39 protein-coding genes and 1 tRNA gene are annotated in these 46588 nt (G+C 56.6%); 18 read left to right on the top strand and 22 right to left on the bottom strand.

The features are described 5' to 3' along the window. Window positions 1–138: 138 nt before the first annotated feature. Window positions 139–211: transfer RNA gene (locus NG653_RS13975), tRNA-Met, on the bottom strand. A gap of 127 nt (window positions 212–338) precedes the next feature. On the opposite strand from NG653_RS13975, the gene NG653_RS13970 reads away from it, so the two are divergent. Then, a complete protein-coding gene (locus NG653_RS13970; protein WP_252742339.1) occupies window positions 339–1706 on the top strand; it encodes an alanine/glycine:cation symporter family protein in 1368 nt (455 codons plus the stop codon). Next, a complete protein-coding gene (era, locus tag NG653_RS13965; RefSeq protein WP_252742338.1) occupies window positions 1693–2580 on the top strand; it encodes a GTPase Era in 888 nt (295 codons plus the stop codon). The genes NG653_RS13970 and era overlap by 14 nt, the downstream gene beginning before the upstream one ends. Here the strand turns inward: era and NG653_RS13960 are convergent, their stop codons facing one another. Then, the gene (locus NG653_RS13960; protein ID WP_252742337.1) at window positions 2581–3069 is read right to left on the bottom strand and encodes a GTP-binding protein; all 489 of its coding nucleotides are present in this window, start codon (window positions 3067–3069) and stop codon (window positions 2581–2583) included. Window positions 3070–3246: 177 nt separating this feature from the next. Between NG653_RS13960 and NG653_RS13955 the strand changes: the two genes are divergently transcribed. Beyond that, window positions 3247–3963, top strand: coding sequence for an acetyltransferase (locus NG653_RS13955; RefSeq protein WP_252742336.1), 717 nt, complete (start codon window positions 3247–3249; stop codon window positions 3961–3963). A gap of 69 nt (window positions 3964–4032) precedes the next feature. Beyond that, window positions 4033–5334, top strand: a complete 1302-nt coding sequence (gene der, locus NG653_RS13950; RefSeq protein WP_252742335.1) for a ribosome biogenesis GTPase Der — start codon at window positions 4033–4035, stop codon at window positions 5332–5334. A gap of 3 nt (window positions 5335–5337) precedes the next feature. Here der and NG653_RS13945 read toward each other — a convergent pair whose 3' ends face one another. Genes NG653_RS13945 through NG653_RS13920 form a run of 6 tightly spaced genes read right to left on the bottom strand, consistent with a single transcriptional unit; the run spans window position 5338 to window position 9609 of the window. After that, entirely contained in the window at window positions 5338–6384 is a 1047-nt protein-coding gene (locus NG653_RS13945; RefSeq protein WP_252742334.1) for a SusF/SusE family outer membrane protein, read from the bottom strand. A 32-nt stretch (window positions 6385–6416) separates the two neighbouring features. Then, complete coding sequence (locus tag NG653_RS13940) at window positions 6417–7217, bottom strand: TPM domain-containing protein (RefSeq protein WP_252742333.1); 801 nt, start codon at window positions 7215–7217, stop codon at window positions 6417–6419. Next, window positions 7198–7635 carry a TPM domain-containing protein gene (locus NG653_RS13935; RefSeq protein WP_252742332.1) on the bottom strand — a complete coding sequence of 146 codons (438 nt, stop codon included), beginning with the start codon at window positions 7633–7635 and terminating at the stop codon, window positions 7198–7200. Before NG653_RS13935 ends, NG653_RS13940 begins: the two co-directional genes overlap by 20 nt. 9 nt (window positions 7636–7644) lie before the next feature. Continuing rightward, window positions 7645–8244, bottom strand: coding sequence for a LemA family protein (locus NG653_RS13930; RefSeq protein WP_252742331.1), 600 nt, complete (start codon window positions 8242–8244; stop codon window positions 7645–7647). Between the two features lie 58 nt (window positions 8245–8302). Then, window positions 8303–8632 carry a MerR family transcriptional regulator gene (locus tag NG653_RS13925; protein ID WP_252742330.1) on the bottom strand — a complete coding sequence of 110 codons (330 nt, stop codon included), beginning with the start codon at window positions 8630–8632 and terminating at the stop codon, window positions 8303–8305. Next, window positions 8632–9609: a M23 family metallopeptidase gene (locus tag NG653_RS13920; protein ID WP_252742329.1), complete on the bottom strand. Its 978-nt coding sequence runs from the start codon at window positions 9607–9609 to the stop codon at window positions 8632–8634. The genes NG653_RS13925 and NG653_RS13920 overlap by 1 nt, the downstream gene beginning before the upstream one ends. A gap of 100 nt (window positions 9610–9709) precedes the next feature. On the opposite strand from NG653_RS13920, the gene alaS reads away from it, so the two are divergent. Then, window positions 9710–12331, top strand: a complete 2622-nt coding sequence (gene alaS, locus NG653_RS13915) for an alanine--tRNA ligase (protein WP_252742328.1) — start codon at window positions 9710–9712, stop codon at window positions 12329–12331. Window positions 12332–12340: 9 nt separating this feature from the next. Beyond that, a complete protein-coding gene (locus tag NG653_RS13910) occupies window positions 12341–13291 on the top strand; it encodes a GSCFA domain-containing protein (RefSeq protein ID WP_252742327.1) in 951 nt (316 codons plus the stop codon). 125 nt (window positions 13292–13416) lie between these two features. Here the strand turns inward: NG653_RS13910 and NG653_RS13905 are convergent, their stop codons facing one another. The 3 genes from NG653_RS13905 to NG653_RS13895 form a co-directional block, all read right to left on the bottom strand. Further along, the gene (locus NG653_RS13905; protein WP_252742326.1) at window positions 13417–15171 is read right to left on the bottom strand and encodes an aromatic amino acid hydroxylase; all 1755 of its coding nucleotides are present in this window, start codon (window positions 15169–15171) and stop codon (window positions 13417–13419) included. Between the two features lie 108 nt (window positions 15172–15279). Beyond that, window positions 15280–15873, bottom strand: coding sequence for a DUF4136 domain-containing protein (locus NG653_RS13900; protein ID WP_252742325.1), 594 nt, complete (start codon window positions 15871–15873; stop codon window positions 15280–15282). Between the two features lie 60 nt (window positions 15874–15933). After that, complete coding sequence (locus NG653_RS13895; protein WP_252742324.1) at window positions 15934–16107, bottom strand: C1orf53 family protein; 174 nt, start codon at window positions 16105–16107, stop codon at window positions 15934–15936. Window positions 16108–16255: 148 nt separating this feature from the next. Here NG653_RS13895 and NG653_RS13890 point away from each other — a divergent pair, with 148 nt between their 5' ends. From NG653_RS13890 to hemL, 4 genes are read left to right on the top strand one after another with little or no spacing between them, the layout of a single operon-like run. After that, the gene (locus NG653_RS13890) at window positions 16256–16600 is read left to right on the top strand and encodes a hypothetical protein (protein ID WP_252742323.1); all 345 of its coding nucleotides are present in this window, start codon (window positions 16256–16258) and stop codon (window positions 16598–16600) included. Continuing rightward, entirely contained in the window at window positions 16590–17498 is a 909-nt protein-coding gene (locus NG653_RS13885; protein WP_252742322.1) for a 1-aminocyclopropane-1-carboxylate deaminase/D-cysteine desulfhydrase, read from the top strand. Before NG653_RS13890 ends, NG653_RS13885 begins: the two co-directional genes overlap by 11 nt. A 2-nt stretch (window positions 17499–17500) precedes the next feature. Beyond that, on the top strand, window positions 17501–18325 hold the full coding sequence (locus tag NG653_RS13880) for a glucosaminidase domain-containing protein (RefSeq protein ID WP_252742321.1): 825 nt from the start codon (window positions 17501–17503) through the stop codon (window positions 18323–18325). Between the two features lies 1 nt (window position 18326). Then, on the top strand, window positions 18327–19610 hold the full coding sequence (hemL, locus tag NG653_RS13875) for a glutamate-1-semialdehyde 2,1-aminomutase (RefSeq protein WP_252742320.1): 1284 nt from the start codon (window positions 18327–18329) through the stop codon (window positions 19608–19610). Between the two features lie 60 nt (window positions 19611–19670). Here the strand turns inward: hemL and NG653_RS13870 are convergent, their stop codons facing one another. The 4 genes from NG653_RS13870 to lysS form a co-directional block, all read right to left on the bottom strand. Next, on the bottom strand, window positions 19671–20114 hold the full coding sequence (locus NG653_RS13870; RefSeq protein ID WP_252742319.1) for a DUF4890 domain-containing protein: 444 nt from the start codon (window positions 20112–20114) through the stop codon (window positions 19671–19673). A 104-nt stretch (window positions 20115–20218) separates the two neighbouring features. Continuing rightward, complete coding sequence (locus tag NG653_RS14855; RefSeq protein ID WP_502206777.1) at window positions 20219–20689, bottom strand: hypothetical protein; 471 nt, start codon at window positions 20687–20689, stop codon at window positions 20219–20221. A gap of 352 nt (window positions 20690–21041) precedes the next feature. Beyond that, the gene (locus tag NG653_RS13855; protein WP_252742317.1) at window positions 21042–22475 is read right to left on the bottom strand and encodes an SLC13 family permease; all 1434 of its coding nucleotides are present in this window, start codon (window positions 22473–22475) and stop codon (window positions 21042–21044) included. Between the two features lie 16 nt (window positions 22476–22491). Then, a complete protein-coding gene (lysS, locus tag NG653_RS13850) occupies window positions 22492–24183 on the bottom strand; it encodes a lysine--tRNA ligase (RefSeq protein ID WP_252742316.1) in 1692 nt (563 codons plus the stop codon). Window positions 24184–24434: 251 nt separating this feature from the next. Between lysS and NG653_RS13845 the strand changes: the two genes are divergently transcribed. The 4 genes from NG653_RS13845 to lipB all read left to right on the top strand — a co-directional run bounded on the left by NG653_RS13845 (window position 24435) and on the right by lipB (window position 27064). Continuing rightward, window positions 24435–25331 carry a hypothetical protein gene (locus NG653_RS13845; protein ID WP_252742315.1) on the top strand — a complete coding sequence of 299 codons (897 nt, stop codon included), beginning with the start codon at window positions 24435–24437 and terminating at the stop codon, window positions 25329–25331. 119 nt (window positions 25332–25450) lie between these two features. Continuing rightward, on the top strand, window positions 25451–25606 hold the full coding sequence (locus NG653_RS13840) for a YqaE/Pmp3 family membrane protein (RefSeq protein WP_252742314.1): 156 nt from the start codon (window positions 25451–25453) through the stop codon (window positions 25604–25606). Between the two features lie 10 nt (window positions 25607–25616). After that, on the top strand, window positions 25617–26339 hold the full coding sequence (locus tag NG653_RS13835; RefSeq protein WP_252742313.1) for a hypothetical protein: 723 nt from the start codon (window positions 25617–25619) through the stop codon (window positions 26337–26339). Window positions 26340–26374: 35 nt separating this feature from the next. Further along, the gene (gene lipB, locus NG653_RS13830; protein ID WP_252742312.1) at window positions 26375–27064 is read left to right on the top strand and encodes a lipoyl(octanoyl) transferase LipB; all 690 of its coding nucleotides are present in this window, start codon (window positions 26375–26377) and stop codon (window positions 27062–27064) included. A 45-nt stretch (window positions 27065–27109) separates the two neighbouring features. On the opposite strand, the gene NG653_RS13825 is transcribed toward lipB, so the two are convergent. The 4 genes from NG653_RS13825 to rnhB all read right to left on the bottom strand — a co-directional run bounded on the left by NG653_RS13825 (window position 27110) and on the right by rnhB (window position 32379). Then, on the bottom strand, window positions 27110–27814 hold the full coding sequence (locus tag NG653_RS13825) for a TapB family protein (protein WP_252742311.1): 705 nt from the start codon (window positions 27812–27814) through the stop codon (window positions 27110–27112). 55 nt (window positions 27815–27869) lie between these two features. Beyond that, window positions 27870–29195, bottom strand: coding sequence for an OmpA family protein (locus NG653_RS13820; protein ID WP_252742310.1), 1326 nt, complete (start codon window positions 29193–29195; stop codon window positions 27870–27872). 111 nt (window positions 29196–29306) lie between these two features. After that, window positions 29307–31751, bottom strand: coding sequence for a hypothetical protein (locus NG653_RS13815; protein WP_252742309.1), 2445 nt, complete (start codon window positions 31749–31751; stop codon window positions 29307–29309). Between the two features lie 31 nt (window positions 31752–31782). After that, window positions 31783–32379 carry a ribonuclease HII gene (gene rnhB / locus NG653_RS13810; RefSeq protein ID WP_252742308.1) on the bottom strand — a complete coding sequence of 199 codons (597 nt, stop codon included), beginning with the start codon at window positions 32377–32379 and terminating at the stop codon, window positions 31783–31785. Window positions 32380–32599: 220 nt separating this feature from the next. Between rnhB and NG653_RS13805 the strand changes: the two genes are divergently transcribed. The 3 genes from NG653_RS13805 to NG653_RS13795 are packed head-to-tail and all read left to right on the top strand — an operon-like array spanning window position 32600 to window position 37986. Further along, a complete protein-coding gene (locus NG653_RS13805) occupies window positions 32600–35635 on the top strand; it encodes a SusC/RagA family TonB-linked outer membrane protein (protein ID WP_252742307.1) in 3036 nt (1011 codons plus the stop codon). Window positions 35636–35650: 15 nt separating this feature from the next. Then, entirely contained in the window at window positions 35651–37165 is a 1515-nt protein-coding gene (locus tag NG653_RS13800; RefSeq protein WP_252742306.1) for a RagB/SusD family nutrient uptake outer membrane protein, read from the top strand. Window positions 37166–37182: 17 nt separating this feature from the next. Next, window positions 37183–37986: a hypothetical protein gene (locus NG653_RS13795; RefSeq protein WP_252742305.1), complete on the top strand. Its 804-nt coding sequence runs from the start codon at window positions 37183–37185 to the stop codon at window positions 37984–37986. A 373-nt stretch (window positions 37987–38359) separates the two neighbouring features. Here NG653_RS13795 and NG653_RS13790 read toward each other — a convergent pair whose 3' ends face one another. From NG653_RS13790 to NG653_RS13780, 3 genes are all read right to left on the bottom strand, one after another. Beyond that, window positions 38360–39025, bottom strand: coding sequence for a hypothetical protein (locus NG653_RS13790; RefSeq protein ID WP_252742304.1), 666 nt, complete (start codon window positions 39023–39025; stop codon window positions 38360–38362). Window positions 39026–39088: 63 nt separating this feature from the next. Next, the gene (locus tag NG653_RS13785; protein ID WP_252742303.1) at window positions 39089–39814 is read right to left on the bottom strand and encodes a hypothetical protein; all 726 of its coding nucleotides are present in this window, start codon (window positions 39812–39814) and stop codon (window positions 39089–39091) included. Continuing rightward, window positions 39811–44166, bottom strand: a complete 4356-nt coding sequence (locus NG653_RS13780) for a thrombospondin type 3 repeat-containing protein (protein ID WP_252742302.1) — start codon at window positions 44164–44166, stop codon at window positions 39811–39813. Before NG653_RS13780 ends, NG653_RS13785 begins: the two co-directional genes overlap by 4 nt. A 167-nt stretch (window positions 44167–44333) precedes the next feature. Between NG653_RS13780 and NG653_RS13775 the strand changes: the two genes are divergently transcribed. Continuing rightward, window positions 44334–46316 (top strand): putative porin, encoded by a 1983-nt coding sequence (locus NG653_RS13775; RefSeq protein ID WP_252742301.1) that lies wholly within the window; start codon window positions 44334–44336, stop codon window positions 46314–46316. The last annotated feature ends 272 nt before the right edge of the window (window positions 46317–46588 follow it).

Genomic DNA, 46588 nt, shown 5'->3' with positions numbered 1-46588 from the left:
GGGCCTTGGGGGGCGTATCAAAGAAAACCGGCAAATGCATCGCATTTGCTTCGGTTTTTTGTTCGTTCCAAAGCTCAAGCAAGCTTGGCTTTTCCACAAACAAAAAAACCGATTGCCTTTGGCAACCGGTTTTCTTTGTAGCGGGGACTGGACTCGAACCAGCGACCTTCGGGTTATGAGCCCGACGAGCTACCTACTGCTCTACCCCGCGGTTTGGACGGCAAATATACAACGGATAATTGGTTTTGTCAAACCCCGGGGGTTTTTATTCTCCGGGGCGGGGCGGGGGGGAGGGATATTGCGAAAATCCCTACCTTGGGGCCTGTAGCGTTTTCTCAATGGAATCCATCAATGCCTTCCTTTCCAGCCTGATCCCCTATGCCGAGTGGGCCATGCTCATAATGGTCGTGGGTGGGGGGTTGTTCCTGGCCTTTTATTCCGGGTTCAGGCCGTACCGGTATTTCCGGCATGCCATCGGCATTACGGCCGGAAAGTACGACGACCCCGACGACCCGGGGGAGGTGAGCCACCTGCAGGCCCTGTCCTCTGCAGTGGCTGCCACGGTGGGCCTCGGGAACATCAGCGGGGTGGCCATCGCCATCTACATGGGTGGCCCCGGGGTCATTTTCTGGATCTGGATGACGGCCATAATCGGGATGTGCATCAAATTCTATTCCTGCAGTTTGGCCATCATGTACCGGCACACGGACGCCTCCGGCAACCTGCAGGGCGGGCCCATGTATTACATCACCCAGGGGATCGGGCCCCGGGCCAGGCCCCTTGCGGTATTTTTCAGCATCGCCGGCCTGGTGGGGTTTCTGGGGGTGTTCACGGTAAACCAGTTCACCCAGACCTTTATGAACGTGGTGGACCCCGATACCACGCTGGCAACCCTGGGGGAATTTAACTGGAAACTGATTATCGGTATTGTTTTGTCTTTGGTCACCTCCCTGGTCATCTTCGGCGGCCTGCAAAAGATCGCCCGCGTGGCCACGGCCATCGTGCCCTTTATGGTATTGCTCTATTTTGGCGCTGTCGTGATCATTATGGCCAACAACGCGGGGGAGATATTCCCCGCGCTGAAACTCATTATCACCGAGGCCTTTAACTTTAAAACTGCCTTTACCGGGGGCTTCTGGGGGCTTGTTATCCTAGGAGTGAGACGGGCGGTTTTTTCCAATGAAGCCGGCCTGGGGAGCGCCCCCATGTACCACGGGCAGTCGAAAACCAAGGAACCCATACAGGAAGGGCTGGTCTCCATGCTTGGGCCCTTTATCGATACCATTGTGGTTTGTACCCTTACGGCTGTGGTGATCCTGCTGAGCGGGGCGTACCTCGAAGCCGAGAGCAACGGCATCCTGATGACCCTGATCGCCTTTGAGAAATCCCTCTTCGGGTACGGCGACGTGCTCCTGATGCTGGTGGTGGCAGCCTTTGCCCTGTCTACATTATTTACCTATTCGTATTACGGGGTGAAATGCCTTTCCTTCCTCACAAACCCCCGGATTGGAAACTGGTTCAATTACTATTACGTGGCCACCATTACATTTGCCGCAGTGGCATCTGTGGACCTGGTGATCAACCTGATCGACCTGGCCTATGCCCTGATGTGCATCCCCAACATGATTGCGGTCCTGTACCTCGCCCCCCGGGTAAACCGGGAAATGAAACGCTATTTTACACAACTGAAGCATGAGCGCCCATAAAGCCGGTTTTGTCAATATCATCGGGAACCCCAACGTGGGGAAATCGACCCTGATGAATGCCCTGGTGGGGGAGCGGCTCTCCATCATCACTTCCAAGGCCCAGACTACGCGCCACCGCATCCTGGGCATTGTCAACGGCGAGGATTTCCAGGTGGTGTTTTCCGATACCCCGGGCATCATCAAGCCCGCCTATGCCCTGCAGGAATCCATGATGGGTTTTGTGCGCACGGCCCTGGACGACGCCGATGTGTTGCTCTACATGGTGGAAGTGGGCCAGCAGGGCCTCAAGGATGAGGCCTTCCTGGAGAAGATCCGCCAGAGCCCGGTACCCGTGCTGCTCCTGATCAACAAAATAGACACCACCGACCAGGAAACCCTGGAACAGCAGGTCGCCTACTGGGCAGAAACCCTGCCCCGGGCCGAGATCCACCCGATTTCCGCCCTGGAGCGTTTCAACATACAAACCGTGTTTGACCGCATCCTCGAACTGCTTCCGCAGGGGCCGCCCTTCTTCCCGAAAGACCAGCTGACCGACAAGCCCGAGCGGTTTTTTGTCAGTGAGATTATTCGGGAAAAAATCCTGCAGCACTACAAAAAGGAGATCCCCTATGCGGTGGAGATCGAGGTGGAGGCCTTTGAAGAAGGGGACGACCTGATCCGCATCGGCGCAGTGATTATGGTGGAGCGCGACTCCCAGAAGGGCATCCTGATCGGCCACAAGGGTTCCGCCCTGAAGCGCGTGGGAAGCGAGGCCCGGAAAGACCTGGAGGCCTTCTTCGACAAAAAGGTGTACCTGGAGTTGTATGTAAAGGTCAACAAAAACTGGAGGAGCGATGCCCGCCAGTTGCGCCGGTTTGGCTACGACCAGAACTGATCAGCCTTTCAGTGCCTTTTGGTAGAAGGTGTAGAGTTGGTGCATCTGGGGCTTCCCTTTGGCCCGCCCGGCCCGCCCAAAAGCATACAGGGCAAACCAGAATACTACCATGCCGGCCATCCCGCCCACTTGCACCCCGTAGGCCTTCCCCAGGGCAGCACTGCTATACGCCCAAATCCCCAGGATAATAAACAGGTTGGCCACCCCGAAGTGCAGGAACATAAAAAAGGTCCAGAGGGTGGGGTTGGGGCCGTAAAGGCCGTAGATCCTGCAGCTGCCCCCGGGTTCGTCCACGATTTCCAGTTGCAGCTGGGGCGACCAGAAATGTTTATCTGCGGCCCCGAAGCTGATAAAGAGGTGGTCGTCGAGGCGTTTGACCACAAATGGGGGGTGCTGCCCGCGCTCTATGCGGCCCAGGACGTCGCCGGCGCATTCGCTTAGTTCGTCCTGGAAGCGGGGCCGTAGCACGATGTCATTGGGGAGTTCCATCAGGAGATGTTTTGTGGAGGGAAGGATCAGGGTATAGCCGCGGGCGGCAGGGCAAAGCTTACGGTTTTCCTCATAAAATCTGCAGGAAAGGGGAAAATCCCGGGAAGTTTTCCATACCTTTGAATCATCGACGAAAGGTCATATTTCATCGATGAAATGCACTTTTTGCAAAATTCCATGAAAAATGTACTCATTTTTGGGGCCTCAGGACACGGGAGTGTTATCCTCGATGCACTGGAGCGTTCGGGCATCTACAGGCCGGTGGGCTTTGTGGATTCCTTTAAAAAGAAAGGTACGAAAAAAAACGGATACGAAGTGCTCGGGTCGGAAAACGACCTTCCCCTGCTGATCGATGCCCACGGTATTGCCGGTGGGGTAGTCGCCATAGGGGATAACTGGGTCCGCAGGCAAATGGTCCGTCGCATCCAAAGGATTGCCCCGGGGTTTGAATTCATCACCCTGGTACACCCTACCGCCACCGTGGGCAAGGACGTGCGCCTGGGCCGGGGAACGGTGGTAATGCCGGGTGTGATTATCAACACCAACGCCGTGGTCGGGGACCATTGTATTTTAAACACCCGTTCTTCGCTTGGGCACGATGGGCTGATGGAAGATTTCTCCAGCCTGGCCCCAGCCGTCTGTACGGGGGGGAACCTTCACCTGGGTCATGGAGCCGCACTATCCCTGGGCTGCAATGTAATTGAGAATATCCGCATCGGCGCCCACAGCGTGGTAGGGGCCGGTTCCCTGGTGGTGGACGACATCCCCGACCTGGTGGTTGCCTTTGGCAGCCCGGCCCGCATCATCCGTTCCCGGGAGCCTTCTGAACCTTATCTTTCCGGAAACCGCATTGAAAATTCGGTGCAGCTGCGCCTCGATTATTTCGGGTCCTGATCCCGGGATTTTCCAATTTCATTTCAAATCCGCTTCCTTAACACTACCTTTGTCGCCTAATAATCAGTTATGTCGGGTATTGTCGCCATTGTAGGAAGGCCCAATGTGGGAAAATCCACGTTTTTCAACCGTATGATCCAGAGGCGGGAAGCCATCGTGGATGCGGTGAGCGGGGTTACCCGCGACCGTCATTATGGCAAAAGCGACTGGAACGGCAAAGAGTTTTCCCTGATCGATACCGGGGGCTACGTGTTGGGCAGCGATGACATTTTTGAAAAGGAAATCGACCGGCAGGTGGAACTCGCCATTGACGAGGCCGATGCCATCCTCTTTATGGTGGATGCAGAAACCGGGATCACCGGAATGGACGAAGACGTGGCCCGGTTGCTCCGAAAGGTCGAGAAACCCGTTTTTTTGGTGGTCAACAAGGTAGACAATGCCCAGCGGCTCGAAGATGCCGTGGAATTCTACAACCTGGGCCTGGGGGAATACTACCCGGTGTCGAGCATCAATGGCAGCGGGACGGGGGAGTTGCTGGATGCCCTGGTAAAGGTGCTGCCGGATGCCCCCATCCCGGAAGATAACCTCCCGCGCTTTGCCGTGGTGGGCCGGCCCAATGCCGGCAAGTCGTCATTTATCAATGCCCTGTTGGGCGAAGACCGCTATATCGTGACCGATGTGGCCGGGACTACCCGCGACAGCATCGACACCCGGTACAACCGCTTTGGCTTTGAATTCAACCTGGTCGATACGGCAGGGATCCGCCGCAAGGCCAAGGTACGGGAAGACCTGGAGTTTTATTCGGTGATGCGCTCTGTGCGCACCATTGAGCACGCCGATGTCTGCCTCCTCCTGCTGGATGCTTCCAGGGGCTTCGATGGGCAGGTGCAGAATATCTTCTGGCTGGCCCATCGCAACAACAAAGGCATTGTGATCCTGGTCAACAAATGGGACCTGGTGGAGAAAGACACGCATTCGGTAAAGGAATATACCCAGAAGATCCGGGAAGCCATCGCCCCGTTTACGGATGTGCCCATCCTCTTTATCTCGGTCAAGGACAAACAACGCATCCTGAAGGCCATAGAGACCGCTGTGGAGGTCTACCAGAACCGCTCCCGCCGGATCCCCACCCGCAAGCTGAACGACGTGATGCTGCCCATCATTGAAGGCAACCCCCCTCCGGCCATCAAAGGGAAATACGTGAAGATCAAGTTCTGCACCCAGTTGCCGACGCCTTATCCGCAGTTTGCTTTCTTCTGCAACCTGCCCCAGTATGTAAAGGACCCGTACAAGCGGTTCCTGGAAAACAAGCTCAGGGAAAATTTCGACTTCACGGGGGTGCCGATGAGCATTTTTATGCGGAAGAAATAGCGGTTATTCCCCTTCCGCCAATTCGAAACGATACGTCCCCTCCGACAGGTTCAGGGTCACCCGGTAGGTGCCTGCCTTTGGGATTAAAATGTCGGCGCCGTCTTTTTGGGCCCTCCCTGTTGGAAAGCCGGTACCGCCCCAGTTCTGGGCCCAGCTTTCCCGGCACCGGAACTTGACTTCCCCTTCCTTCAGGTAGAGTTTGGTTTCCCAGATGTACCGGTCCAGGTCCGTTTCGATCAGGGGAAAGTCCCTTCCCCCATCGATGTCCCACCCCTCAAGGGCGGGACCGATTAGAGAAACATTCTTATAGAGGATGCGCACTTCGGGATAATAATTGCGAATACCCTTCATAAGCGATTCTGCATCCGTTTTCCAGGAATACAAACGCCCATAATCAAAATAGAACTGTATTTTGAGGTTTTTAAGCGCGGGAATGAACGCATCGCTTTCCAGCAGGCGTTTTAGTTTTTGAAAATCCCTTTCCTCAAATTGATTGGGGTCGATGGTCAACCCATAGGCCAAATTTTGGCTTTCCTGGGGTAACGGGATGCCTGCCTCCTGCAGCATGTCAAAGGCCCTGGAGTTCCTGGCCGGATTAACCAGCCTTGAGGCATAAACGGATATTTGCCTGGCCAGCTCCCGGTGCACTTTTTTATTGGGGTCATAAGAGAGGTCCTCTGCCGCCCGACGCGATTCATAAACCCCAAATTCAGGGGGCACGGTCACAAAAAAAAGTGCAGGGATCAGTTCCCTGGGGTCCAGGCTATCCTTCAACAGCAGGATCGAGTCCAGGGCATTGGCCTGCGATTGAAGATACTCCAGGCCGTTATCGAACCCTTCGATTTCGCTCGCAAGGGTGTTATACACGTGTTCAAGGGAAGCCCTGAAGCGTTGTTCCTGCTGGTGTTGTTCGTTCCAGTTTTGTAACTGCAAAGCAATCAGGATCCCCACCACAATCAGCAATACCTCGCCAAGGGCGTATTTTAGGTACTTCCCTGTTTTGCCCTCGTCCGACAGCGATTTTCGAATCTTACGGAAAAATGAGATCATGGATACAGCACTAAAGGTTCAAACAGGCCCGGCTACCACCCCCCGGAAGCCCCGCCGCCCCCGAAGCCGCCGCCCCCGAAGCCGCCGCCAAAACCTCCGCCCCCGAAGCCACCACCCCCACCGAAGCCTCCGCGGGAACTGGAGCGCCCCATATTGCTTAGGATTATCATGTCCCAGAGGTCCGGGCCACGCCCCCGGTTGCCCCGGTTGCCACCCCCGCCCTTGTTCTTGCGGGATGCCAGGATGAGCATAAAAACCAGGAAAATGATAAATGGCAACAGGGCGGCAAAGGGGAACTCCCCGTCGCCGCTGCTTCGGGGCGTTCCCCTGAACTGCCCGGTAAGCACCTGGAAAATGGCATCCACGCCCCGGTCGAGCCCGGCGTAATAATCCCCTTTTTTGAATTCGGGGATGATCACGGTTTCGATGATCCGCCTCGAAAGCGCATCCGTCAGGAATTCCTCCACCCCGTAGCCGGTGTTGATGGCGATCCGGCGGTCGTCCCGCGCCAGCAACACCAAAATGCCGTTATCTTCCTTTTCCTGCCCGATACCCCAGGCATGGCCCCACTGGGCCCCCAGGTACTGGAGGTCTTCCCCTTCCGAGGAAGCGATAATGGCGATTACGATCTGGGTGGAGGTACTGTCGGAATACCGGATGAGTTTTTGCTCCAGGTTCGTTTTTTCGGCAGGGGCGAGCAGGCCGATATAGTCGTAAAGGCTGGTTTGTGAACCCCGTGCGGGTTTTGGGGGGATCTCGAACTGGGCCTGCCCCGTAAAAACGGTGAGCATCCCAATCGCGATACATACGGCCCTAGCCTTTGGAAATCTCATCAGTCAGTTCGTTACGGTCTTCGGCCTTCCAGGGGAAATGGGTTTTTAGCTCCCGGCCGGCGCTCAGGACCCCGGCGATAATCCCCTCCTTGAATTCCCCCTTGCGAAAATGGGCCTGCATCAGGTCGCGGGTACTGTCCCAGAAGCCTGGGGGGACAACAGCGTCAATCCCCCGGTCGCCGCAAATGGCAAAGCGGTGGTCGTGGACGGCGATGTACAAAAGCACGCCATTGGACAGGCGGGTGTTGTCCATCTTGAGCTCGTGGAAGAGCTCCCGGGCCCGTTCCATGGGGTCCGAGCCCTTCCCGTATTCGAGGTGTACACGGATTTCCCCGGAGGTATGGTCCTCCGCTTCCCGGATGGCCTCTACGATTTCCTCCTCTTCCGCATTGCTCAGGAAGCGCTCCACCTCGCCCATAGCCGCCGCTTAATTGAACTCGAAATTCACCTCGGGGGCGTTCTCCGAACCCGGGTCCGCTTTGTAGCGGGGCATGTCCTCGAAGCCGAACCAGCCGGCCAGGATTTTGTTGGGGAATTTGGTGGTATGGATGTCGTAAATATTTACCGCCTCATTATACCGGTCGCGGCTCACGTTAATGCGGTTCTCCGTAGATTCCAGCTGCGACTGCAACTCCAGGAAGTTTTGGTTGGCCTTCAGGTCAGGGTAGCGCTCCACGGTCACCAGCAGGCGCGACAGGGCTGACGACAACCCGGTCTGGGCTTCCTGGAAGGCGGCCAGTTGCTCAGGGGTAATGTTGTTGGCGTCTATGGTGGTTGAGGTGGCCTTGGCCCGGGCCTCGATCACGTCGGTCAGGGTCCCCCGTTCAAAATCGGCGGCCCCCTGTACGGTTTTCACCAGGTTTCCGATCAGGTCGTTGCGGCGCTGGTAGGCGCTTTCCACATTCGACCATGCGGTTTTTGCGTTGGCCTCATATTCGACCGCGGTGTTGTTGAAGCCCACAGCCCATTGGTACAGGGCAATGCCCAGCACAACCAGGATTATTACGGGGATTAACCATTTTTTCATGACATGTGGTGTTTAAGGGTTGGTAGGTATTAGTGCCGGGATGGCCCGGGGTGTTACATCAGAGTTGTTCCTTAATTTTAATGAGTTCGGACTTCACCCATTCCAGCTTGCGGATCATTTCATAGCGGTCCAGGGTTTTCTGGTGGTTCTCCTTCAGGTGGAGCTTGGCCCCTTCCAGGGTAAACCCCCGTTCCTTTACCAGGTGGTAGATAAGCTCCAGGTTCTTAATGTCCCTGGGGGTAAATTTCCGGTTGCCCTTCGCGTTCTTTTTGGGCTGGAGCACGTCGAATTCCTTTTCCCAGAAACGGATCAGGGAGGCGTTCACGTCAAAGGCGCGGGCTACTTCCCCGATGCCGTAATACCTTTTTTCGGGAAGATCTACCTGCATTAGTCAAGGGATTGGTTTTCCTGGTTGGCGTACCGGAGCATGTTCTCGAATTCCTCAGCCGTAAGGCTTCCGTAATAGAAGTTGATCGGGTTGATACGCGAGCCGTCCTTCCAGACCTCGTAGTGCAGGTGGGGAGCTTCCGAACGCCCGGTGCTTCCCACAAAACCGATCAGGTCTCCCCGCTTGACCTGTTGCCCGACCTTGACGTTGTAACGGCTCAGGTGGGCGTACAGGGTCATATAGCCGTAGCCGTGCTCGATGCGGACGTGCTTTCCATACCCGGAAGCACGGTTGTCTGCCCGGCTTACCTCCCCGTCGCCACTGGCGTATACGGGGGTGCCCCTGGGGGCTGTAAAATCCATCCCCCAGTGCATTTTCCGGGCCTTGGTAAAGGGGTCCGACCGCCATCCGTAACCGGAAGCCATCCGGGTCATTTCTTCGTTGTTTACCGGTTGTATGGCCGGGATGGCCGCCAGGAGCTTTTCCTTTTCCGTGGCCAGTTTGGCTATTTCGTCAAGCGACCGCGATTGGATCACCATCTGCTTCTGGATGATTTCCATCCGACGGGTGGTGCCGATGATCATTTCCGAATTGTTGAAGCCCTCGAGGGACCGGTACCGGTTGACCCCCCCGAAACCAGCCCTGCGCTGTTCCTCGGGGATGGGGTTGGCCTCGAAGTAGACCCGGTAGATGTTGTTGTCCCGCTCCTCTATATTGGCCAGGACCTCTTCCATCTGCCTCATTTTTTTGTTGAGCAGCTCAAATTGCAGCTCGTAATTCTTTACCTCCCGGTTCAGGGCAAGTTCCCGGGGGGTATTCAGCAGGTTGGTGTTGAGCAGTACCAGCATTCCCAGCAACCCGGAAAGGACGGAGGCCACGGTAAAAAGGAGCACGTTTCGGAACTTCCTCGATTTTTTGGGCTCAATCTTCCGGTACGACAGGGTATCCGGGTCGTAATAGTACTTGACCTTAGTCATGAAGGGATTTTGTCCTATTTTTGTGCGGCCTTTGCCGCTAAACAAATATAGAAATTGTTTGGCATACAATCTTAACTTTAAAGCAACCCCAACAGTGCGTATGACTTCCAAGGAGATAAGAAGCCGGTTTCTGGCATTTTTTGAGGAGAGGGGCCACCAGATTGTCCCTTCGGCCCCCATGGTGATCAAGGACGACCCCACCCTGATGTTCACCAATGCGGGGATGAACCAGTTCAAGGAGTATTTCCTGGGGACGGGGACCCCCGCCCACCGGCGGATTGCGGATGCCCAGAAGTGCCTCAGGGTCAGTGGCAAGCACAACGACCTGGAGGAGGTAGGGCGCGACACCTACCACCATACCATGTTCGAAATGCTGGGCAACTGGAGTTTCGGCGACTACTTCAAAAAAGAAACCATATCCTGGGCCTGGGAGTTCCTCACGGAGGTCTGTGGCATTGAGCGCGACCGGCTCTATGTGACTATTTTTGAGGGCAGTGACGATGCCGATGCCCTGGAAAGGGACCAGGAAGCGTATGAGCTCTGGAAGGCCATTGTGCCGGAAGACCGCATTTTGTTGGGTTCCAAAAAGGATAATTTCTGGGAGATGGGCGAGCAGGGCCCCTGCGGCCCCTGCTCGGAGATCCATGTCGACATCCGTTCGGCTTCCGAGCGGCAGCAGGTCCCCGGGGCCAGCCTGGTCAACCAGGACCACCCCCAGGTGGTGGAGATCTGGAACCTGGTTTTTATACAGTACAACCGCAAGGCCAATGGAGCCCTGGAAGCCCTGCCCGAACGGCATGTCGATACCGGGATGGGGTTTGAGCGCCTCTGCATGGTGTTGCAGGGGGTACAGTCAAATTACGATACGGACGTCTTCACCCCGCTGATCCGGGAGATCGAAACGATATCGGGGACCCGCTATGGCAAAGGTGGGGAACCCGATGTCGCGATCCGGGTCATCGCCGACCATATCAGGGCCGTGGCCTTCGCCATCGCCGACGGGCAACTGCCCGGCAATACCGGGGCCGGGTACGTCATCCGTCGAATCCTGAGGCGGGCCATCCGGTACGGGTTTACCTTCCTTGGGGCCGGGGAACCCATGATGTACAGGCTGGTACGGGTGCTGGTGGAGACCATGGGGGATGCCTACCCGGAACTGGGGCAGCAACAGCACCTGATTGAAAATGTGGTACGGGAGGAGGAACACTCTTTCCTCAGGACTTTGGAACAGGGGCTTTCCCTCCTCGACCAGATCCTCCGCGAAAACCCCGGGACAGAGGTGGACGGGGCCAAGGCCTTTGAGCTCTACGATACCTTTGGTTTCCCCATTGACCTGACTTCCCTGATCCTCCGTGAAAGGGGCTACACCCTCGATGAGGCCGGCTTCGAAAAAGCGATGCAGGCCCAGAAATCCAGATCCCGCGCTGCTTCTGAGGTTTCCAGGGCAGACTGGGAGGTCCTCCGGGAAGGCCCTCCAACGAACTTTTTGGGGTATGACCAGCTCAGGGCCGAAGTTCGGATCCGGAAGTACCGCCGGGTGGCTGCCAAAAAGGAAGGGGAGTTTTTCCAGCTCGTTTTTGACCAGACCCCCTTCTATCCCGAAGGGGGAGGGCAGGTCGGCGACAAGGGGTACCTCGAGGCCCCCAATGGGGATGTGGTCTACATCGTCGACACCAAAAAGGAGAACAACGAAATCCTGCATTTCGCCAAATCCCTCCCCCGCGACCCGGAAGCGGCTTTTACCGCAGTGGTGGATGAGCAGCAACGCCTGCGTACAGCCCGCAACCACACCGCAACCCACCTCCTGCACCAGGCCCTGCGCCAGGTACTCGGGCAGCACGTGGAACAGAAAGGGTCTGCGGTCCATTCCGGATACCTGCGGTTCGATTTTTCCCACTTTGCAAAAATGACCGAAGCCGAACTCCGGCAGGTGGAACACCTGGTCAATGCGCGCATACAGGAAGGCCTTCCCCTGCAGGAGCAGCGGGGCGTCCCGGTCAGGCAGGCCCTGGAAGAGGGGGCTATGGCCCTTTTCGGCGAGAAATACGGGGAAAAGGTGCGCACCGTCCGCTTCGGACAGTCCATTGAGCTTTGCGGGGGGACCCATGTGGGCAACACCTCGGAAATCTGGCACTTCAAAATCCTTTCGGAAGGTGCCATTGCAGCCGGGGTCAGGCGGATTGAGGCCATCACCTCCGATGCCGTCAGGGAATATTTCGCTTCCAGCGAGCAAACCCTCGAAGCCATCAGGGGGATGCTCAAGAACCCGGGGGACCCGGCTGCGGCGGTAGGGCAACTCCAGGAAGAGAATGCTTCACTTAAAAAGGAAGTGGAACGCCTGGTACGGGAGAAAGCCGGCTACCTGAAGGAGGAGCTTAAGGGCCAGATGCGGGAGGTCGACGGCATACGCCTGCTTACCGCCAGGGTGGACCTCGACGCGGCGGCCATCAAGAACCTCGCCTTCGACCTGGGAGCGGAATTCCCCGATTTGTTCCTCCTGCTGGGGTCCGAACAGCAGGGCAAGGCCATGCTGAGTTGTTATATTTCCCGGGAACTCGCCGAGGCCCGGGGCCTGGATGCGGGCCGCATCGTGCGCGACCTTGGGAAATACATCCAGGGGGGCGGGGGCGGACAGCCCTTTTTTGCCACGGCCGGCGGGAAACACCCGGCAGGCATCCCTGAAGCCCTGGAAGCCGTCCGGGACCTGATCGCATCCCCTTAAATTCTCTGCATGAAGTGGCGCACTGAACTGACCATTCCCCAGGGGTACCCCAAAATCGGCTATGGCGATTTTGTGTTCCTGCTGGGGTCGTGTTTTGCGTCGCACCTTTCCCAAAAGCTCCAGTATTTCCAGCTGCCCTATCTGGGCAACCCCTTTGGGGTATTGTACCACCCGGCCCCCATTGAAAACCTCCTTTCCCGGGCAGTGGCAGAACGGCCTTTCCGGGAAGAGGACCTCTTTGAACACGAAGGCCTCTGGAGGAACCTGGAAACCCATTCCCAGGTGGCCGGGCCGGGCCGTGAGGACACCCTGCAAACCATGAATGCCGCCCTGAAGGACACCCGCAGGGCCCTGGAGCGCGCCACGCATGTTGTGCTGACCCTGGGCACTGCCCACGCGTTCCGTCACAGGGAAACAGGCCGGCTGGTTGCCAATTGCCACAAACTCCCTGCAGACCACTTCACCCGGGAGCTTTCTCCCGTTCAGGAACTCCAGGACTCCCTGGGTCGAATCCTGGAGGTATTGCGCGCCTTCCGGGCCGACCTGACGGTGTTGCTGACCGTTTCCCCGGTCCGCCATATCCGCGATGGCCTGGTCGAAAACCAAAGGAGCAAGGCCCACCTGCTCGCTGCTGCGCACCACCAGGTCGACCAGGGCCTGGCCGGGTATTTCCCCGCTTATGAAATTATGATGGATGAGCTGCGCGATTACCGGTTTTACGAGGCAGACCTGATCCACCCCAATACCCAGGCGGTCGATTTTATCTGGGAACAGTTTGCAGCGTGCTGGGTGGAGGAAGCGGCCCGCCCCCTGATGGAACGGGTGGGGGAGGTCCGCCGGCAGGCGGAACACCGGCCCTTGCAGGCGGATTCCCCTGCCTACAGGGAATTCCGGCGGTCGCTGGAAGCAAGGGCCAGGGCCCTGATGGACGAATACCCACAAATCCGGTTTGACCTGTGAAGTGCTTTCCGCGGGTTTTTTGTTTCGCCTGTCAGCGGTGCCGGGTTAAGGGTCCTGTTCGGAGCCCAGCCATGGCGATGGGGTGTCTTCCGGGTCGGCGCTAATCCGGCCGCGGTAGGAGCAGGTTACCGGAGCACCGCCCCGGCATCGACCAGGGCAATGCCCCCGTCGATCAGGTGGCCCACTTCGGGCCGTTCCTTTTTCACCTCTTCCAGATGTTCCCTGATTTGCAGGGCGAACCGGTCATCCTGTCCGGCAACCGCCAGCTCGTATAGCTCTACAGAGAGGAGCCAGTCCTGCGGGTGGTGGGTGAGGACTTCCTGGAAGACCTTGTTGCGGGAAATGGTGGTATTGGTCCCCTCCCTGAATTCCCGGATCTGCCCGTATAACTTTTCGAGGTGTTGGCGGGCAGGGTCTTTTTCGACTTTAATGGTGTGTTCGGAGGGCACGTGGCTGACCAGGTCGAAGCTGTGCAGGTCTGCCGGCCCGTTGAAGGCCGACACGATCTTTTCCCCCACAGCCATGTGGTAGAGGCCCATGCCGGGTTCGAAAAGGGTTTCCTCTCCCTGGGTCACCAGGCAGTCGGCCAGGGTGATCAGGATGATCTCCCCCATCAGGTTTCGGGTACCGGTGACAATCTGGCCCTGTACGACCACCCCGCCTTCAAACTCCAGGCGAACCCTTTCCCCTTCGTAGATGTTGTAGGCCTTCAGGTCCCTGGGGCTCATGTGTTCAATAGCCAGGTTGATGCCCTTCAGCTTGCCGATCGGGGCCCCGAACCCACCGGGATGCCCGGCGGTGCCATGGCCGATCAGCTCCTTTTCCCGATAGGCCAGGGCGGTGGGGCCTGAGGTTTGCAGGTACGCCGGTTTTCCCTCAAAAGACCAGGCCCGGGTAAATGTACCCGAGATTTGGAGGCCGGTGCTCAGTTCGACGGTGCCCAGGGCCCCGGAGGCGATCAGTTTCTCAAGGCCGTCGAGCCCGCCTTTCCTCAGGGCCATGGTGTTGGCGAATTCCTCGAGCACCTGGCTGAGGTAGGCAAAGTCGGGGGTAACAAAGAGCTGGGGCTGGGGTTTGGTAATGTCGAAAGAAGTATGCGCAGCCTCGATGGAATAGGGGATCTTGGCCACCTTGTCCGTCATGCACCAGGCGCTCTCCCCAATGGACGACAGCAGGCCGGCCCCGTAGATTTTGGGGTGGTCCACGGTACCGATCAGGCCGTATTCCACCGTCCACCAGTGGAGGTTGCGGATCAGGGCCATTTCACTGGGAGGCCCCATGTTTTCCTGCAGGGTTTCGATCCGCTGCTCGGCCTCCCCAATTGACTCCTCAGGGGTGCCCGGGGCTTCCTTGATGATGGAGAGGTGCCTTACCGCCTCGTAGAGCTCGTAGTCTTTGGCGCTGGAAATAGCTTTGCAGCCAATTTCACCGAACCGGCGGAGGTATTCCGCATATTCCGGGTTGGCGATAATGGGGGCATGTCCGGCCCCCTCGTGGATGATGTCAGGGGCGGGGGTGTATTCAATATGGTCGAGTTGGCGGATGTCGGAGGCGATCACCAGCACGTTGTAGGCCTGGAATTCCATAAATGCCGAAGGCGGGATGAACCCGTCCACGGCCACGGCAGCCCAGCCGATCTCTTTCAGGATGCGGTTCATCCCGTACATATTCGGGATGTGGTCAATGGAAATCCCGGTCTTTTTAAGGCCCTGGGTATAGGATTCGTGGGCCACCCTGCTCAGGTAGTCGACGTTCTTGCGCATTACGTACCGCCAGACCGCCTGGTCGATAGGGGAATAGTCCCCGTAGTTTTGCGGTTTGATGTATTGCCTCAGGTGCCTGGGTAAACGGTCCAGGATAGGATTGCTCTCGTAACTCATAACAATGCGGTGTGGAATGCCCCTAAAGATACGAATTCGGGAACAGAATCGCGAAGTCGTTTCAGGCGAGAACCCACTGGTCCCTCAGGAAAGGGCCGCAAAAAACCGTTACTTCAGGGTCTCCGGTTCAGGGGGGTAGGCTTGCAGGATCCGGGCCACAAATTCCCGGATGCGCTCTTCCTTTTTGGCCACGTTGCGGGTATTCCCAAGGTCTCCCTTGCCCCGACCCTGCCAGATGAGCTGCTTCTGTTCCGCATCGATCAGGTCGATGTACAGGGCGCCTTCCGTGGAGGTACTCACGCCTGCTCCGCCCCAACCGGGCCCTCCCCAGCCAGGTCCCCACCAACCGGGTCCCCACCAGCCGGGTCCTCCCCAGCCCCAACCCCAACCCCAGCCCCAGCCGAAGTTGTTGTAGACATCCACCCGCTCCCTTTCCGTGGTGAAGATGCTCACCAGCAGGTCCGGTTCCGTGGATTTGGCAAATCCTTTTGCCGCCATCTCGTTTTCGATGGCCCTGAGGATGCGTCGCTTATCGAGGTCTGAAATCTGGGCCTGGTCGATCCCGGTCTTGTAAAAGGCGTAGGTCTTATAGGCGGAATAATCCACATTGCGGTCGTAATCGGCCAGGACGCTCACCGGGGAGCAACTCATCAGGAGGCCCAGGGATAAAAGGGCCATACCAAGGCGAAGGGAAGCTTTCATAACACGGAATTTTAGGGTCAGCAATTTTCTTATTCTACAGCAAATTCTGTGCCGAAGCATTCATTTCCGGCGCCTTTGTAGCTTCGGGTCGTATCCGTACGGGCAATGCCTGCACCCGCTTTCGCAGCAATATCCCCTTTTGAGCAAATACTGGGCTGTAAAGACCCGGTAGCCTTCCGGGGTCCAGTAGTAATCCCCTTCTTCAAGGGGTATCTGCTCGCGCTTATAGCTCATGATTGGGGGTTACTCCCCCCAAAAATACGGATAAGCCCCCAATTCCCCCTTCCCGGGACCCCTAAACCTTCCATGGGACCCATCGGCTGAAGTTGCCGCAGGCGGCGTTTATGTCCTATATTTGGGGGCACACATTATGCCCTGGGGAATGATCCTGGTCATCAGACACCTTTTTTACCGCAACTACGTCGGGCTTTCGATCTGGCCCTTTATCATCCTGCGCAGCCCTGCCCTGAGGAACGATGCGGTGTTGCTCAACCACGAGCGCATCCACCTCAGGCAGCAGGCCGAGCTGCTGCTGGTGGCTTTCTACCTGTGGTATTTGGTGGAATGGGTCCTGAAAAGCCTGTACTACCTCGATTTCCACAAGGGATACCGCAACATCAGCTTTGAGAGGGAGGCCTATTTGGAAGAGGCAAACCCGGGATATCTGTCGCAAAGGGAACCCTATAGCTTCCTGAAATTCCTCTATACGGTCCCCCATGGTTCCTGAGTGCCCTGCGCCCCTTCAGGCCGTGGACTTGCCGCTGCTCTCCCAACGGGGGGTGGCCCTTTCCCTGAAACGGGAAGACCTCAGGTTTCCGCAACTTTCGGGCAATAAATACCGCAAGCTCAAATACAACCTCGAAGCGGCCCGCAACCAGGGGTTTAAAACCCTGCTCACCTTCGGGGGGGCATTTTCAAACCACCTGCACGCCACCGCTGCCGCCGGGAGGCAGTTTGGGTTTGCCACGGTTGGGATCGTCAGGGGTGAAGAGCTGGCTCGAAGCCCCCTGAACCCCACCCTGGCCGACGCCCGCGCCAATGGGATGCAGCTGGTATTCCTCAGCAGGGAGCAGTACCGCATGAAGGATGACCCTGCCTTCCTGCAGGAACTCCAGCACCGGTACGGACCTGCCTATGTGCTTCCCGAGGGCGGTACCAATGCATTGGCTGTGAAGGGGTGTGGCGAAATCCTGGGGGAGGCAGACCAGGGCTTTGACCTGGTTTGCTGCCCTGTGGGCACAGGCGGTACCCTGGCCGGCCTGGCACAATCGGCCCGGGGCCGGCAGCGGGTGCAGGGGTACCCGGCCCTCAGGGCCCCGGGCCTGGAAACTGCCCTTAAGGGATGGATCCCCGGGCCGGGCTGGGAACTGGTCCCCGGGTATCATTTCGGCGGGTATGGCAAGGTAACCCGGGAACTCATCGAATTTATGCTTGCCTTCAGGGAAAAGACGGGGATCCCCCTCGACCCGGTATACACCGGGAAAATGGTTTTCGGCATCCTCGAAGAGGTGCGCCTGGGCTGCTTCCCGGAGGGGATGCGTATCCTGGCGATCCACACCGGGGGGCTTCAGGGAATCAGGGGCATGAATATGAGATTGCAGAAAAAGGGCTTACCTTTGCTCTGACTATGAAACGGATTTTCGGCATTGGATGCCTGGTTTTGCTACTTCTGGGGAGTTGCGTTTCCAAAAAGAGGACCACTTCCGCAAAGCAAAAAACCGGGGCGGGGGAGGAGGCATCCTCACCAACGGATAAAACCGGGGGCGGCCTGCCTGCGGATAGCGGGGCATTTGTGTATTTCCCCATTGCGTCCGTTGAGGAGTACATCGAAACGTTTTCCACCATCGCCCAGGAGGAAATGAAGGCCTACGGAATCCCGGCCAGCATTACCCTGGCCCAGGGCCTTCTGGAAAGTGGCTTTGGCCGGGGTGAGCTTGCCCGAAAGACCAACAACCACTTCGGGATCAAGTGCCATGTCGGCTGGGAAGGCGATTACGCCCACCACGACGATGACGAAAGGGGTGAGTGTTTCCGCAGGTACAACCACCCCAGGTATTCCTATCGGGACCACAGCCTGTTCCTCACCACCAGGTCGCGCTATGCCGGGCTTTTTGAGCTTCCCCAGGATGATTACCGGGGCTGGGCCAAGGGTCTGAAAAAGGCCGGTTATGCCACCGACCGGCATTACCCGGAAAAACTCATCCAGCTGGTGGAGCGGTACGGGCTCGACCGCTTTGACGCCGAAGTGTTGGGAAAAGGGAGAGCTGCCGGCGGGGATATCGCTTCCCGCGATTACCTCACCTACCGGGTGCAGCCCGGCGATACCCTTTATGCCATCTCCCGGAGGTATTCCATGAGCGTTGACGACCTGATCCGCCTCAATGGGCTGCAGAGCCATGTCCTTTCCATTGGGCAATTGTTAAAAGTACCTACTGAAACCATCAGAAAATAACATGCGATACCAAAGAAGCAGCGCCCTGTTCCGCGCCGCCAACCAAGTATTGCCCGGGGGGGTGAATTCCCCTGTCAGGGCTTTTAAAGCCGTGGGGGGCGTACCTGTATTTGTAAGGGAAGCCAGCGGCGCCTATTTCACCGATGCCGATGGCAACCGGTTTATCGATTTTATCGCTTCCTGGGGACCCCTTTTGTTCGGGCATGCCTTTGAGCCGGTCCTGGAGGCGGTTATCGACCGGGCCCGCAAGGGGACTTCCTTTGGGATGCCCACGGCCCTGGAAACCGAACTGGCCGAACTGGTGGTCTCCATGGTCCCCCATATCGATAAGGTCCGTTTTGTCAATAGCGGGACCGAGGCCTGCATGAGCGCTATCCGTCTGGCCAGGGGGTACACCGGAAGGGATAAGATCATCAAATTTGCGGGCTGCTACCACGGGCATGCCGACGCCTTCCTGATCCAGGCCGGCAGCGGGGCCGTGACCTTTGGGAGCCCCAACAGCCCGGGGGTTACGGCCGGGACCGCCAAGGATACCCTGCTGGCAAACTACAACGACCTGGAGAGCGTGGAAGCCTTGCTGAAGGCCAACCCCGGACAAATTGCAGCGATTATTTTGGAGCCGGTGGCCGGGAACATGGGTTGTATCCCACCGGAGCCCGGGTTCCTTGAAACGCTTCGGGAATGGTGTACCCGGGAAGGCATCCTGCTGATCTTCGACGAGGTTATGACCGGGTTCCGGCTCGGCCGGGGAGGGGCGCAGGAGGTCCTGGGAATCCGGGCCGATATGGTGGCCTTTGGCAAGGTCATCGGGGGCGGCCTGCCGGTAGGCGCCTTTGCCGCCTCCAGGGAGATCATGCGGCACCTGGCCCCGGAAGGACCGGTATACCAGGCAGGGACCCTGAGCGGGAACCCCCTTGCCATGGGCGCGGGCCTGGCCATGCTCCAGGCCATTGAAAAAGACCCCGGGGTCTTCCGGAGGCTGGAAGAAAAAACGGCCTACCTGCACCGCGGCCTGGAAGAGGGCCTCGGCAAGTCCGGGCTCCCCTTCCGCATCAACCGCTTCGGGTCTATGATTTCGGTGCACTTCACGGAAGAACCCGTACGGGATTTCGCTTCCGCAGCCAGGGGAAACAACGACGCCTTCAGGAAGTACTTCCACGGCATGCTCGACCGGGGGGTTTACCTCCCGCCAAGCGCCTTTGAAAGCTATTTCCTAAATGACGCCCTGACATACGAGGACCTCGACGTGGCCATAGGGGCGGCAGGGGCCGCCATGGCCACCTGAGGGAGCACAAAGCAAGAAGGCCCGGGAACCCCGGGCCTTGCTCTACCGTTAAAATCGGGCTTATCCGCGTCTTTGCCGGTGCCCGGAACCTTTTCTTCCGTGTTGGCGCCTCGCTTCTGCCCGGTGGTCCAGCCATTTTTCGAACTGCTTTTCTGAAAGGATTTTCTTCATTTCCTGTTGCACCGCCAGCTGTCGGTCGAGGCGCCGGCTCATGTTGGCATAGCGCGCCTCTGCAGATTGGGCGAGCGAATCCCTCCGGGCGGGCGCCTTGCCCTGCATGGGTTTCCTTTCCGCAAAATGCTTTTCCAGTACCGAAGCGACCTCTTGCTGCTGGTCGGTGTTCAGGTCGAGCATCAGCGCCATTCGCTTCGATTGCAAATCTGCCCGTTGCTCCGGGGAAAGCTTTTCAAGTTCGGGGTGCTTTTGTCCGCGCTGCCGCGGTTTTTCCTGGGCCATGGCCCCAAGCCCCAGGAGGAGCAGGATAAGGGTTGCAGCTGTCTTCATAGGATTGTTTATTAAAGGTTTACCCTTTAGAAGGCAGCACGGGCCCAAAGGTTTAATCCGGTTGCCCGGTTTGGGATAGAATTAACACGGTAAACGGCGATCCCTTAAAAGGGCTGCCCGGCTTCCGCATAGGGCTGTAGGGAATGGGAAGCGGTTTGCGGACGGGGCTCTTCAGCCTGGGGTTCGGAAAGGTAATACACGGCAGAGGCGAAAAGGAATGCCAGCAGGTATACCAAACTCTTTCTTTTGTAGTCCACGGGTGGTTGCTGTTGAATTGCCCCCTCAAAATACGGCCTTCCGGCTTTCCCCACCCCGCCAATGTTGTGAAACCCCCCGATATTGTTGCAGAGCAGGCCCATGCAGCAGTTAAACACTTCGCGACTTGTCTGTAGCGACCTGCCTTCACGGCATCCTCGTCCAGGTCTTCGGTCTGGGAACACCGGTCCACGACATCCCCTACTGTTGGCTTCCGAAGCGATAAAGGGGGTCCCCGGCGTGCTCCGGGATGCGGGCGTCCAAAATGGGCTTTTCCTCCTCTGTCGTTTTATTAGGGATGCCCGGTAGCCCCAGTTGATGGCGTATTTGTCATAGACACCGATTTTGGCCGTCAGGGCAACCCCATGTTAGTAAAATCCTAAGCTGGCCCCGGCCTTCACGGTCTGAAAACCTTAAGAAAATCGCGATCAGGGGGTTAGGCCTTTTCAGGGGTAAAGGGCCTCTGTCGCGATTCACAAATCGGTGTTAATCCCTTTGCAGGGGTGTAACGTTTTTCCTCCTTCAGGCGTCTATGGAATTACAAACGCCTGATACCCCCGGGGTTATTCCAGGCGCCGATCTCGATTTTAAAAATGGATTTTGGTCGCTGTCAGTTGTTTGAATTAGCCAGAAGCCAGGCCCTTGCAGTAGCGGGGGCCTTGTTTTTTCAGGTCAAAACAACAGGGGCATAACGAAGGAAAAAACCAGCAGCAGCAATATAATGGAGATGCAGTTCAGCACTAAGCCCACCCGGGCCATCTGGTGGACCTGGATATACCCGCTCGCAAAGACAATGGCATTGGGGGGCGTGGCCATCGGGAGCATGAAGGCGCAACTGCTCGCAATGGTCACCGGGATGAGCAAATGGAGCATGGGGACGTCGAGCCCTATGGCAATCCCGGCCACGACCGGGGCCAGCACAGCCACCAGGGCCACGTTGCTCATCAGTTCCGTCATAAAGAGCATCAGGGCAATCAGCAGGAAGGCCGAGACCAGGATGCTGACCTCAGCACCGGCTATAGAGGCCGAGACCAGGTCTACCAGGCCGCTGGCCGACATCCCGCGGGCCAGGGCCAACCCACCGCCAAACAGGATGAGGATACCCCAGGCGAGGCGGGTGGTATCTTTCCACGTCAGGATGAACTCCCCCCGTTTCAGGTTATAGGGCAGGGCGAAGAGGGCGATGGCGCCGAACAGGCTGATGCCGGTGTCGGAAAGGGCCAGGCCGGGCAGCCACCCGTTGATCAGGGTGCGGAACACCCATAGGAAGACCGTGACCCCGAAGATAGACAGCACCATTTTTTCGCGTGGGGTCGGGGGGCCCAATTTGCGGAGCTCCCCCCGGATCACCTCCCTGGACGCCCCGAATTTCAGCCCTTTGCAGGGGAACATCCATTTGACCAGCACCAGGTAACAGATACCGATCAGGATTATGGACAGGGGCAGCCCGATGGTCATCCACCGCAAAAAGGAGATCTCGATCTGGTATTCGTTTTCAAGCAGGCCAATCAGCACTGAATTCGGCGGGGTCCCGATCACTGTGGCAATCCCCCCCGAGTTGGCTGAAAAGGCGATGCCTAGCATTACGCTAAGGGCAAAATTCCGGTCCTTCTCGGTAAAGCCGTCCGCGTCGTTTGCAAGCAATTGGATCACCGAAAGGGCAATGGGGAGCATCACCACCGTGCTGGCTGTATTGCTGATCCACATGCTCAGGCCCCCGGTGGCGATCATAAAACCCAGGACGACTTTTTCGGGGGTGGTCCCTGTCCAGTTGATAATGGTAAGGGCAATACGGCGGTGCAGGTTTACTTTTTCCAGGGCCAGGGCCAGCACAAACCCCCCGAAAAACAGAAAAATTATCGGACTGCCGTAGTTGGCCCCCACCTCCCCGATCGGCATCACATCCAGGAGGGGGAACAACAAAAGCGGGAGCAGGGCGGTCACGGAAATTGAAACGGCCTCGGTGATCCACCAGACGATCATCCAGGCCGCTGTGGCGATTACGGCATTGGCAGTGGGGTTCCCGGGAATCAGTTCCGGCAGGAGGTTAAAGAGTACGAACAGGACAGGCCCCAGGAACAGCCCTATGGTTTTGGGTAGTTGCATGGGCCCTAATTTAGCATTACTCCCGGGAATAACACATCAGCGTCTCGCCTTCTTTGGCTACTTCGGCCAGGCCAAGCCGGGTCAGGCCCTTGATTCCCTTGTCCCAGGCCTTGTTGCTCAGGCCCGAAGCCTCCTTCAGCTCCTGCAGGGGCATGGCCCCGACCTTGCGCAGGAGTTCCAGGATGGTTTTTTCGTTTTCCTGCAGTACTACAGGCTTTTTCTCGGGCCGCATCTGCGGGAAGAAAAGTACTTCCTGGATGGAGGCATTGTCGGTCAGCAGCATCACCAGGCGGTCGATCCCGATCCCGATCCCGGAGGTCGGGGGCATGCCGTATTCCAGGGCACGCAGGAAATCCTGGTCGATAAACATGGCCTCGTCATCCCCTTTTTCGGAGAGCCTGAGCTGGGCTTCGAAGCGTTCCCGCTGGTCGAGGGGGTCGTTGAGCTCGGAATAGGCGTTGGCGATTTCCTTGCCGTTGATCAGCAATTCAAAACGCTCGGTCAGGCCGGGCTTCGTCCGGTGCGCCTTGGTCAGCGGGCTCATCTCCACCGGGTAATCGATAATGAAGGTGGGCTGCACGTAATGGTGCTCGCAGTGCTCCCCGAAAATCTCATCGATGAGTTTGCCGGCGCCCATGCTGGGGTCGGTTTCGATCCCGAGTTTTTCGGCTACTTCCCGCAAACCAGCCTCATCCATCCCGTACAGGTCATACCCTGTGTGCTCGCGGATGGCCTCCAGCAGCGGCACCCTGGGGTAGGGGGCTTTGAAATCGACCACCTGCCCCCCCACGGTCACGCGGGTACCCCCGGTGGCTTCCCGCGCCACCTGTTCCAGCAGTTGCTCGGTCATTTCCATCATCCAGAGGTAGTCCTTGTAGGCTACATACAGCTCCATGACGGTAAATTCCGGGTTGTGGGTGCGGTCCATCCCCTCGTTGCGGAAGTCTTTAGAAAACTCGTAGACCCCATCGAAACCGCCAACAATCAGGCGCTTCAGATACAATTCGTTGGCAATGCGCAGGTACAGGGGAATGTTCAGGGCATTGTGGTGGGTCACAAAAGGCCGGGCCGCTGCCCCGCCCGGGATGGGCTGCAGGATGGGGGTTTCCACCTCCAGGTAGCCCTTTTCGTTGAAAAACCGCCGGATGCTGTTGGTGATGAGGGTGCGCTTGATAAAGGTATCGCGTACCTGGGGGTTCACCACCAAATCCACATAGCGTTGGCGGTACCGCAGTTCCGGATCATTGAATTCGTCATAGACCTTTCCTTCAGCATCTGTCTTGGGCAGGGGCAGGGGGCGCAGGGCCTTGCTGAGGAGGGTAAAATTCCGGACCAGGACGGTTTTTTCCCCTACCTGGGTTTTGAACAGGGTGCCTTCCACCCCAATGATATCGCCGATATCGAGCAGTTTTTTATAGACCTCGTTGTAAAGGGTTTTGTCTTCCCCAGGGCAAAGCTCATCGCGGTTGAAGTACAGCTGCACGCGCCCTTCGCTGTCCTGCAGCTCGGCGAAAGAGGCCTTCCCCTGGATGCGGCGCGACATCAGCCGCCCGGCCAGGACCACCTTTTTTCCTTCTTCGAACTGTTCCCGTACCTCCCCGGAAAGGGTGCTCACCGGGAACAGGGCTGCCGGATAGGGCTCGATACCCAACTCCCGGAGCTGATTCAATTTTTCCCTGCGTACGATTTCCTGCTCAGAAAGTTGCATCTTGTCTCGATTTCAGCCGCAAAATTACATTTTTTAGGGAAGAATAATGCGAGATGCCAATACTGTCCCGCAAATTTGGACAAAGGCAGTGCTTCCTGATTAAAATCATGTAATATTCTCTTCTGTGGCTTTTCTTTTGTGTAGCGATACAAGGGGCCAACTCCTTTTACCGGGCCGTTGTAGTTTTAAACCCCCGGGCGACTTGATATGTAAAGGGATCATACCCAACCTTGTCCTAAATACGTTGTGTTATGAAGAATTTGTTTTTTGTTGCCCTGTTCGTTTTTGCAGGCGTTTTATCGCTCTCCAGCCAGGACCTGGCCCCGTACCTTAGGGTTGCCGAAACCGGCGAATCGATCCAAAAGGTTTCTGAAAAGGTTACAGAAGCCCTCCAAATGGGGGGATTTGAGGTTTTGGGGACCTACCACCCCGCAAACAGGAGTTCTTTGAAAGTTATTGCGTTTACCCGGGCGGATTTAAAAAATACGGTCATCAGGGTTGCGGATCGGGGAGCCCTTGGAGCCGTAATGAAAGTGGGGTTGGTAGCAAAAGATGGAAGGGTTACCGTGTCTTACACCAATCCCGATTACCTGTTACGAGCCTATTTGCAAGACCATTATGCCACGCACCAGGGCGCGCTGGAAACGTTTGCTACAGACCTTAAAGCAGCCCTGTCGCCCGTAGGTAATGAATTTGCCCCCTTTGGGGGAACGGTGGATGCCGAAAAGCTCAAAAAATATCATTATAAAATGATGATGCCGTATTTCACCGATCCGGTAACCCTTGGGGAATACGCCTCCTTTGAAGCGGGGTTGAGACTTATAGAGGGCAATCTTAAAGCGAAAAAGGGAAATACCGTGCAGGTCTACCAATTGGTTTATCCGGACAATAAAGTTGCTGTCTTCGGGGTGGGATTGAAAAGTCAGGAAGACGGCGAAGCGTATTTTCTGCCTAAAATCGGGGCGGAACACGCTGCCGCCCTGCCCTATGAGATTATCCTTCAGGGGAACAAGGCAACCATGCTCCACGGGAAATACCGGATCGCCCTGCACTGGCCGGACCTCACCATGGGTACGTTCATGAAAATCATGAGCACCCCCGGCGACATCGAGGACACCCTCGAGGGGCTCTGCACCCCGGGTCTCTGAGCCGGAAGGGGATAAAGAGTTCCCTTGGGGGGGTTAAGGGTCTTTTTATGTGACAGGCGTGTAACGTTATCCGGTCTTCTGTGTCTAATGGAACAGATCGAACTCCATAATACACTGAAGTGAGTATCCTGCGCGTTTTGCTGGCCATCCTTTTCCCGCCCCTTGCTGTTATCGGAAAGGGTTGCGGATCGTTCCTGATTGTCTTACTTTTGACTTTGTGCGGGTGGGTACCGGGCGTCATTGCCGCCCTGATCATCCTGAACAATCCCAACTAAAAGGCCAGTCGTGAAAAAAATCCGTTTTGCCGGAATCCTAGCCCTGGGGCTGCTGTGGGTTTCCTGTCATTTTACCGAAGAAATCCACCTCAATGGGGATGGTTCAGGTTCCATTGCCCTGCAGTTTGACGGCTCGGGCTGGATGTCTGACAGCACCCTTTTGGGTGGCAGGCAAACCCGTGTCGATTCCGTAATCCGTTTTGCCGAAGTGCTCGAACAGCGGCAGGACCTTTCCCCGGAGGAGCGGGAGCAACTGGAACAACTCAGGCCGTATCAGATGCGCATGATTTCCGACCCGGAAACAGGGGAGGGCAGTTTTACCCTCTCGCGGGAGTTCCGCGATATCGGGGAGGTAGGGGATACCTTCAATGCCTTCCAGAATGCCGGGGCCCTGGACAAGGAAAAGGGCGGAACCCCCATGGGGGCTTCCAAAGAAGCGCAACCCAGCACGGAGGTCTCGTACTCCTTTGCCGGAAGCCGGTTCACGCGCCGCTCGGTTATTGTTGATTCGATGTTGCACCAGCAGCGCCTCGACAGCCTGGCCGGGGGGGATTCCTTCCTGGTGGGGTCTACCTACAAACTTCAAATCCATTTCCCCTCCAGGGTAAAGTCCGTAAACCAGGATAAAGCCACCCTGTCCATAGATGGGAAGACCCTGTACCTGGAAGCCGACCTGGTGCAGTATTTGAAGAGCCCTGAAGTCCTTGACCTGGAGGTGGAGCTTGAGCAATAGCCGGAAACCATCGGGAGGTTGCTTACCTTTGCCGCATGAACAGGAATGTGATTTTTGAAGACCTAGGGTTTCGGGATTATAAAGAAACCTGGGATTACCAGGAAGAGCGCTTTCAGGAAATCCTGCAGCTCAAGGTAAAGAACCGCCGTGAGGGCCTGGAACAGCCCACGCCCAATTACTTCCTGTTTGTGGAACACCCCCATGTATATACCCTGGGAAAGAGCGGCGACCCGGCGAACCTTTTGGTTTCCGAGCAGGTTCTCTCCGAAAGGGGGGCTTCCTTCTACCGCATCAACCGCGGGGGCGATATTACCTACCACGGCCCTGGACAGGTGGTGGGCTATCCGATCCTCGACCTCGATAACTTCTTCACCGATATCCATAAATACCTTAGGTTCCTTGAAGAAATGGTGATCCGTACCCTGGGGGAATACGGCCTTAGCGCAACGCGCTCCGAAGGGGAAACCGGGGTCTGGCTCGATGTGGGTACCCCGGAGGCGCGGAAAATCTGTGCCATGGGGGTGCGGGCCAGCCGGTGGGTGACCATGCACGGGTTCGCCCTGAATGTCAATGCAGACTTGTCGTATTTCGACCTCATGGTCCCCTGCGGGATCCGCGGGAAAGGGGTGACCTCCCTAAGTGCCGAATTGGGGCGACATGTACCCATGGCCGAGGTCAAACAAAAACTGACCACCCATTTCAGGGGGCTTTTCGAAGTGGCATAACCCTATCCCAAACCGGTTATTCACGATCCGGGTTTGCTTCAGGCCTCAGCGGCGCATGCTGGTCAATACCATGCGCCCATCCAGTTTCCCGTTTTTATTGTAGGTCTCGGATTGCACCATGCCCACGCCTTCCGCCAGCCAGGTCCGGGACGAGATCGTGGTATTGGCCATCATCATTTTGGACTGGGATTCGCTGTAGAGCACAAAGCAATCGAAGGTGCCGGCCGGGGTGGTCACGGATTCCTTTTTCTCCACCCGGCGGTTGGTCATGTCCACAGCTATCTTCATATTGATCCCGCTCATTTTTACGGTCATTTCCACCCGGGCATCCGGAAGGTCCTGGCCCACGACCAGGTTGTTGGGTAGTTCAATGTCCGTCCCGCTGATTTCCATCTCCATCCCCTCGTACTGGTCGAGCATGGCCCCGGAAAGGAGGGACTGGTAATCGATCCGGATGGCCGAACCCGTGCAGGTAAACCCGTATTCCGATTCATAGGTGTTCTTTTCCCGGGCATCTGAAAAGCCGATGTTCATCATCACCTTTTCCCCCTCAGGGGTTTCAGTGACGCTGGTCACTTCCTGCCATTGGGTGCCCTCTGTTTTGCCGTTTCGGCCATAAATCTCATATTCCAGGCGTGTGCCTACTTCCATCGGGTAGTAGGTGCTGCAATTCTGCGCATGGATCCCTGAAGGCAAGAGCCCCAGGCAGAGAATTATTATAAAGGCGAATCGGGTGAAAAAAGGGTTCATAGGCGGTTGATATTTATGGGGTTATTTAGAAGGTAATCGGTTTTTAGGGAGTTAACTATTGGCGGATAAAGACTACCCGCCGGTTCTGCGCCTTGCCGTCGGGGCTGTCATTGGCGGCCACCGGCTCCGATTCCCCCTTCCCAAGGGTGGACAGCCGGCCCGCATCTACCCCATAGACATCAATAAGGGCTTTTTTAACGGCTTCGGCCCGGGCTTCGGAAAGTTTTTGGTTGGCAGCAGTTTCCCCATCGGAATCGGTATGGCCCTCAATCCGCAATTTGATCCCTGCGTCCTGTTGCAGGACCTGTGCAATTTGGAGGATGATCCCCATGGAACGCGGCTGCAGGTTGGCCGATCCCGAATCAAACAGGATGCCGTTGGTGGAAATGGAGCCTTCTGAAAGCAATTTGCGCCGCAGGTCCACCCCGCCTTCGGCAACCTTCAGGTTGGTAATGAAAACATCTTCCTTCCCGTCCTTAATGCCGTCCACATCAAATTTCAGGGCTTTGAATGCCGACCCTTCCGGGATAAACCGGGGAACATCCACGTATTTGGTCTCATTCACCCAAAGGCGGAATCGGGACCCATTTACTGCGATGGAGATATGGGGGCGGTTCAACACCGCCTGGCGAATATCGGTGCTCACCGCGCTGGCGATCACGTTGCCCTCGCCCGGGACAAAATTCCGCAGGCGGATGTCAAAGGCGCCGTACTGCCCCAGTGGAAGGAATACGCGGGCCCAGTGCCCATCGGTATCGAAGGTTTTGGTGTCGCTTAAGGTAAGGGTGAACCCCGCGGTTGATGAGGTTTGCTTGTCGATCCCATTGACCATCAGGTCGAACTCTATGGTATAATCATCCGGCAGGTCCGGGACATCGGGGATATACATGACCCTGTTCCCGCGGAGCACCCGCAGCCAGCGTTCGGGGGAATCGCCCAGCCGAACCACCTCCCCACTCCCGTTGGTATTCCATCTGGCGGGGAAGTCGCCTATAAAATCATTGGAGTAATCATCAAAGAACAGGACTTTGTCGCCGGGCACAAAATCGAATTTGCTGTATACCTCAAGCGTTTTTGGGCCGGAAGTTTCCGTGGTTCCCTTCGGGGTTTGGCTTCCGTTTTCCGGAGCCGGTTCGCCCCCATTCTTGCCCGGGCCAGGGGTTTTGCTTTTGCCTTTATCCTTCCCGGGTTCCAGGATGCTGTCAAGGGCCTGGTCGGTCTTTTTGGAAACCTCCCGGTCCACGCGACGCTCTACTGTACGTTCGGCGGCCCTCTCGGCGCGTTTTGCTAATTTCTCTAGGAATTGACCATTGGCCTCCGGCATACCTGTAAGCAACAGGGCGACTACAAAGGCAGACTTTAAGAGTAAAGGTGTTCTCATCTTATTTCTGGATTTTTGCCAGCAAGGCCACTAAAAATAAGAATTCTCCCATGCCCGGGGCGGAAGGATGTACAATTCGTTTTAATTGGCTTACCAATGGAGGCTATGGCCTTATCGTTGTATGCGGTAAACCACAACGGATTGTTCTCGTAGCGGCACGGCCAGTTCCGGATTGCGGTCATTGTCCATATCGGCCATGTCGGCCATCCCGCTGCCTTCCAGGGGGAAGCCGGGGAGGGGGGCGGCGTCGCTGCGGAAGAGGTATACCTGCTGGCTCTGCAGGTCGGTCACGGCTACATAGATAATGTCGTAAAGGTAGAAAATCCGGGGCCGGGTATATACCCCGAGTTCCAGTTCCCTCCGGTTGCCCTTCACCTGTAACCGGTTATCGTCCATCAGGGCAAGGGTCCTGGTGGTAGCGTCCATGCCGTGGTCGGGGTTGAGGTTCAGGGCGGTCCGGCTAACTTTCCCCCGGGGATCCACCCGGATCAGGTCGCCCTTTCGATCGGTAAAGGCAAACCCGTCGCGGTAGTCGTAGACCCCGTTGGACGAGAACTCAAACCGCTCCTTTGCGGCAACGCGGGTATCGCCCACCCGGTTCAGGATCTTCAGTTCCCCGTTCTCGAGGCGGAAAACCAGGTAATCCCTGCTGCCGAAACGGATATGCCGGGGGGCATCGAGGATGGTGCTTCCCGCATCGGTAAACTTAAACCCTTTCACGTCCCGTCCCTGCCCGTCGTACATCCGCACCCTTGACCCCTGGGTAACCACCAGGCGGTAGTTCAGGGTACCTTCGTAATCGAATACCGCCAGGGGGTTGAGGTTCCCCCCCGGAAACTCCTTTGGGAAGGGAGCTACTTCCTTGCCGTCCCGGTCGAGTACCATAAGCTGGGTATCGGTGGCAAAGGCCATCTGCAGGCGTCCGTTCCTGAACAGGTCAACCTGTTGGATATCACCCTGGATGGGCCCTTTCAGTTGTTTTTTCCAGAAAAGCTGCCCCTGGTTCGAGAACAGGTACAGGACGTGGTTCTGGTCCTGCACCGCCAGGTCCATCCCCCCTGTCCTGTGGTTTTTGAGGAACTGGGGCCGGCTTGCTACAGGGGCCTCCAGGGAAACCGTAAATGCCACCCCTGTCCTGGCTTCTTCAACCGACAGGGACCCGGCGCGATAAAGCCGGTATGCGCTTAGGCTGAAGGGGTTTTCCAGGTTCAACTGTGCGGTGAGGAGGCCCGTTTGGGGCAGGCCTTCCAGTACCTGGGGGAGTAGGGCTGCCGGTAATAGGGAATCCCTTAAGAGGCGGCTTGCCGACGGGTTTTCCGAAACCAGCAACACGCTGGACTCAGCGGCCAGGCCAGGAAGGAGTTTGCTGAAGCGATCTGAATCCCCAACTGTGGCCTTGCGGTTATGCGCGCTGATGAGGGCTTGCAGGGGTTCCAGGGTGGGTGAAAAGACAAAGTCGTCTTCCAGGGTCCCGCAGTATGCGAAGGGGGGCAGGGATCCCAGAAGGGGGGCGAAGGCCTCCCGGAGTACCCCGCCTTCCTGCAGGGGGTAGACCATGACCCCCTGGAATTCCACAGCTGCGCCCTGGTAGGTTTTAAGTTGCTCCTGCAGGCCTGAGGCATTAAGGCTGTGCAGTACCAGCAGCACGTCGGGCCCCACTTCAACCAGGGTCAGTTGTTCCACGTTTTCCGCCAGCAGCGGATAGGGGTTCTCCCGACCCAGTACCGCCTCCTGGTTTTGGAGGAAGCGCTCAGGGAGCTGGAGGGAAAACGTAGCCCAAGAAGACGCATTTTCAGGGATTACCCCGGCAGCCTTTTGCAGGGGGAGTACCGGGATGCCACTTAACAGGCGTTCCGGTGCTCTTAGGGTGTCGCCATGCAGCTCCATTCCCAGTATGGAAAAATTGCCCTGCCCGCTTAGGAAATCGAAGGCTGACCATCCGGTTTCCGCGGCCGAACGCTCATTTTTGGGTCCTGGCTCAGGTCCGCTGAGCGGATGCCCCTGCCCTGCCGGCATAAAGAGGGTGGCCGAGGCCCCCGGGTTGGCGGCCAGAAGGGCTTTTTTAAGGTTCGGGTAGGGCAGCGGGTCCCCGTCCAGGATGGCATTTAGAAAGGTTTCTGATGAAGCCGCCAGGCCGATGCCCTTTTGCTGGCTTAACGCCACGCCCGCTGAATCCCGGGGTCGCCATGGTATTCGCGGGGGTTTTGGGATTTCCCCGGAAGCGGCCGGTTCCTGGGAATCCGCCTTTTGTTCGAAAATCAGGAGCCAGCTGCCGGGGTTTTCGGTTCCCTCCGCGAAGGCCAGCAGGGAACCCTCCGGGGGGTCGAGGGCAAGGACCCGCTCCAGCTCCGCAGGCCAGGAACCCTGTTCCCTGAGGGGTTGCAGGAGGGGGGAGTTCCCAAGGTCTGCCCGGAATTGTTCCGGGTCATTGATCTTTACCACGGCCCGGGCGGGAAAGGTTAAAAAATCAAGCGGTTCGGGGTGGGAGTCGGGTGCAGGGCCACAACCTGCCAGGGACAGGGTGGCGGCGAGCATTAAAAGGACCAGTTTTTTCATTCTTTTCCCGGGCTTGTGGCAAAAGTACAATCTACAAACCGATTTTCAGCTGCTCCCCCAACAGGCGGAAACTTTTCCGGTGGAAAGGGGAGGGGCCATGTTTTCTAAGGGCGTCGCGGTGTGCCCGGGTAGGGTATCCTTTGTTCTGTTCCCATCCGTACTCGGGGTGTGCCCGGTGGAGTTCTTTCATAAAGGCATCCCTGGAAGTTTTTGCCAGGATGGAGGCTGCGGCGATATTCAGGAAGCGACCGTCTCCCCTGATCAGGCAGTTGTGGGGGATCTCCCCATAAGGGCGGAAGCGGTTCCCGTCGACCGCAATGGCCAAAGGCACCGGATCGAGCTGATCCAGGGCGCGGTGCATGGCCAGGATGGAAGCGCTGAGGATATTGACCCGGTCGATGGTCTGCGGGTCCACATGGGCAACTGCCCATGCCAGCGCCTCTCTGCGGATGCTTTCAGCCAGCGCTTCCCGCCTCGGGGCCGCAATTTTTTTCGAGTCGTCGAGCCATGGATTCCGGTAGCCTGCGGGGAGGATTACAGCGGCTGCAGTAACCGGCCCGGCAAGGCACCCGCGTCCCGCTTCATCGGTCCCGGCTTCCATTACGCAACTAAAATAAGCTTCGAGCATCTAATAGGGAGGTAAGAATTATTCCGTTCAAGTTGATGACTACAACGCTCAACAAAACTGTTAAAATGTTAACTTAATCTTATCAAAATTATGAAAACATTGGGGTTTTTATAATTCGAATAATTTCTTTAACACTTCCTTCGTCAACAGGTGCGAGCGCCTTGTATAATTAGCTTGGAATTATTTTTTTTGCGACTGGCTAATTCAAAACACTAATTAAATGAGATCAAAATTAACTTGGATCTTAACGCCGCTATTGCTGGTGTTGAGCATGACGTTCTCCTTTGCACAGGAGAAAACGATTTCGGGTAATGTGGTAGATCAAAACAGCGTGCCACTGCCCGGGGTTTCCGTGGTGGTCGTTGGGACTACCCGCGGCACCCAGACAGATTTTGACGGGAACTACAGCATCAGCGTCGCCCAGGGTGAGGTGCTCCGGTTTTCGTACATCGGGCAAAAAACCGAGAACCGCACCGTCGGGGTAGCCAACACCATCAATGTGGTGATGGAAGAGGATGCCGAGGCTCTCGAAGAAGTAGTGGTTCAGGGGTACCGGACCTCCACCCGGGAAAAGTCGAGTATCGCGGCCCAGACCATTAGTGCCACCACCATTGAAAACCGCCCTAACGCCAACGTGGTGCAAACACTGTCGGGCCAGGTAGCGGGTCTGGACATCAGCACCAACTCCGGGCAACCGGGTGCAGCCCCCACCGTGCGCCTGCGCGGGGTGAACTCCATCAACGGGAACACTGCGCCCCTGTTTATTGTGGACGGTACGCCGGTGGATGAAACCAACTTCCGGAGCATCAACCCACAGGACATCGAGTCCATTTCCGTCCTGAAAGATGCCGGGGCCACCGCCATCTACGGAAACCGGGGTGCGAACGGGGTTGTCGTGATCAAGACTCGCACGGGATCCTTTAACACACCGCTGCAGATTGACTACACCGGAATTTTGAGTTTTAGTTCCCTTCAGAATAACGACTACAACCTGATGAACTCCCAGGAGCAGTTGAACCTGGAGGCAGAAAGGGGAGCGGGCCGTGGCGCCACACTCACCCCTGATGAAATTGCCCAGGCGCCTACCTTCAACTGGGTGGATTTCTTCTTCCGCACCGGGCTGACGCAAAACCACAACCTACGGCTTTCCAGTGGATCTGAGAATTTCTCCCAGGCCACTACCTTCGGGTACTTCGATCAGGAAGGAATCCTGCAGGATTCCGACCTGAAGCGTTTCAGTATCCGCAACAACACAACGGGAAAAACAGATAACGGCCGCTTCAGCTATGGCACGAATCTTTCCATTAACTATTCCAAGTCGAACGAGCCCAATCAGATTGGAGGCAGCGGGATCAACAGGAATTTTATCCTGGGGGCATACCAGTCTGTACCCTACATTACCCCTGACGATTATACCACCGGGGCTGACCTGATTTCACCCCTGTTGTTTTCCAACACCCCACTATTCCTGTTGGACCGACTTTTGACGTATACTCGTTTCGAGGAGGAAGTGAAGCTTATTGGAAGCTTCAATGCTGCCTATCAAATTACTCCGGAATTGACTGCGGCAATTACCATGGGGGGTGATTACCAGAGTGAGTTCCTGACCCGGGCTGAAGGTCCAACCTCTTTCAATGCTCTACTTTTTGGTGGAGCTGAAAACCCGACCTCTGGATTCCAACAGCAGAACAGCCGCCGGGTTTTTACCTATAACCAGGTAACTTCCCTTACCTACGCCAACAACTGGGGTAAGCACTCCGTGAACGTGGCCGGGTATTTGGAATACTTCAAGGCCCACCTAAGGGAATTTGGCTATTTTGCCCAGGGATTGAATCCCAAAACTTTTTATCCTGGTGATGGTTCAGGGTTTATTACAACATTCCTTGATCAAGATCCTGACAATCCTATTGACGCAGCTGTCCTGTTTGAAGACGAAGCGAGTGCAAACATTTTAAATGCAGGACTATTTTCCTATTTCGGGCAGGCTGATTACGACTACGATACCCGCTACGGGATTACCGGGACCATCCGCCGCGACGCCTCATACCGCTTCGCCGGCAGTAACAAGTGGGCGACGTTCTACTCTGTGGCCGGACGCTGGAACATCCACAATGAGGCCTTCATGGACGGCTCAGTCTTCAACCAGTTGAAGCTTCGCGCTTCCTACGGTACAGCGGGGAACCAGCGGATTGCCGGGGGTAACTACTTTACGGCTCCAGACCTGACTAAAAACCTTTTCGCTACAGGTGCAGGATATGACAATATCCCTTCTATATTCCTGAGTCAAATTGCGAACACCACTCTTCGGTGGGAAACTGTGACTTCAGCGAACATCGGTATCGACTTCGAGGTTTTTGACCGTCGCCTCCGCGGGTCTTTCGATGTCTACGACAAAAAGACCTCCGACCTGTTTCAGAGCACCCCGGTTTCCGCCATCAACTCGGTTACCTCCCTGAACGCCAATACGGGGGACCTGACCAACCGCGGTTTGGATTTTACCCTGAACTGGGATGTGATCCGCAGCGATGACCCCGATGGCTTCAGGCTGACCCTGAATGCCGTGGGGAACTACAACGAGACCGAACTTTCGAACCTGCCCAATGAGGAAGGCGAGATCATCGGTACCGGACGGAACGGCGGACGCCTGTTTGAATACTTCACCCTCCGCTATGCCGGGGTGAACCCCGCCAACGGGAACCTCTTGTTCTTCACCGCCGACGGGGACGTTACCGAAAACCCCAATGCGGATACCGACCGGGTATGGCTCGACAAAAACATCTTCCCCGACTGGCAGGGTAGCTTTGGGTTCAACATGGACTACAAGGGCTTCTTCCTGACCACCCAGTTCAACTATGTAACCGGGGTCGATCGTTTTGACAACGACCTGGCCGGCTTCCAGAACCCCGACAATATCGGGCAGTTCCGTACAAGCCGTGACTTATTCCGGGCCTGGACCCCGGATAACCGGGTGACCGATATCCCTTCTTATGACGCCTTTAACCGGGCTGCCTTCGCGTCTGACCGGTTTTTGCGGGAAGCGGATTACGTACGCCTGCGTTTTGCGTCCATTGGGTACAATTTCCCTCGGAAGTTTGTGGAAAAGGCCGGGATCTCCCGCCTGCGGGTTTTTGGCAATGCAGAAAACCTGTTTACCTGGACCAAATGGAGAGGATTCGATGCCGAGGCACAGGACAACACCTCCAGGCTGTATCCTACCCCAAGGACCCTTTCCGTCGGATTTGAATTAGGATTTTAAAAAAGAAATAAAGCAATGAAAAATATTAAAAACCTATTCTTGGTAATCGGCGTGTTCTCGGGGCTTGTGGCCTGTAACGACGCCATTGATATCGACCAGCCGGGCCGGCTGGACGCAGACGCCGCCTTCCAGACGGTAGACGACCTGGAAGCAGGGCTTTTCGGGGTGTACGACCAGTTCGACATTTCCCCTGACATCGCTTTCCAGTCCATTTTTACTGACGAGCTCGCTATTGGCTTCGATAACGGAGGCCAGGGTCTGGCGGACTATGGTTTTGTACTTAATGCTGGAAGCACCGCACCTGCAGTTTTTTGGACCAACGGGTACGACCAGCTCAATGCGGCTAACCGCCTTATTGAGGCTTCTGAGATCGTAGAACCCGAAGCGGGGGAACAAGCGCGCTTCAACCAAATCCTTGGAGAGGCTTACGCATTGAGGGCATGGGGCCACTTTACACTCCTTTCCTACTTTTCCCCGGATTACACCGATGATAATGCACTCAGCGTGATCAACCTGGACTTCGTCCCTACAATTGACCAGCAACTGCTGCGCAATACCAACGGGGAGACTTTTGCGCTGATCGAAGAGGACCTCACCCGGGCGGCCAGCCTAATGACCGAAGACAATGGTGTCACCCGGATCAACGACGACTTTGTGACGGCACTGCGGGCCAGGATTGCGGCTTATCGGGCAGATCCGGGCAATCCCAGCGACCCAAATTGGGGTACTGCCGCATCCCTTAGTCAACAGCTTATCGCCAAGTATCCCCTGGCCAATCGCGCCGAGTACGAGGCTATGTTTCTTGACCTGTCGGATGGTGAAGTCATTTTCAAACTAGAGCGGACTGCTGGAGATAATTATGATGGTCAGGGTGCTACAGGAAGCCCAGCTGCAGGGGGATGGGCAGGAGCACGTTTTGCGTTTACAGGCCCTGGAGTGGACGGTTCCCCATACTTTGAAATGGGGCGTTCCCTTTTCAACCTCATGGATCCTGCTGATATCCGGTACGATGTTAACGTGCACCCATCGAGTGTAATTGATCCTGATTATCAGAACGGTGTCGGAGGACAGAACAATGATATTCTCGTTGTTAACAAATATCAAGGTTCCGAAGGACAACCCCTGATGAATGATTTGAAGATCTTCCGCGCTTCGGAAATGTACTTAATACGGGCAGAGGCCCTGGCGGCCCAGGGGAATCTTGGGGATGCCGCTGCCCTTGTTAAGGAGTTAAGGGACGCCCGGTTCGGAACGGCAACTGCCCTTCCTTCTTTTTCGAATTCTACTCAGGCCTATGCTGCCATCCTGAACGAGCGCCGGGTCGAGTTGGCCTTTGAAGGACACCGGTACCTGGATATAAAGCGTCTGGGTTCCGCGGCTAATCAGGGGGTGTTGAAGGACCCGGTAGACTGCGGCTTTAACGGGGCCTGTACCTTGTCTGCAGACGATTTCCGGTTTACCCTGCCTTTGCCCATTGTGGAGTTCAATGCGAATCCGGGCCTTCGTGAACAGCAAAACCCAGGTTACTAATCCTTAAAATTAAAACAATGAGAAAGTTTTTATATATCCTTTTTGTTAGCCTGGGATTCCTCATGTCCTGTGAGGAAGACCTGGTTATCTTTGATGAGGGCGACGGATTTATTCAGGTAGAACGGACCTCTGCATCTACATCTGAGGATGGCGCGCCAATGAGTACCACCATTTCATTGGGTACTGAAACCAATGACTCGGGTATCTCTGTTAATTTTGATGTTATTATTGAAAGTGGTGATGCCTCCCGATTTACGATTACTCCCGCTAACGGAGTCCTGGACATTCCTGCTGGAGAGTTCTCAGGGGAAATAGTTGTAACACCAATTGATAACATAGATGCCGATGGCAATGCTGTTATACGTGTTGAGTTGAGTGAATCTAATCCCCTTCCGATTGGTGTCGGAGGTCTGGGCCTTGAGAGAACTGGAGCAACATTCACAATTAATGATAATGACTGCCCTACAGAGATCTCAGAGAGTTACAGGGTAAATGTGTTCGCTTTCGGAGCGGAAGCTCCAGCTCATAGCGTAGCTTTGATTCCTGTTGCCGGAACGGATAACCAATGGACTGTAACCTCTGCATGGGGACCTGAGTTTGTGGCCTGGGCTACTGGTGACCCTGGTTTCAGTGGTGCATTTCCTTACTCCGGAACAATTGTGCTGAACGATGATTTTTCAGTAGAATTCATTGGAGACGCTGCATGGGCAACGGGCGGAATAGGATCCTATTCGGCCTGTGACGACCAGTTTACAATAACTTTGACACAGGCGCTGTTTACAACTGCTTTCACTGTGGATATTGTAATGACAGGTCAGTAGTAATTAAACATTCTTCTAATCAAGCCCGTGGAATACCACGGGCTTTTTTTGTTCCCTTTGTTAAGGTGCCTTCGTCTGAAAAACAGGGAATGCTTTAGGGGACCTGGGGAAACACCTCCCTGAATGGAGCAGGAGTTGGAACCTGATTGAGTACTGGGAGTAACTTTTCCAAGAGGAATTTCAGTTGTATCCAAAGGGCAATGTTATCCATGTCGGGGTTCCCAAAAAGGATATTGATCCTTGATTTGCCAATAAAACCTGAGCCCATTTGCTTTTTTTGTGGGATCCGAGGTCCCGGAAGGGAGGTTGCCTAAGGGCAAAAAGAAAAAGCCACTCAAGAGCGTGGCTTTCTTCATTGGGGTTATGCCATCTTTTACTGGGAATTGACAAAATTCAAAAGCTGGATGACTTCCTCTTCGGACTTCAACTTTAGCTTGTTCTCCTGTACAAAGGCCTCGGCTTCCGGGTTTGAGAGCACCTCAAGGACATCTTTTTTCCTGAGCTTCACTTCTTTTGCCGGGCTGCCTTCCAGGGCCAGGAAATAGGTGGTTTCCTCATCAAACCGGGGGGGCTGTCCCTGGCTGTAGGAAGATACTGCCGCTTCCCCTTCCCGGAATTCGCGCCGGTAGCGTTTCAGCAGGCGGGCCTTGCCGGGGTTTAATTCCACAAAATAGCCCTGACGCTCGCCCGAACCGGTCTCGTAGGATTCGATCCGGAAGGTCTCCCCGCCCAACACGGCCCAAACGTAGTCGCGCTTGAACAGGGTGGTAATACCGCCTGAGCCCTGCACCTGCATTTCGTCCTGATAGGCGTTGTAGCGCATCATGGCCGGGTACGGTTTCTCGCCTTCGCTGTAGACGGTGCCCCGGATGAAGTCATCGGTCAGGTAGGGGCTGCCCTGCACATTCGGTGGGAGGTTGTTCGCCCCTCCGGAGGTATTGTTGTTGAGGTAGGTGGACGGGAGGTCCAGGGCGGTCTGCGCAGAGACCAGGGGCATTGCGGCCAGGCTGAGGGCCAATAGTACGTGTCCTTTCTTCATTGTATCATTTTAAGGTTTAGAATTCATATGCAAAAATCGTTCCGGGACGCCGGGCTGCCCGGCTTATTCCACGCGGAAGACAAACAATTCCGATTGGGTGCGGTTGCCCGCTTCATCCAGGGTCTCCACCTGCCAGAAATACGTCCCTGCCCCGGCCAGGGCTGTTTCGAAGGACGTTGTGGTCAGGCCCTCCGCCAGGCTGGGGGGCGGGTCCTGCGCGCCAAAATACACGGTGTAGGAGGCAATATCGTCGTCCACATCGCTCCCGCTCCATTCCAGGCGAATCACCGGGGATGCCGTAACGGTACTGCCCCGGGTCGGGGCGATAGCCTGGGCCGGAAAGGGGGCGTAGTTCGTAATCCCCGGCCCTGCATTGTAAAACTGCCAGACCGCGCTGCTCGCCGTTTCGGTCGTGCCGTTGGCCCTTGAGACCACAAACCACTCGTAGGGCACCCCCCGCAGCAGGGTTATGTCCACTGCGTTGGTATTGCTTGTGGCCAGGGCGGTTGACCCCGTATTCAGGTTGCGAAGGTTCACCTGGTAGCTGTCGGTGTCCTGGGAGGCATTCCACTGGAAAGTCACCCGGCTTTGGTTGTCATTTACAATTGCCCCTTCGGTACATTCGGAATCATTTTCCGGAAAGACCAGGGTGGCCGCAGTAGGCCTGGGTTCGGGTAGGGGCTGCGGCTCCGGTTCGGGGTTTCCACCGCTGTCGCCACCCCCGCAGGCGGTGGACAGGGCCAGGGCAGCCAGGGCAAGGCTTCGGGTAATATGGGCTGTTCCTTTCATCGTTTCAGGATTTTATAGGTATAGAGCTGGCCGTTGTGGGTCAGGTTCAGCAGGTATACGCCCCGGGCGTAGGCGTCCATATTCAGCTGTACCCTTCCCTGGCGCACTTCGAGCTTTTTGTTCAGCAGGCTGCTGCCATCCATGGAAAAGAGGCGGATGCGGACTTCGTCCCCGTCCGCAGCCGGCACGAACACCTGCAGGTCGCCGGCTTCTATGGGGTTCGGCAGGGCCAGGGGGGTTTCGGTCAGGGTAATGGTCTGGGTGTGGGCCCCCTGGCAGTCCAGGTCGGTTTTCACCTCCAGCTGGTTTACGGGCAGGTCCAGGGGTAGGGTGATTTGTGCGGCCGAAGTCCGGTAGGAGCGGCCATTCAGGACGATGGTGTATTCCCTGCCGCCCTTCAGGTCCAGGGTCACTTCCCGGCCGAGGGTACTTACCTTGCTGCTGACGGAAAGGGCTTCGGGCTGCGGCACTTCGAGGGTGAAGCACAGCTCGAAATCGGGCTGGTTTTCCACGGTTATGCAAAGGGAATAGCTTCCCGAGGCCAAATCGGGGAACTGCACCGCATCGGTGAACGGCAGCGTGGCATCGACCCCGTTTCCGCTCAGGGTGGCCAGGTAATTGAGGGGCTCCACGGCCAGCACGGAGATGGAGCCGTTGTTGCTGCTGCGGCAGCTTTCCCCGGTGGTTTGCACCAGGAAGTTTGTGGCCGGCAGGGTGAATACCGGGCAGCCGTCGAGGCCCACCACCGTGCCCGGCGGCGTTTCCGGGCAAATGTCGATGGGGTTGGGGACCCCGTCGTTGTCGGCATCGGTGTCGCATACGTCGCCAATGCCGTCATTGTCCTCGTCCTCCTGCCCCGGGTTCGCAGACAGCGGGCAGTTGTCTTCCAGGTCGGGGATGCCGTCGTTGTCGTCATCCGGGTCGCAGGCATCCCCCAGGCCGTCGCCGTCGGCATCGGCCTGGTCGGCATTCGCGATCAGGGGGCAGTTGTCGGAGGTATCCGGGATGCCATCGTTGTCGTCATCCTCATCATCCTCGAAGCCCACCACGCCCAGGTCGTCGATCACCACGCCTTCTTGGGTTGTTTCTGGATCCGAATGGAATACGATACGGAAGACCACGTTGGTTTCGCCGGTAAGGTCGGGCTCCCCCCGGGCGGCATTGGCCAGAAAGTCGTAGGCGTATTCCGTAAGGGTGGCGTTGGTGCCCGTCCACTGCGCCCCCGGGCAGTTCTGGCAGTCGTCGGCTTCCCCCGAACTGCTGTTTGTCCGGTCGCTGGTGTACCAGTTGGGCTGGCTGTCCACGCTCCCCAGCACACTCCAGGTAGCCCCCTGGTCGGTGGAGTACTGCACGTAGGCAATGTCGAAGTCCTGCTCCAGGTCATAGGCCATCTGAAACTTCAGCACCGGGGCCAGCAGGGCCGAAAGGTCGTAACAGCCGGTAAGCAGGTAGGCCCTGACCGCGTCGGGGTGGTTGCCGTCGAGGTTGGTGGCGTATACTTCGGAGCCCGAGGCGGCCTGGTTGAGCAGGGTCCCCGAGGGCACCCCTTTTTCCCAGAGCGCCCCTGCCGCCCCTTCGTTGTATGTCAGCAGTTCGGTCCCCGCCCCCTCAAAATCATTCAGGGCGTTGCCCACCCCGAAGGCATTGATAAAGAAGGCGTGTTCAATGGTATTGTTATCGGCAAAGGCATCGCCATTGGTGGTTACGGTAACCTCCAGCCGGGCTTCCCCGATTTCGGCAAAGCTGAGCGCGGGCAGGTCCACCGGGGCGGTTTCCCCACTCGCCAGGGAAAGGGGCAGCGAAAACTGGGAGCCTCCCGCCCCGTTCACCGAAAAGGCCACGTTGATCCCCGTGATGGGGTTTAGCCCGTTGTTTTCCACCGTAATGACGGGAAGGATGTCGCCGCACAAGACAGCCCCGTTTTCGGGGGTCAGGCTCAGCAGGCGGATATCAGTGTTGGGTACCTGCACCGGGATGGGCGACTGCCAAACCCCCCGCCCGTAGGTGCTGGCGGTGATCAGGGCGTCGTCTAGGCTGATGTCGAGGTCGCTCACCGTGGTGCTGGGCAGGCCGGCGAAATAGGGCTCCCATGTAGGGGCTTCGCCGCTCGCCCCTGCGGCTTCTATAATGCTATCATCGATCCGGTACACGCCAAGGTTGGTCCCCACATAAATGGGGTTGTCGGTGTGCCGCCCCTGGTGCACGATGGCAAAGAGGGCCTGGTCGGCCGGGAGGTCGAAAGTAAGGTCCACTTCCGGCCCGGGATCTCCGTTTTCGTTAATCGGAACCTTCCAGACTTTGCGCTGGGTCTGCGCCAGCTGGGTACTTTGTCGGACCCCCACCCTCAGGGACGTCACCACATAGAGGGCTGAGCCATCGTCGGTATCCAGCGCCATGTCGGCAATCACAAAGTCGGCATTGAAGAACGCCTGGAAGGTTTGGCCACCATCCTTGCTTTGATATACAAAGGTGTCTTCTGCCGCATAAATGATGTTTGGGTTAGTGGGGTCCACCAGCAAATCTTCGAGTACCTCCCCCTGGTCCACCCCTGCGAAATTGTTGGTGGAAACCTTTTCCCAGGTGGTGCCCACCAGCTTGTACACCCCGTCGAACCCGCTGTAGAGGTCGCCTGTGCTGCTGATGGCCAGGGGGGTGATCCAGTTGCCGCTGATGCGGTTCCCCTGGGCGTTTTCGGGCGGAAATACCACCCCTATGGACTGGCCCGAATCGGAGGAAATGTTCAGGGTGCCCCCAAACTGGGTAAACCCGTACACGATGTTGTCGTTGTTGGGGTCGATGGCGTTGTCCATCCCGTCGCCCCCGTGGTAATTGTTCCACTGCCCCTGGTTGAGGACCTGCCCGCCGTTGTCCTGCAGCCCGCCGATCATCTTAGAAGGGTTGCCCGGGGAAACGGACAGTTTGTAGAACTGCCCGATGGCCATGCCGCCCGTAAAGTCGGTAAAGGTGCTGCCCCCGTTTTCGCTCACATAAATGCCCCCGTCGGTGGCGGCATAGAGCTTGTTGTTGAAAAATTTCAGGCTGTGGATGTCGGCATGGGTATAGGCCGCGTTGTTCAGGAACCATTCATTGAGCTTGAACCAACTGTTGCCCCCGTTGGTGCTCTTCCAGATGTTCAAACAGCCCATATAGACCTCGTTGGCGTTGGTCGGCGATACCTCCAGGGCCAGGTCGAACCAGGCCTGGTTCGATTCCATGATATTGACGGTGTTGGGGCTCCTGGTAAAGGTGGCCCCGCTATCTTCCGATTTATAGAACCCCTGGTAGGTAAAATTCTGCGAAGCCGTATTGGAAGCCAGTACATAGAGGACCTCCGGGTCGGCAGGGCTCACCCCGAGCACCACCCGCCCTGCGCTGGTAGGCAGCACGGTGCTTTGGAGGGGATCAAAATCGACCCCGTTGGTGGTTTTATAAAACACGGTCGCGTTTCCTCCCCCCAGGATGTGGGCATTGGACACGGCATAGACGGTATTCGGGTCGCCGGGTTTCAGCTTGAAGTCGGAAATATATCCGGTTTGCACCCGGGTCCAGGTAGCCCCGGCATCGGTGGATTTAAAGAGCCCGCTGCTGCTGCCTACCCAAAGGATGTTCGAATTGGTGGGGTCGATGGTGATCTCGTTCAGCAGGGTGTTGACGTTTGTATTGGAGGGGTTCAGCCCGGTTTCGTTCCAGGTCTGCCCGCCGTCGGTGGACTTAAAGACCCCTATGCTGTAGGAGTCTGCGGCATCATCGTCTCCCGTGGCGATATAAATGGTATTGGAATCGTTCGGGTCAATGGCAATGCCCGAGACCCCGATCTGGGGGAAATCGTCGAAGAGGTTTACCCAGGTCTGCCCGGCATCGGTGGATTTCCAGATCCCCCCTGCAGGGGCGCCCACGTACCAGGTGTTGGGATTGTTGGGGTCTACCGCAGCAGCATTGAGGCGGCCGATTCCGGGAAGCCTCCCGGAGAAGATGCCTACTTCATTTGGGCCGATGGGGTTCCAGCTGGCCACGGGGTTGGGGGTTTTTCCGCTGAGGTCCCGTTTGGACTGCCAACTGTCCCAATAGGTTTTGGAAACCGGCAGGTTTCCCCGGGTATCCGCAAAATAGCTCCAGTAGAATTCCCAGCGCTTCAGGGGTTTGTACCCGCTGCCCTTTTTAAAGCGGTCCCTGGCCTGCCAGTACCCTTCGAGCGATTCCTGGAAGTCATATAGGTTTACAGGTTCCCCAGGGGTGTTGGAGTATGGGAAAACGGTCCCGTCCGGCCCTTGAAGGATGGCATCGTTACCGACGTTTTGGGCGTGGAGGAGCCCTGCTGTCAGCAGACAGCACAGCGCAAGCAAGCGATTCATAACAACTTTTTTGTAAAGATGCCTAAAAATGCTGATTTTTTCAATTTTTTCCGCTAACGGGAGCTTGGATTCCTGCCAACGGCCAGGGGAGCCTGCCCGTGTTTTCCAGCGGAAGTTTCCGGCCCCGATTCGCGAAAAAAGGTACCTTTGCCCCTGAATACATCGCTATGCGCCTGTTGCCCATCCTTCTGTTTCTTTTGCTGTCCGGCCCTGCCTTCGGGCAGGTGCCCCCCCGGGTAGCCACCCGGGTAAGCGATTCCACCCGCCTGAGGGGCCAGGAATTTGCCCAGAAGCAACGGGCGGGTAAGCAAGCGGAAAAACCCGGCATTTCGGAGTACAAAATCATTTCCCATGCCGGCGACACCACGATGCTGGATACGTCCCTGACCATCCGGAAGGAATACCGGTACAATTACCTGCGGCGCGATGATTTTGAGCTCATGCCCTTTTCCAATGTCGGGCAGCCCTACAACCGGCTGGGGGCCAACCTGAACAAGGTCCGCTGGTTTCCCGGGCTGGGGGCCCGGGCGCGCCACTTCAACTATTTTGAGGTGGAGGACATCGCCTATTACAACGTGGCCACCCCGATGACCGAGCTCTTTTTCAAAACCACCTTCGAGCAGGGGCAGCTCCTGGATGCCCTGCTTACCTTTAACACCTCCCGCCGTCTCAATTTTTCAATTGCCTATAAAGGGTTTCGCTCTCTGGGAAAATACCGGGAAGATGAGGTCATCTCAGGGAATTTTCGGGCCACCTCCAACTACGTGACCCAAAACGGGCGGTATCGCCTGCGGGCACACATCGCCACCCAGGAGATAGAAGGTCAGGAAAACGGGGGCCTGCTGGATAAGGAGGTACAATTTGAATCGGGAGACGACCAGTTTTCGGACCGGCGCAGGATCGATGTATTGTTCCAGGGGGTAACCAACAAAGTGGTCGGCAAGCGCTATTACCTCGACCACCAGTACCGCCTTTTGGGTACGGCCGACAGTACCTCTGGCAAAGCCGCCCTGAGCCTCGGGCACCGGTTCGCCTATGAAACGAAATTTTACCAGTACCGGCAGGGGAATAACGCGGAAGAGTATTTCGGGGAGCAGATTTTTCAGCCCATCGATGACAAGGCCTACCTGAAGACCTTTTACAACCAGTTCAGTCTTGGGTTCGGAAACCGGGCCCTCGGGGACCTTCAGGTTTCCGCTACCCTGTTCCAGTACGACTATTATTTCACCAGTATCCTGCAGACCGGCTCCGGGGTGATCCCCAACCGGCTCAACGGGGAGGAAATAGTTGGCGGGGCGCGATGGGATAAGGCGTTTGGCAGGTTCCGCCTGAGGGCGGAAGGCGGGTTGGGCCTCTCCGGCGACCTTACCGGGTCGTTCCTCGATGCCAGTATGGAACTGCCCCTGGGTAAAAGGAATTCCCTGGTAGCGGGCATCCACCATTCGGCGCGAATGCCCGATTTCAATTTTCTCCTTTACCAGTCCGATTACCTCAACTATAATTGGGACAATAGCGGCACCTTTGAAAACGAACAGGTGCAAAGCGTGTTTGCGAATTTGCGCTCGGCGGCCCTGGGGGAGGTGCAGTTCCAGTACAGTTCTGTGGAGAACCATTCCTTTTTTCGTTCCACTGCCGATGCCGCCCAGATAGAGGCGGGGGAGGAGCGGGCCTTTATCAGGCCTTTCCAGCAGGGCGACCGGATCGGACACCTGCGGGTGAAGTATGAGAAGGAATTCCGCTGGCGCAAGTGGGCCCTGAACAATACCCTGCTCTACCAGGAAGTGGACCAGTCTTCCAATGTCCTGAACGTGCCCTCCCTGATCACCAGGAATACCATATACTTTTCCACGGATGTCTTTAAAAAGGCCATGTTCCTGCAAACCGGCGTTACCTTCAAGTACTTTACGGAATACACTATGGACGCCTATAACCCCCTGATGGCCGAATTCTTTGTTCAGGAGCGCGAAAGCCTGGGGGGCTTCCCCCTGCTCGATTTCTTTATAAATGCCAAGGTGCGGCAAACCAGGATCTACCTAAAGGCTGAGCATTTCAATTCTTCCTTTACCGGCAACCGGTACTATTCCGCCCCGAATTACCCGTACCGCGATTTTGTGATCCGTTTCGGGCTGGTTTGGAACTTCTTTTCCTAGGCTGCGCTTCTGGCCTGGCATTTATCGGCCAGATGGCGTTTTCGGCGAAACCTCCTGATTTGTAGAAAGTTGTGTGTTTTTGCAATTATTTTCTCTGTTAAAACATTGAATTTCAATAATATAAGAGATTAGAAAAGTTTTAAGTAAAATTTTTTCATTCCATGTTTGGGGAAGCCGAAAAACCCTCTTATATTTGCACCCGCTTTTGAGAGGAACTGTGGGTTATTGAGCGGGGTTTTTCAGGAGCGTGGATTAAGGAGTTCATTGACATA

Source organism: Robiginitalea marina (genome assembly GCF_024006985.1).
Taxonomy (GTDB): domain Bacteria; phylum Bacteroidota; class Bacteroidia; order Flavobacteriales; family Flavobacteriaceae; genus Robiginitalea; species Robiginitalea marina.
Note: the sequence above shows the minus strand (reverse complement) of the source record. Positions and strands in the feature narration are given on the sequence as shown.

Coding starts and splice junctions, on each gene's coding strand:
- NG653_RS13970 (WP_252742339.1), top strand. CDS start 339: ATGGAATCCATCAATGCCTTCCTTTCCAGCCTGATCCCCTATGCCGAG.
- era (WP_252742338.1), top strand. CDS start 1,693: ATGAGCGCCCATAAAGCCGGTTTTGTCAATATCATCGGGAACCCCAAC.
- NG653_RS13960 (WP_252742337.1), bottom strand. CDS start 3,069: ATGGAACTCCCCAATGACATCGTGCTACGGCCCCGCTTCCAGGACGAA.
- NG653_RS13955 (WP_252742336.1), top strand. CDS start 3,247: ATGAAAAATGTACTCATTTTTGGGGCCTCAGGACACGGGAGTGTTATC.
- der (WP_252742335.1), top strand. CDS start 4,033: ATGTCGGGTATTGTCGCCATTGTAGGAAGGCCCAATGTGGGAAAATCC.
- NG653_RS13945 (WP_252742334.1), bottom strand. CDS start 6,384: ATGATCTCATTTTTCCGTAAGATTCGAAAATCGCTGTCGGACGAGGGC.
- NG653_RS13940 (WP_252742333.1), bottom strand. CDS start 7,217: ATGAGATTTCCAAAGGCTAGGGCCGTATGTATCGCGATTGGGATGCTC.
- NG653_RS13935 (WP_252742332.1), bottom strand. CDS start 7,635: ATGGGCGAGGTGGAGCGCTTCCTGAGCAATGCGGAAGAGGAGGAAATC.
- NG653_RS13930 (WP_252742331.1), bottom strand. CDS start 8,244: ATGAAAAAATGGTTAATCCCCGTAATAATCCTGGTTGTGCTGGGCATT.
- NG653_RS13925 (WP_252742330.1), bottom strand. CDS start 8,632: ATGCAGGTAGATCTTCCCGAAAAAAGGTATTACGGCATCGGGGAAGTA.
- NG653_RS13920 (WP_252742329.1), bottom strand. CDS start 9,609: ATGACTAAGGTCAAGTACTATTACGACCCGGATACCCTGTCGTACCGG.
- alaS (WP_252742328.1), top strand. CDS start 9,710: ATGACTTCCAAGGAGATAAGAAGCCGGTTTCTGGCATTTTTTGAGGAG.
- NG653_RS13910 (WP_252742327.1), top strand. CDS start 12,341: ATGAAGTGGCGCACTGAACTGACCATTCCCCAGGGGTACCCCAAAATC.
- NG653_RS13905 (WP_252742326.1), bottom strand. CDS start 15,171: ATGAGTTACGAGAGCAATCCTATCCTGGACCGTTTACCCAGGCACCTG.
- NG653_RS13900 (WP_252742325.1), bottom strand. CDS start 15,873: ATGAAAGCTTCCCTTCGCCTTGGTATGGCCCTTTTATCCCTGGGCCTC.
- NG653_RS13895 (WP_252742324.1), bottom strand. CDS start 16,107: ATGAGCTATAAGCGCGAGCAGATACCCCTTGAAGAAGGGGATTACTAC.
- NG653_RS13890 (WP_252742323.1), top strand. CDS start 16,256: ATGATCCTGGTCATCAGACACCTTTTTTACCGCAACTACGTCGGGCTT.
- NG653_RS13885 (WP_252742322.1), top strand. CDS start 16,590: ATGGTTCCTGAGTGCCCTGCGCCCCTTCAGGCCGTGGACTTGCCGCTG.
- NG653_RS13880 (WP_252742321.1), top strand. CDS start 17,501: ATGAAACGGATTTTCGGCATTGGATGCCTGGTTTTGCTACTTCTGGGG.
- hemL (WP_252742320.1), top strand. CDS start 18,327: ATGCGATACCAAAGAAGCAGCGCCCTGTTCCGCGCCGCCAACCAAGTA.
- NG653_RS13870 (WP_252742319.1), bottom strand. CDS start 20,114: ATGAAGACAGCTGCAACCCTTATCCTGCTCCTCCTGGGGCTTGGGGCC.
- NG653_RS13855 (WP_252742317.1), bottom strand. CDS start 22,475: ATGCAACTACCCAAAACCATAGGGCTGTTCCTGGGGCCTGTCCTGTTC.
- lysS (WP_252742316.1), bottom strand. CDS start 24,183: ATGCAACTTTCTGAGCAGGAAATCGTACGCAGGGAAAAATTGAATCAG.
- NG653_RS13845 (WP_252742315.1), top strand. CDS start 24,435: ATGAAGAATTTGTTTTTTGTTGCCCTGTTCGTTTTTGCAGGCGTTTTA.
- lipB (WP_252742312.1), top strand. CDS start 26,375: ATGAACAGGAATGTGATTTTTGAAGACCTAGGGTTTCGGGATTATAAA.
- NG653_RS13825 (WP_252742311.1), bottom strand. CDS start 27,814: ATGAACCCTTTTTTCACCCGATTCGCCTTTATAATAATTCTCTGCCTG.
- NG653_RS13820 (WP_252742310.1), bottom strand. CDS start 29,195: ATGAGAACACCTTTACTCTTAAAGTCTGCCTTTGTAGTCGCCCTGTTG.
- NG653_RS13815 (WP_252742309.1), bottom strand. CDS start 31,751: ATGAAAAAACTGGTCCTTTTAATGCTCGCCGCCACCCTGTCCCTGGCA.
- rnhB (WP_252742308.1), bottom strand. CDS start 32,379: ATGCTCGAAGCTTATTTTAGTTGCGTAATGGAAGCCGGGACCGATGAA.
- NG653_RS13805 (WP_252742307.1), top strand. CDS start 32,600: ATGAGATCAAAATTAACTTGGATCTTAACGCCGCTATTGCTGGTGTTG.
- NG653_RS13800 (WP_252742306.1), top strand. CDS start 35,651: ATGAAAAATATTAAAAACCTATTCTTGGTAATCGGCGTGTTCTCGGGG.
- NG653_RS13795 (WP_252742305.1), top strand. CDS start 37,183: ATGAGAAAGTTTTTATATATCCTTTTTGTTAGCCTGGGATTCCTCATG.
- NG653_RS13790 (WP_252742304.1), bottom strand. CDS start 39,025: ATGAAGAAAGGACACGTACTATTGGCCCTCAGCCTGGCCGCAATGCCC.
- NG653_RS13785 (WP_252742303.1), bottom strand. CDS start 39,814: ATGAAAGGAACAGCCCATATTACCCGAAGCCTTGCCCTGGCTGCCCTG.
- NG653_RS13780 (WP_252742302.1), bottom strand. CDS start 44,166: ATGAATCGCTTGCTTGCGCTGTGCTGTCTGCTGACAGCAGGGCTCCTC.
- NG653_RS13775 (WP_252742301.1), top strand. CDS start 44,334: ATGCGCCTGTTGCCCATCCTTCTGTTTCTTTTGCTGTCCGGCCCTGCC.